At 63.4% G+C, this 41,566-nt stretch carries 35 protein-coding genes; 20 read left to right on the top strand and 15 right to left on the bottom strand.

All coding sequences use genetic code 11. From position 1 onward, the window contains the following. The 15 genes from EN943_RS07870 to EN943_RS07800 all read left to right on the top strand — a co-directional run. The coding region (locus EN943_RS07870) for an HlyD family type I secretion periplasmic adaptor subunit (RefSeq protein WP_127412168.1) at positions 1-1,018 on the top strand (1,018 nt) is incomplete at its 5' end. Positions 1,019-1,327: 309 nt separating this feature from the next. Further along, a complete protein-coding gene (locus tag EN943_RS37940; RefSeq protein WP_206522736.1) occupies positions 1,328-1,477 on the top strand; it encodes a hypothetical protein in 150 nt (49 codons plus the stop codon). A gap of 158 nt (positions 1,478-1,635) precedes the next feature. Beyond that, the gene (locus EN943_RS07860; protein ID WP_127412167.1) at positions 1,636-3,171 is read left to right on the top strand and encodes an FGGY-family carbohydrate kinase; all 1,536 of its coding nucleotides are present in this window, start codon (positions 1,636-1,638) and stop codon (positions 3,169-3,171) included. Then, on the top strand, positions 3,168-3,944 hold the full coding sequence (locus EN943_RS07855) for a DeoR/GlpR family DNA-binding transcription regulator (protein ID WP_127412166.1): 777 nt from the start codon (positions 3,168-3,170) through the stop codon (positions 3,942-3,944). The genes EN943_RS07860 and EN943_RS07855 overlap by 4 nt, the downstream gene beginning before the upstream one ends. 50 nt (positions 3,945-3,994) lie before the next feature. Then, on the top strand, positions 3,995-5,653 hold the full coding sequence (locus EN943_RS07850) for a glycerol-3-phosphate dehydrogenase/oxidase (protein ID WP_164778116.1): 1,659 nt from the start codon (positions 3,995-3,997) through the stop codon (positions 5,651-5,653). A gap of 423 nt (positions 5,654-6,076) precedes the next feature. Beyond that, positions 6,077-7,087 carry a sugar-binding transcriptional regulator gene (locus EN943_RS07845; protein ID WP_127412164.1) on the top strand — a complete coding sequence of 337 codons (1,011 nt, stop codon included), beginning with the start codon at positions 6,077-6,079 and terminating at the stop codon, positions 7,085-7,087. A 33-nt stretch (positions 7,088-7,120) separates the two neighbouring features. Further along, entirely contained in the window at positions 7,121-7,777 is a 657-nt protein-coding gene (locus EN943_RS07840) for a DUF2291 domain-containing protein (protein WP_127412163.1), read from the top strand. Then, entirely contained in the window at positions 7,774-9,315 is a 1,542-nt protein-coding gene (locus tag EN943_RS07835) for a sugar ABC transporter ATP-binding protein (RefSeq protein WP_127412162.1), read from the top strand. Before EN943_RS07840 ends, EN943_RS07835 begins: the two co-directional genes overlap by 4 nt. A gap of 26 nt (positions 9,316-9,341) precedes the next feature. Next, positions 9,342-10,472 (top strand): ABC transporter permease, encoded by a 1,131-nt coding sequence (locus EN943_RS07830; protein WP_127382043.1) that lies wholly within the window; start codon positions 9,342-9,344, stop codon positions 10,470-10,472. Between the two features lie 32 nt (positions 10,473-10,504). Further along, entirely contained in the window at positions 10,505-11,452 is a 948-nt protein-coding gene (locus EN943_RS07825) for a D-ribose ABC transporter substrate-binding protein (protein ID WP_023756738.1), read from the top strand. 96 nt (positions 11,453-11,548) lie between these two features. Further along, the gene (locus EN943_RS07820) at positions 11,549-13,108 is read left to right on the top strand and encodes an FGGY-family carbohydrate kinase (RefSeq protein ID WP_127412161.1); all 1,560 of its coding nucleotides are present in this window, start codon (positions 11,549-11,551) and stop codon (positions 13,106-13,108) included. Continuing rightward, positions 13,105-14,622: a glycerol-3-phosphate dehydrogenase gene (locus EN943_RS07815; protein WP_127412160.1), complete on the top strand. Its 1,518-nt coding sequence runs from the start codon at positions 13,105-13,107 to the stop codon at positions 14,620-14,622. The genes EN943_RS07820 and EN943_RS07815 overlap by 4 nt, the downstream gene beginning before the upstream one ends. After that, a complete protein-coding gene (locus tag EN943_RS07810; protein ID WP_127412159.1) occupies positions 14,622-15,560 on the top strand; it encodes a TIM barrel protein in 939 nt (312 codons plus the stop codon). The genes EN943_RS07815 and EN943_RS07810 overlap by 1 nt, the downstream gene beginning before the upstream one ends. 62 nt (positions 15,561-15,622) lie before the next feature. After that, positions 15,623-16,390 carry a triose-phosphate isomerase gene (locus EN943_RS07805; protein WP_127412158.1) on the top strand — a complete coding sequence of 256 codons (768 nt, stop codon included), beginning with the start codon at positions 15,623-15,625 and terminating at the stop codon, positions 16,388-16,390. Between the two features lie 33 nt (positions 16,391-16,423). Further along, complete coding sequence (locus tag EN943_RS07800) at positions 16,424-16,861, top strand: RpiB/LacA/LacB family sugar-phosphate isomerase (RefSeq protein ID WP_127255095.1); 438 nt, start codon at positions 16,424-16,426, stop codon at positions 16,859-16,861. Between the two features lie 23 nt (positions 16,862-16,884). On the opposite strand, the gene dhaL is transcribed toward EN943_RS07800, so the two are convergent. From dhaL to oiaX, 4 genes are all read right to left on the bottom strand, one after another. Beyond that, positions 16,885-17,526, bottom strand: coding sequence for a dihydroxyacetone kinase subunit DhaL (dhaL, locus tag EN943_RS07795; RefSeq protein WP_127412157.1), 642 nt, complete (start codon positions 17,524-17,526; stop codon positions 16,885-16,887). A 26-nt stretch (positions 17,527-17,552) separates the two neighbouring features. Continuing rightward, positions 17,553-18,560 carry a dihydroxyacetone kinase subunit DhaK gene (locus EN943_RS07790; RefSeq protein ID WP_127412156.1) on the bottom strand — a complete coding sequence of 336 codons (1,008 nt, stop codon included), beginning with the start codon at positions 18,558-18,560 and terminating at the stop codon, positions 17,553-17,555. A 131-nt stretch (positions 18,561-18,691) separates the two neighbouring features. Next, positions 18,692-20,026 (bottom strand): four-carbon acid sugar kinase family protein, encoded by a 1,335-nt coding sequence (locus tag EN943_RS07785; RefSeq protein WP_127412155.1) that lies wholly within the window; start codon positions 20,024-20,026, stop codon positions 18,692-18,694. Between the two features lie 4 nt (positions 20,027-20,030). Further along, entirely contained in the window at positions 20,031-21,281 is a 1,251-nt protein-coding gene (gene oiaX / locus EN943_RS07780) for a 3-oxo-isoapionate-4-phosphate decarboxylase OiaX (RefSeq protein WP_127412154.1), read from the bottom strand. A 174-nt stretch (positions 21,282-21,455) separates the two neighbouring features. On the opposite strand from oiaX, the gene EN943_RS07775 reads away from it, so the two are divergent. Further along, a complete protein-coding gene (locus tag EN943_RS07775) occupies positions 21,456-22,169 on the top strand; it encodes a transcriptional regulator NanR (RefSeq protein ID WP_127412153.1) in 714 nt (237 codons plus the stop codon). A 2-nt stretch (positions 22,170-22,171) separates the two neighbouring features. Here EN943_RS07775 and EN943_RS07770 read toward each other — a convergent pair whose 3' ends face one another. From EN943_RS07770 to EN943_RS07720, 11 genes are all read right to left on the bottom strand, one after another. Then, complete coding sequence (locus EN943_RS07770; RefSeq protein WP_127412152.1) at positions 22,172-24,010, bottom strand: hypothetical protein; 1,839 nt, start codon at positions 24,008-24,010, stop codon at positions 22,172-22,174. Next, a complete protein-coding gene (locus tag EN943_RS07765; RefSeq protein WP_127412151.1) occupies positions 24,007-25,041 on the bottom strand; it encodes a Gfo/Idh/MocA family oxidoreductase in 1,035 nt (344 codons plus the stop codon). Before EN943_RS07765 ends, EN943_RS07770 begins: the two co-directional genes overlap by 4 nt. A 2-nt stretch (positions 25,042-25,043) precedes the next feature. Next, positions 25,044-26,108 (bottom strand): ABC transporter permease, encoded by a 1,065-nt coding sequence (locus EN943_RS07760; protein WP_127412150.1) that lies wholly within the window; start codon positions 26,106-26,108, stop codon positions 25,044-25,046. Next, the gene (locus EN943_RS07755; protein WP_127412149.1) at positions 26,101-27,657 is read right to left on the bottom strand and encodes a sugar ABC transporter ATP-binding protein; all 1,557 of its coding nucleotides are present in this window, start codon (positions 27,655-27,657) and stop codon (positions 26,101-26,103) included. Before EN943_RS07755 ends, EN943_RS07760 begins: the two co-directional genes overlap by 8 nt. Next, entirely contained in the window at positions 27,654-28,298 is a 645-nt protein-coding gene (locus EN943_RS07750; RefSeq protein ID WP_127412148.1) for a DUF2291 family protein, read from the bottom strand. Before EN943_RS07750 ends, EN943_RS07755 begins: the two co-directional genes overlap by 4 nt. 94 nt (positions 28,299-28,392) lie before the next feature. After that, entirely contained in the window at positions 28,393-29,334 is a 942-nt protein-coding gene (locus tag EN943_RS07745) for a D-ribose ABC transporter substrate-binding protein (protein ID WP_127412147.1), read from the bottom strand. 327 nt (positions 29,335-29,661) lie between these two features. Continuing rightward, positions 29,662-30,489, bottom strand: a complete 828-nt coding sequence (locus EN943_RS07740; RefSeq protein WP_127412146.1) for a phosphogluconate dehydrogenase C-terminal domain-containing protein — start codon at positions 30,487-30,489, stop codon at positions 29,662-29,664. Between the two features lie 111 nt (positions 30,490-30,600). Further along, on the bottom strand, positions 30,601-31,620 hold the full coding sequence (locus EN943_RS07735; protein WP_127412145.1) for an ABC transporter permease: 1,020 nt from the start codon (positions 31,618-31,620) through the stop codon (positions 30,601-30,603). Continuing rightward, positions 31,617-34,100 (bottom strand): ATP-binding cassette domain-containing protein, encoded by a 2,484-nt coding sequence (locus EN943_RS07730; RefSeq protein WP_127412144.1) that lies wholly within the window; start codon positions 34,098-34,100, stop codon positions 31,617-31,619. Before EN943_RS07730 ends, EN943_RS07735 begins: the two co-directional genes overlap by 4 nt. Positions 34,101-34,174: 74 nt before the next feature. Further along, positions 34,175-35,197, bottom strand: coding sequence for an ABC transporter substrate-binding protein (locus tag EN943_RS07725; protein WP_127412143.1), 1,023 nt, complete (start codon positions 35,195-35,197; stop codon positions 34,175-34,177). A 246-nt stretch (positions 35,198-35,443) separates the two neighbouring features. Then, on the bottom strand, positions 35,444-36,118 hold the full coding sequence (locus EN943_RS07720) for a GntR family transcriptional regulator (RefSeq protein ID WP_127412142.1): 675 nt from the start codon (positions 36,116-36,118) through the stop codon (positions 35,444-35,446). A 225-nt stretch (positions 36,119-36,343) separates the two neighbouring features. Here EN943_RS07720 and EN943_RS07715 point away from each other — a divergent pair, with 225 nt between their 5' ends. From EN943_RS07715 to EN943_RS07700, 4 genes are all read left to right on the top strand, one after another. Continuing rightward, positions 36,344-37,471 (top strand): sugar ABC transporter substrate-binding protein, encoded by a 1,128-nt coding sequence (locus EN943_RS07715; RefSeq protein ID WP_127412141.1) that lies wholly within the window; start codon positions 36,344-36,346, stop codon positions 37,469-37,471. An 83-nt stretch (positions 37,472-37,554) separates the two neighbouring features. Continuing rightward, positions 37,555-39,087, top strand: a complete 1,533-nt coding sequence (locus EN943_RS07710; protein ID WP_127412140.1) for a sugar ABC transporter ATP-binding protein — start codon at positions 37,555-37,557, stop codon at positions 39,085-39,087. Beyond that, the gene (locus EN943_RS07705; protein ID WP_127412139.1) at positions 39,084-41,168 is read left to right on the top strand and encodes an ABC transporter permease; all 2,085 of its coding nucleotides are present in this window, start codon (positions 39,084-39,086) and stop codon (positions 41,166-41,168) included. Before EN943_RS07710 ends, EN943_RS07705 begins: the two co-directional genes overlap by 4 nt. A gap of 13 nt (positions 41,169-41,181) precedes the next feature. Continuing rightward, a partial coding sequence (locus EN943_RS07700; protein ID WP_127412138.1) for an SDR family NAD(P)-dependent oxidoreductase occupies positions 41,182-41,566 on the top strand: 385 nt, incomplete at its 3' end.

Genomic DNA, 41,566 nt, shown 5'->3' with positions numbered 1-41,566 from the left:
AATCATCAGTGAGGATCTCGATCGCGCGACCGTCCGCCTCGTCCGGCTGGAGGCCGAGCGCACGGGTCTGGCGGAAATGCAGCTGCCGGTCGGCCTGAAGGCGCGAATGAACCAACCGGAGCTGGCTGCGCTCGTCAACGGCGAGCGCGCCCTCTTTGAAACGCGCGCTTCGGCTTTGGCTGGGCAGAAGGCACAGTTGAAAAGCCAATCTCAGCAACTTGAACGTCAGATCGACGGTCTTAAAGCGCAACAGAGCGCGGTGGATGAATCGGTGGCTCTGCTGAGTAAGGATTTCGCCGACGTTGATTCCCTCTACGCCAAAAAACTCGTCTCCAAGGAGAGGGTGAGCAACATCAAGCTGGATGCCACCCGGGCCAGGGGAGAATCGGGGCGCCTCGCTGCAGCAGTAGCTGAAGCCCAGGCGCGCATCAGCGAAACGGGGTTGCAGATGCTGCAACTGGATGACCAAAGGCGCACTGACGTGACGACCGAGCTCCGCGAGACGGAAGCCAAGCAGACCGAACTCAACGAACGCAGGATTGTGGCGCAGGATGAACTGACCAAGACAACGATCCGTGCACCGCAGTCCGGAACGATACAGGAATCGGCTGTCCATACCGTTGGCGGCGTTATCGCGCCTGGCGAGATGCTTATGACCATCGTACCTGATGCCGACGATCTTGTGGTGGACGCGCTGATCCCTCCGTCGCGGGTCGACGACGTCCGGCCTGGGCAGCCGGTATCGATCCGTTTTCCGGCGTTCGACGTGGGAACCACTCCGGTCTGCCAAGGGTCAGTGAAACACATCTCGGCAGATCTGATTAAAGACCCGCAACGTCAGCTTTCCTATTTCTCGGCGCGGATCAAGGTTGAAAGCAAATCGAACTGCCTGACTGAAGCGAAGGTGCTGAGGCCAGGCATGCCTGCCGAGGTTCATATCCGCACCGACGAACGCAATGTCTGGTCCTATCTGTTGAAACCCTTTGCGGATCAGATGTCCAAAGCGTTTACGCAGTGATGGCGAGGTGGAGGAGGGCGTGACCAATAGGATATCGGAATTTCTGGCGGCCCGACGGCTTTTGGGGGCGGGCGGCCGTCGAGCCTAACCGGCGACGCGGGGATGAAGCGCCTCCGGCTGAAGGAAACATGCGCGTTGTGTGACGCTACCGCATCATTCGAATAGCGCGGCTGGATTACCGCCCCCAGACGACGGCATTCTCGTGCCGTTTGATGATGTGCTTCAGATTCTCGAAGGCGGTCGTGACGTGGCCCGCGAAGCGCTCTGCCGCCGGTGAGCGTGGCCCGCTGACCCGGCGCAGGATGCCGAGTGAGCGGCTGGCTGCGGGATTTCATAGGGCAGCACCGTCACCCGGTTTTCCTTGCGCTGCGCGAAGACCACGGAGAATGGCAGCACGGCCAGCGCATCGGTTTCGGCAAGGATACATCAGACATTTCCACAAAATATCTCATATATTGACGTTAACTTAACATGCTACTATGGTCTGTTTGTCGCGTCGGATGCGTCGCTTTTGTATCACCGTTGCTCGTTGATTGTCGTCATGTCTGTCATCCCTATCCCAACCTGCAGGATTGCCTTGCAGCGCCCTTCACCAGTTGCTGAAAGCGGCGGCGCCCATGCCCAGTTTGCTCGGAATCGATAACGGTCTCACGGTCACCAAGGCGGTGATCTTTGATGCCGATGGCACGCAGTTGTCGGTGGCGCGTCGGCGGGTTCCGCAATCGATGCCCCATGCGCGCTGGGTGGAGCGCGACATGGTGGGCCTCTGGCAAGCGACCGCCGCTGCAATCAAGGAGGCGATCGCGCTGTGTGGCCGCCCGGCGGAGGACATCAGGGCGGTGGCGGCAACCGCGCATGGCGACGGTCTCTATTTGCTCGACAAGGATCGTCGGCCGCTCGGCCCCGGGATCCTGTCGCTCGACAGCCGCGCCGGCAAGATTGTCGAGCGATGGTCGGCGGATCGGGTCTTCGAAGACGCGCTGGCGCGCACCGGCCAGGCGCCGCACGTCTCGGCGCCGTCGGCGCTGCTGGCCTGGATCAGGGAGCACGAACCGGCCCGCTATGGGCGTATCGGGCATATACTGGCCTGCAAGGACTGGCTGCGCTTTTGCCTGTCGGGCACGATCGGCACCGACCGTACCGAGGCCAGCACCTCATTCACGGATTTCCGCACGCAGGATTACGCGCCGGGAGTGATGCGCATCTTCGGGCTGGACGATCTGTTCGACGCGCTGCCGCCAATGGCGCACTCTGCCGAGATCGTCGGGCATGTCACTGCCGAAGCCGCCGAAATGACGGGCTTGTCCAAAGGAACTCCGGTCGCATGCGGACTGCATGACGTGACCGCCTCCGCACTTGGCATGGGCGGCCATGAGGAGGGCGTGCTTGCCATCGTCGCCGGGACCTATTCGATCAACGAAGTCGTTTCATCAGAGCCGCGCATCGACCCGCGCTGGTTCTGCCGCAATGCCATCGACGCAGGCAGCTGGAACAACATGGCGATCTCGCCGGCCTCGACCGCAAACTACGACTGGTTTCTCGACACGTTCTGCCGCTCGGAGCAGGAAAAGGCATCGGTCGATGGCGGATCGATCCATGAAGTTTTGGCAGCAGAGATCGATGAGGCGCTTAAAAACCGGTCGACCATCCTGTTTCATCCCTATCTGTTCGGCTCCCCCTTTGGCGATGTCGCCAGCGGCAGCTTTGTCGGCCTGCACGGCTGGCACAATCGCGGCGATATGCTGAAGGCGGTTCTGGAGGGCATTGCTTTCAATCATCGCACCCATGTTGAGGCCTTGCGCGACGGCTTTGCCGTCAGCGAAATCCGCCTGACCGGCGGCGGTTCGCGCAATCCGGCTTTCGTCCAGATGTTTGCCGATGTGCTGAACGCCCCGGTTATCGTCACCTCGACCGACGAGGCCGCGGCCTTTGGCGCTGCCCTTTGCGCGGGTGCTGCGGTGGGCATCTTCGCGACGCCGCAACAAGGCGCAAGGCAGGCCGGCATGACGGCGCTCCAATACGAGCCTGCCCCGGCCTCGAGTGCTGTGTTCAACGAGCGCTTTTCCCTCTATGGCCGCATAGCCGGTACGCTCGAACCGCTTTGGCCGGAGATCGAGAAGCTGGCGCGGCCACACACCGGGGGAACCGCATGATCAAGGCCGACGAACGACGCGAAGAGATCGCCGACTATGTGATCAAGCTCGGCCAGGTGCGCATCGACGATCTGGTCGAGCATTTCGGCGTGTCACGCATGACCATCCACCGGCACATCGACCGGCTGGCGCAGCAGGGCGTGCTGCGCAAGCTGCACGGTGCGGTGACGGTTCAGCCTTCCGGCCTCTATGAAAGCGCCTTCCGCTACCGGGTGACGGTCAATCGGGCCGAGAAGGATGCCCTGGCGCGGGCAGCACTCGATTATGTCGAGGCCGGCCAGGTGGTGATGCTGGACGATTCCTCGACGGCAAACGCCGTCGCGGCACTGCTGCTCGACGTCAAGCCGCTGACCGTCATCACCAACTCCGTAGCGACGGCATCACTGCTGATCAATGTCGACGAACTCGACTTCATCTGTCTCGGCGGCCAGTACCACAACACCTACAACGCCTATATCGGTATCGTCTGCGAGAACGCCGTGGCGCAACTGCGCGCCAATGTGCTGATCTGTTCGGCTTCGGCCATCACCGGAACCACGGCCTTCATCCAGGACCCAAATGTCGTGCGGGTCAAGCAGGCGATGATGGCCGCATCGGTCAAGCGCATCCTTCTGATCGACCATGCCAAATTCGACAGGATCGCGCTGCATGTCTTCGACGATCTGACCAGCTTCGATGTCGTGCTGGCGACCGAAGGCATGGGCGATGCGCGGGCGCGGGCCCTCGAACGGGCCGGCGTGAAGCTGCGCATCGTCAAGACGAAAGCGCCATGAGCTCGAGCGAAGCAATACGTACGGAAAATCCAGCCGGGCGTCTCGCCGCCATGGCCGGGACCGGCGAGGTCGACGTCGTCATCCTTGGCGCCGGCATCAACGGGGCAGGGCTGTTTCGCGACCTGTGCGCGCAGGGCGTCAGCTGCCTGATCGTCGACAAGGCGGATTTCGGCTCCGGCACCAGTGCCGCGCCATCGCGGCTCATTCATGGCGGCTTGAAATACCTCGAAACCGGCGAGTTCGGTCTGGTGGCGCAGTCGACGCTCGAACGCAATCTGCTTTTGAAGAACGCGCCGCACTATGTCAGCCCGCTGCCGACCGTCATCCCGATCTTCTCCTGGAGCAAGGGCATGCTCGCGGCGCTGCGAACGCTGTTAGGCTCGACCAGTGCGCCACGCAGCCGCGGCGCCATCCTGATCAAGATCGGCCTGATGATCTATGATTTCTACGGCTCGCGAAACCAGGTCATGCCGCGCCATCGCATGGTCGGGCGGCGCCACGCGCTCCGTGAGATGCCGGCGCTCAACCCTTCGATCGTCGCCACCGGCACCTACTACGACGCCAAGATAAGCCATCCCGAAAGGCTGGTGCTCGAACTGATCCTTGATGGGCTACAGGCAAACGCGGCCTCGGCCAGCGCGAACTACACGGAGCTGGTGAAGTCCGCCGATGGCGTGCTGACCTTCCAGCCGGAAAACGGCGCGGCTTTTTCGGTGCGGCCGAAGCTGGTGGTCAATGCCGCCGGTCCGTGGATCGACAATGTCAACGATTTGCTTGGCGCACCGTCGAAGATGATCGGCGGCACCAAGGGCTCGCACATCCTGTTGAAGCATGACGAACTGGTCAAAAGCCTTGCTGGGCGGATGCTTTATTTCGAGGCCGATGACGGCCGTATCTGCCTTGTCTACGACTATCTCGGCCTGGCGCTGGTCGGCTCCACCGACATCAAGGCCGACAACCCCGACGCGGTGCGCTGCGAACCTGACGAAGTCGAGTATCTGCTCGACAGCGTACGCACGCTGCTGCCTGGAATGGCGTTCGAGCGCGACCAGATCGTCTACGCCTATAGCGGCATCAGGCCGCTGCCGGCCTCGGATGCATCGGTGCCCGGCTTGATCAGTCGTGACCACTCGGCGCCGGTCGCCGAGCCGGATCGGAACAGACCTTTCGCAGTCATCTCGCTGATCGGCGGCAAGTGGACGACCTTTCGCGGCTTCGCCGAGGAAGTCGCCGACACCGTGCTCAGCCGCCTGCAACGCAGCCGCAAGGTGACGACGCAGGCCATGCCGATCGGTGGCGGCAGGGGTTTTCCGGCGGATGCCGCAGCGCGAGCAAGTTGGCTGGCTCTGGCTTACTCGGAAACGGGCGCTGAGGAACGGCGTCTCGAGGCGCTGCTGTCGCGATATGGCACCAGAGCCACGCAGATCGCCACGCATGGGCCGGGTGATGACGGTCGGCTGCCGGATTCAGAAAGCTACAGCAAATCGGAAATCGACTACATCGTCCGCACCGAGTTCGTCGAACATCTGGCCGATATCGTCATGCGCCGCAGCACCCTGGCGATATCAGGGTCACTGACGGGCCGGGATCTGCAGGAGATTGCGACGATTGCCGGGCGGGCGCTGGGCTGGAGCGCTGGGCGCCTTGCAAGGGAAGTCGAGGCCGCAATTGTGGAACTCGAGGGCCGGAACCTGATGCGGCTGAGCTGATCGCTCCGTCGCCGATGCGCTTTCCGAAGGCAGTCCGATCGGTTTGCCCATGGATGCGCCGCATCCACAAATCGCCCAACTCACAGGCAGATTGGGATTTTGCCGATATCATATATTATTCTTTATAAATAGATAGTTAGCAGAAAACTGAATAGCCGAGAGCCGTACAGTTCTGCTGGTTAAGGCGTGATATAACACGTATTGACGTTAAATTAACATCATCTTATGATCGGATAACATGCACACCTCCTAATAGGTCGATGTTGCTTGCCGAAACGCCGGCAGACCGACGTTTCGGCAAGGGCGAGACCTGTGAATTCCCCGTATGTGCATGCGCCAATCCGGCGAGGGATTGACAGCGATGCAGGGATGTGAAAATTTTTGCACACAAAGATAATAATATCATCTCAGGGAGGAGATGGCTTGAAATCCGGCGGAGCCACTAACCGCGATCATGAGTCCAGCCTCGCCACCCGCGCGGCCTGGCTTCACTATGCCGGGGGTCTGACGCAGGCCCAGGTGGCCAAGCGGCTCGGCCTGACCAGCCTCAAGGCGCATCGGCTCATCACCCGCGCCACCCAGGATGGCCTTGTCAGGGTGATCATCGACGGCGACGTTGGCGAATGCATCGACCTCGAGCAGCAGCTGATCAATGCTTACGGGCTCGATTACTGCGAGGTCGTCCCCGATCTCGATCAGGACGAGCTGCCGCTGAAGGCCCTTGGCATCGCCGGCGCTCAGTTTCTGAAACGGGAGATCGATCGCGGCGAGGACATGCTGATCGGCGTCGGCCATGGCCGTACCCTTGCCGCAAGCGTCGAGTATCTGACGCGCACCGCCGCCGCCCATATCCGTTTCGTCTCGCTGCTTGGCGGTGTGACGCGCAAATTCGCGGCCAACCCGCACGACGTCATGCATCGGCTGGCCGAGCGGACCGGCGCGCAGGCCTATGTGATGCCTGTGCCTTTTGTCGCCAACACCGCCGAGGACCGTGAGGTGCTGCTTGGGCAGCGCGGCATCAGCGATGTCTTCGACCTTGCAAGCCGGTCCGACCTGATGTTCGTCGGCATAGGCACCGCCGAGCGGGAAGCTTCGCTGGTCGCCACCGGCATGATCGAACATTCCGAAATCGATGAGGTCAAACGCGATGGCGGCGTCGGCGAGCTGCTCGCCCACTTCTTCGACGACCAGGGACGCCCAGTGGAAACGGCGCTGTCGGAAAGAATTCTGGCACTCCCGCGGGACCAGTTGAAGGGCCGCCGGATCGTCGCCGTCGCCGGCGGCAAGGTGAAAATACGCGCCATCAAAGCGGTGCTCGAAAGCCGTTATCTAAGCGGCCTGATCACCGACGAGTCCACCGCTCGTGCCCTTGTCGAACAGAACAAACCCAATGGCGCGAAGCGCCATATGAACGGAGGATCGTCAAATGCGTGACAAGCGCGGATCAGCCTTGCTGGCGGTTGCGTCATGAGCGCGAAAGCCGCCACCGCATCGACCAGGCCGGCCTCGCCCGCCCTGCGTCGGGCACTTGCCGGCGCCGCGGTTGTCGTCCTGCTCGGCGCCATGGCGCTCGATACCAAGGTGGTCAGGATAGGGTCGGCAGGCGACGTTCGCAGCGCCGTGTTTTCCGCCGCTGACTACGGCAAGTCGGAATTTCCCAAGGTGCAGGCCGATGTCGAGGCACGCGCCGCCGACGCGGTGACGGTGGCGACGGCGATCGCCAAGGACAGGGCAACGGCGGAAAAGGAATACGGCGTGCCCGCGGGCGTCGGACCGGTCATCTCGGTCAAGTTCACCGGTGTCGTCGGCGAAGGAAAATCCGGCATCTACAAGGTCGCCGTCGACGGCGTGCCGGACACGCTGATGATCCGCGTGCAGACGGGACCGGCGATCAATGGCACCGAGCTTCGCGATGCCACCGGCAAGATCACATTCGGCCAGTTCACCAACCAGATCGAATACCAGGATGCCGGTTCGGCGCTGAACAATGAGATGAAGAAGGAAGTCCTGGCCAAGATCGATACAAGCACCTTGACCGGCAAGACCATATCGGTGGTCGGCGCATTCAAGCTGGTCAACCCGAAGAGCTGGCTCGTCACCCCCGTGAGGCTGGACGTCAAATGAAACCGGCTACCGACACCGGACCCGCGACTGGCGACGCCGTGCTTTCGGCGCGCAACATCGTCATGTCGTATGGCGGCGTCCATGCGCTCAAAGGCGTCAATTTCGACATCCATCGCGGCAAGGTCACCACGCTGTTCGGAGAGAATGGCGCCGGCAAGTCGACGCTGATGAAGATCCTGTCCGGCGTGGTCACGCCGACATCCGGCGACATCGTGCTCGACGGCAATCTCGTCAGCTTTTCCTCGTCCTCGGACGCGCGCGATCGCGGCATCTCGATCATCCACCAGGAACTCAGCCTGGCGCCCAACCTCAGCGTTCGCGACAACATCTTCATGGGCCGCGAACTGCGCACCAGGACCGGCCTCGACTTCGCCGAGGAGCAGCGCCAGGCGCGCGCTCTGATGGCCGATCTCGAAGAGGACATCGATCCGATGACCCTGGTCGAGGATTTGCGCCTGGGCCAACAGCAGATCGTCGAGATCGCGCGGGCGCTGTCGGTCGATTCGCGCATCCTGATCATGGACGAACCGACCTCGGCACTCAGCGCAACCGAGGTGGAAGTTCTGTTCAAGGTGATCCGCGATCTGACCAGCCGCGGCGTCTCCATCGTCTACATATCGCATCACCTCGAAGAGGCGCTGCAGATCACCGACTACGCGGTTGTCCTGCGCGACGGCGCCATAACGGCAACGGCCGAAGCCAGGGATATCGATCTCGAGTGGATCGTGCGCAACATGGTCGGCGAGAACTTCGATCTCGGCTCGCCGCCGACCGATCATGCGTTCGGTGGGGTCGCCCTTTCGATCGATGATGTCAGCGTCGTCGACACTTCGGGCTCAGGTTATTCCGTCGTCGATCACCTGTCGCTGGACGTCAGGGCAGGCGAGATCGTCTGCATCTACGGGCTGATGGGCGCAGGGCGCACGGAGTTGCTGGAAGCCGTCGCCGGACGGGTGCCGATGGCTGGCGGCCGCGCGCTTCTGGAAGGCGAGGACGTTTCGGGGCTGAGCATTGCCCAGCGCATCTCCAGAGGGCTTGTGCTGGTCCCCGAGGATCGCCAGCGCGACGGGCTGGTGCAGACGATGACCGTCGGCCGCAATCTTTCGCTCGCCAGCATCGAAGCGTTCGCCAAGGGGCTGTTTCTGTCCCGTTCGAGAGAGCGAGAGCTGGTCGAGGACTCGATCCGCAAGGTGACCGTCAAGACCGCTGGCGGCAACGCCATGATCGGATCGCTGTCGGGCGGCAATCAGCAGAAGGTCGTCATCGGCAAGATGCTGACGACCAACCCCAAGGTCATCCTTCTCGACGAGCCGAGCCGCGGCATCGATGTCGGCGCCAAGGCCGAAGTCTTCCGCTTGCTGAGCGAACGCGCTGCGCAGGGCCTTGCCGTCGTCTTCTCGACCTCTGAGGTCAACGAATGCCTCAGCATTGCCCACCGCATCGTCGTCATGCGCCGCGGCAGGATTTCAGCCGAATTCGGCGCCAATGCCACCAAAGAGCAGATCATGGCCGCCTCGGGCGAAGCCGTGGTCGCCTGATCACCAGGAATTTCGGAGCCCACACCATGACCGATGTCAGCCAGGCCAGAAAACAGTCCAGTCCAAGCGCGAGCGAAGGCTTCGATCTTGCCAAGTTGCTGCTCGAGGGCCGGGCCTTCTTTGCCCTGATCGTCATCATCGTCGTCTTCTCGATCCTGTCGCCCTACTACCTCTCGGTGGCGAACTTCCTGACCATGGCTTCGCATGTCGCCATCTTCGGAATCCTCGCGATCGGCATGCTGCTCGTCATCCTCAATGGCGGCATCGATCTGTCGGTTGGGTCGACGCTGGGTTTGGCCGGCGTCGTTGCCGGTTTCCTGATGCAAGGGGTGACGCTGACCTGGCTTGGTGTCGTTCTCTATCCGCCGGTCTGGGTGGTCGCGGTGCTGGCCTGCATGCTCGGCGCCGTCGTCGGACTAATCAACGGCGTGCTCATCGCGCGCTTCAAGGTTCCGGCTTTCGTCGCCACGCTCGGCGTCATGTACATGGCGCGCGGCCTGGCGCTGCTGATGACCAGCGGCCTGACCTACAACAATCTCGGCGGCAAGCCAGAGCTTGGAAACACCGGCTTCGATGCGCTTGGCTTCAACCGCTTGTTCGGCGTGCCGACGGGCGTCGTGGTTCTCGTGGTCATCGCGCTCATCGGCAGCATCGTCTTGAACCGCACCGCTTTCGGGCGCTGGCTCTACGCCTCGGGCGGCAATGAGCGCGCGGCCGAACTGTCCGGCGTTCCGGTCAAGACGGTGCAGATTTCCGTCTATGTGCTTTCAGGCATCTGCGCCGCCATTGCCGGCCTTATCCTGTCCTCGCAGCTGACGTCGGCGGGGCCGACCGCCGGCACCACCTACGAACTGACGGCCATCGCGGCCGTCGTCATCGGCGGCGCGGCGCTTACCGGCGGCCGCGGCAACATCCGCGGAACCCTGCTCGGGGCCTTCGTCATAGGCTTCCTGTCCGACGGTCTGGTGATCATCGGCATCTCATCCTACTGGCAGACAGTGTTCACGGGCGCGGTCATCGTGCTCGCCGTGCTCCTCAATGCCGTTCAGTATCGCCGCCGCAGCAAGCTCCCAAGCGCCACAGGTGGCCAACCGACTTCTCAGAAACGGGGGAAGGCCGAACCGGCCAATCCTGCCCAAGGGAAGACTGCCAGATGAACTGGCAGCAACACCGCGTAATCATTGGAGGAATGTACATGAAAACCATGCTGAAAAGTCTGCTCGCCGCCGCAATGGTCGTCGGGTTCACGGCCGCCGCGTCAGCCGCGGGCCTGATCTCGATCATCGTCAACGATCCGGCCAACCCCTACTGGCTGACCGAGGGCAACGTCGCCAAGGCCGAGGCCGAGAAGCTTGGCTACACGGCCAATGTCGGCGCCCACAAGGGCGACACCAACACGGAGAGCAACCTGATCGACACCGCCATCACCAACAAGTCGGTGGCGATCATTCTCGATCCGGCCAACGCCGATGGCTCTGTCGGTGCGGTGAAGAAGGCGATTGCAGCCAATATCCCGGTGTTCCTCGTCAATGCCGAGATCAACCAGGAAGGCCTCGCCAAGGGGCAGCTCGTCTCCAACAACGCGCAGGGTGCTGCTCTCGGTGCCCAACAGTGGGTTCAGGCGGTCGGCGAAAAGGGCAAATATGTCGAACTGCTCGGCGCCCCGTCGGACAACAATGCCGCCACGCGCTCGAACGGTTACGCGACTGTGCTGAGCCAGTATCCGGATCTCGAAAAGGCTGCTTCGCAGGTCGCCAACTGGGATCGTACCCAGGGCCACGACAAGATGCAGAGCATGCTGCAGGCCAATCCCGACATCATCGCCGTGATCAGCGGCAATGACGAAATGGCGCTCGGCGCGGTTGCGGCGCTGAAGGAAGCTGGCAAGCTCGCTGGCATCAAGGTCGGTGGCTTCGACGGCTCCCCGGACGCGGTTGCGGCGATCAAGTCCGGTGAACTGCAGTACACCGTGCTTCAGCCGGTCGCCATCTTCTCGGCCAAGGCCGTGCAGCAGGCGGACTCGTTTATCAAGACGGGTGCCACCGGTGCGGCGACCGAGAAGCAGCTGTTCGATTGCCTTCTCATCACCAAGGACAATGTCGACAAGTACACCGCACCCTTCGTGCTGTCTGAATAAAACCTGCACAGGGGGTGTCCTTGCGGACACTCCCTGCCTCTTCTACGAAATGACTGCCTTCGTGAACTGCCTTCGCAACCAATCGGAATTTGCGGCATGAAAGACCTGCTGATCGGCATTGACGCGGGAACGTCGGTGATCAAATCGATCGCTTTCGATCTGTCCGGGCGGCAGCTCGCCATGACGTCGGTGCCCAACAGCTTCGTCACGCTGGAAGGCGGCGGCGCCGAGCAGGATCTCGACCAGACCTGGCGCGACATGGCGCGGACCGTTCGCGATCTTGCGGCCAAAATTACCGACCTCGCACAACGAACCGCGGCGGTGGCCATCACTGGGCAAGGCGACGGAACCTGGCTGATCGATAGCGACGGCTTGCCTGTCTCGCGCGCCTGGCTGTGGCTCGATGCCCGCGCCGGACATTTGGTGGACGAGATGCGCGCCGATCCCCGTGATCGCAGGCGGTTCGAACTGACCGGCACGGGGCTGAATTCCTGCCAGCAAGGCGCCCAGCTTGCCTTCATGAAAAAGAACCATCCCGAGATGCTGGAGCGGGCGGCCACCGCACTGCATTGCAAGGATTGGCTTTACTTCAAGATGACGGGCGAGCGCGCCAGCGATCCCTCCGAAGGAACATTCACTTTCGGCGATTTTCGGTCGCGCACCTATTCCGACGAAGCCCTCGACATCCTGGATCTGACGACGCATCGCCGCCTGTTGCCTCCCATGCTCGAAGGCACCACCGACCATCATCCGCTATCGCGATCGGCGGCGACGGAGACCGGCCTGCTCGAAGGCACGCCGGTGGTGCTGGGCTACGTCGATATGGTCATGACGGCGCTCGGAGCCGGCCTCTATGATCCCTCAGGCAATGTCGGCTGCACGGTCATCGGCTCGACCGGCATACACACGCGCTTCGCCGCCACTCCCGATGATGTCGTGCTGAACGCCGATGGCTCCGGCTACACGATCGCCATGCCTATTCCGGGCGCCTTTGCACAATTGCAATCCAACATGGCGGCGACGCTCAACATAGACTGGGTGCTTGGCCTTGCGCGCGACGTGCTCGCCACGGCTGGCGGCAAACCTTCTCATGACGAGTTGCTGAAGGCCCTCGATGCTTGGGTGGAAGCATCGGAGCCGGGATCGCTGATCTACCAGCCTTATATCTCGCTAGCCGGCGAAAGAGGGCCATTCGTCGACCCTGACGCACGCGCCGGCTTCATCGGCCTTTCGGTCAAGCATGGCTTTGGCGATCTGGCACGCGGCGTGCTGGAGGGGTTGGCCTTCGCCGCCCGCGATTGCTACCAGGCGATGGGCGCCGTGCCGAGCGAGATCCGCCTGTCGGGCGGCGCCGCGCGCAGTCCGTCTCTACGTCGCATCATCGCGGCGGCGACCCGGGCGCAGGTGCGCACCAGCAGCCGCCAGGAAGCCGGCGCGGCGGGTGCCGCGATGATGGCCGCGGTCGGGCTCGGCGTCTACGGCTCCATGGAAGACTGCGCCGCCGAATGGGTGACGCCGCTTCTCGGCGACTGCGATGCCTATGACGAGGCGCTTTCGCAAACATACGATGCGCTCTTCCCTTCCTTCGTTGCGGCGCGCCAGGCGCTTCGACCGGTGTGGAAGGGCATGGCGCACCGCACAGGAGCAGGATCTTGAGCAATACAACTGATGTCGTCGATCTCTTCGTGATCGGCGGCGGCGTCAATGGGGCCGGCATAGCGCGTGATGCGGCTGGCCGCGGGTTGTCCGTCATCCTGTGCGAAAAGGACGATCTCGCCCAGGGCACCAGTTCGCGCTCCGGCAAGCTGGTGCATGGCGGCCTGCGCTACCTCGAATATTATGAATTCAGGCTGGTTCGCGAAGCGCTGATCGAACGCGAGGTGCTGCTCGAGGCGGCGCCGCACATCATCTGGCCGATGCGCTTCGTTCTACCGCACAGCCCGCAGGACAGGCCGGCATGGCTGGTCCGGCTCGGGCTGTTTCTCTATGACCACCTTGGCGGCCGCAAACGCCTGCCGGGGACAAGGACGCTGAACCTCAAGACTGCGCCGGAAGGCGAGCCAATCAAGGACGAGTTCAAGCGCGGTTTCGAATATTCCGATTGCTGGGTGGACGATGCGCGCCTGGTGCTGCTCAATGCGCTTGATGCCAGCCAGCGCGGCGCCAGAGTGCTCACGCGCACCGCCTGTGTCGCGGCGCGCCGTGAAGGCGGACTATGGTCGATCGACATGCAGGATGGCCGCACGGGCGCCGTCACGAAAGTCCGCGCGCGGGCGCTGATCAACGCGGCAGGGCCCTGGGTCAACGACATTGTCAGCCGCGTCGCCGGGCAGAATTCGACGCGCAATGTTCGGCTCGTAAAAGGCAGCCATATCGTCGTGCCCAAATTCTGGGAGGGGCGGCAGGCCTATCTGATCCAGAACAACGACAAGCGGGTGATCTTCGTCAACCCGTACGAGAACGATCTGGCGCTGATCGGCACGACCGACATTCCCTACGAAGGCAGGCCCGAGGAAGTGGTCGCCGAGGCCAGCGAAGTCGACTACCTGATCAAGGTGGTCAACCGCTATTTCAAGCGGCAGCTGACGCCACAGGACGTGGTCTACAGCTTCTCCGGTGTGCGTCCGCTCTATGACGACAATGCCGACAATCCAAGCGCGGTGACGCGCGACTATATTTTCGAACTCGACGCCTCCAACGGCAACGCGCCGCTGCTTTCGGTATTCGGCGGCAAGATCACCACCTTCCGCAAGCTGTCGGAACATGCGCTGGAAAAGATCCAGCCGTTCTTTCCGACGATGAAGAAAGCCTGGACCGCCAAAATTCCCTTGCCAGGAGGCGACCTGCCCAATGCGGACTTCGAGCAGTTTCTGAGCGAATTGCATGCCGAATTTTCATGGCTCAGCCCGTCACTGGTAAAGCATTACGCGCGAAGCTATGGCACCCGCGCCAGGCAATTGCTCGCCGGCGCGCATGGCGAAGCGGATCTCGGCCGCCGCTTCGGTCCCGATCTGTATGAGCGGGAGGCAAGATTCCTGGTCGAGACCGAATGGGCCGGCACATCAGCCGATATACTGGAACGCCGCACCAAACATGGCCTGCATATCGATGCGGCCGAGCGGCAGGCATTCGAAGACTGGTTCGTTAACATCATGGCGACGGCAGACTGATGGCCTTCACGCTTTCCCTCAACACCAATCCTCTGGTCAATCGCTTCGCCGATCCAGACGATTTGATCGATGCGATCGCCTATGGCATCGGCATCCGCGACGTGCAGCTGACGCATGAATTCGTCAATCCGGGCTGGCCGGCGGCGACGATTGCCAAATTCCTGCGCCTGTTCAATAGGGCGCTGTCGCGGACCGGTGTCAGGATCACCTCCGGCATGACCGGGCCTTATGGCCGGCTCAATCATTTCGGCCACCCGGACGCGGATGTCCGGCGCTACTATGTCGACTGGTTCAAGACCTTCGCTGACATTTCAGCCGAACTCGGCGCGTCAGGCATGGGCACGCAATTCGCCATTTTCACCTACAAGGACTTTGACGATCCGCAACGGCGGGCAGCACTTCTCGACATCGCGCTCGAATGCTGGCGCGAGGTGGCCGAGCACGCCAAGGCGGCGGGTCTGACATACCTGTTCTGGGAGCCGATGTCGGTCGGCCGCGAGTTCGGCCAAACGATCGAAAGCTGCGTCACGCTGCAAGGCGCCATCGATGCGGCGAAGCTACCCATCCCGATGAAGATGATGGTGGATATCGACCATGGCGACGTCACCTCGCCCAACCCTGCCGATACCGATCCCTATGCTTGGGCGAAAGCATTTCCATTGCAATCGCCCATCATTCACATCAAGCAATCCTCCATGAACAAGGGCGGCCACTGGCCGTTCACGGCCGCCTACAACAAGGATGGCCGCATAGTGCCGCAGAAGTTGCTGGACGCGGTTCGGCAGGGTGGCGGAACCGACAATGAAATTTGCCTTGAACTTTCCTTCAGGGAGAGGGAACCAGTCGACCATCAGGTTATCGAGATGATCCGCGAGTCGGTGGATTTCTGGGCGCCTTACGTCGACAGTGGCCGCGACAGCCTCAAGCCTCGGACTTGAGCGAATACGTCGCCCGAAAGCCGGCTTCGACGTCGGCCGCAACAGATCGAAGGAGACGAAGAATGGCCCCATATTGGGTCGGCACGAGCTGGAAGATGAACAAGACGCTTGCCGAGGCGTTGCTGTTCGCCGATGCGTTGGCCGCCTTTGTGCCTGGTTTCGATCAGGCGATACAGCCTTTCGTCATTCCCCCCTTCACCGTCGCGCGCCAGGTCAAAGCGGCGCTGGCCGACACCCGCGTGAAGGTAGGCGCCCAGAACATGCATTGGGCCGATGCCGGTGCCTGGACGGGAGAGATTTCGCCAGTGATGTTGAAAGACTGTGGGCTGGATGTGATCGAACTCGGCCACAGCGAGCGCCGCGAACACTTCGGCGAAACGGATGCGACCGTCGGACTGAAGACGGCAGCGGCGGTCAGGCATGGTTTCGTGCCATTGATCTGCGTCGGCGAGACGCTGGCTGAGCGTGAATCAGGCCGCGCCGATGCGGTGTTGACGGCACAGGTTCTCGGCGCGCTGCAGGAGCTCAGCGGCGATCAACTGAAGGCGGAAATCCTCTTTGCCTACGAGCCCGTCTGGGCAATCGGCGAGAAGGGCATTCCCGCAAGCGCCGACTATGCCGACAGGCAGCAGCAGCTGATCAAGAAGGTTGCCGCCGACCGGCTGCCGATTGCTCCGCCTGTGCTTTACGGCGGCAGCGTCAATCCCGGCAACGCGGCCGAACTGATCGGCCAGCCGCATATCGACGGCCTGTTCATCGGCCGCTCGGCGTGGCAAGCAGAAGGCTATATCGACATTCTGAAAAAGGCGTCAGCCGCCATCGTGCGCTGACCGCCAAAAGACCTAGCAAAGGAGCTTATCATCATGAAGATCGCACTCGGAGCCGACAGCGCCGGCAAGCCGCTGCTCGACGTCATCGCCAAGCATCTCGCCAGCAAACCGGAGCTGCAGGTCGTCGACCTCAGCCAGGCCGGATTCTACGCCGATATCGCCGCTGCGGTCGGCCACGAAATTCTTGACGGCAACTACGACCGGGCCATCCTGTTTTGCGGCACCGGCATTGGCGTCAGCATCTCAGCCAACAAGGTGCCGGGCATTCGCGCCGCATTGACCCACGACACCTATTCCGCTGAGCGCGCCGCCAAGTCCAACAACGCCCAGATCATCACCATGGGCGCCCGTGTCATCGGTCCCGAACTGGCGAAATCGATCGCCGACGCGTGGCTTGCCTCGGAGTTCGATCCGAATGGCCCCTCCGCCACAAACGTGCAGGCCATCGACAAGCTCGACGCCAAGCGCTGAAAGACGCGGCAGTCCGCTGCTGATCAGTCGGTCAGGGCGACCCGCATCGCCTCGATCACGGTCACGGCGGAGGCGGCGCCCGGGTCCATGTGGCCAAGCGAGCGTTCGCCGAGGCGCGATGCCCGGCCCTTGGTGGCGACCATCGACTTGGTCGCTTCCGCGCCTGCCTTTGCAGCCTGCGCCGCAGCTTCGAGACTGCCCGCCAGATCCTTGCCGGAGGTCAGCGCTTCGCCTGCCGCCTGCGCAGCCGCCGCCCATGCATCGATCATCGTCTTTTCGCCAGGCTCCGCCTTGCCGCGATCCTGAATGCCCTTGGCCATGGCCTGGAACAGAGCGACCACATCCGCGTCGTCAAGCGTCGTCTTGCCCTTGACGGCTGCCGCGGCGCGCATGAACGCGGTCGCATAGAGCGGACCGGAGGAGGCGCCGACCGCATTCAGGAACGACTTTGCCGCCGTGTTCAGCAAGGTGGTCGGATCGGTGGCCTCGATGTCCAGTGCGGCGACTGCATCGCGTGCCGCCGAAAATCCAAGCTCCATCGCGATGCCGTGGTCGGCGTCGCCGATAACCCCGTCAAGCGCGCATAGTCGGTCCCTGTCGGCGGACATGGCGGTTGCGATCGCCGCGAACATCGCGACAAGGCGGGCGGTGTCGATTGTCGTCATGTCTTAGTCCTTGCCACAGAGTGGGTTTAGCCGGCGCGAAACATGGCGCAGTCGCAGGGGTGGTCCAGCATCGTCTGCAACTCGCCGTCCAACCGATGCAGAGTGATCGAGGCCCCTGCCATTTCGAGCGAGGTGCAGTAATTGCCGACCCAGCTTGCGTGGATGGACACACCGATCTCATCGAGCCTCTGCTTCACGCGCCGATTCATGATGTAGAGTTCCATCAGCGGCGTTGAGCCCAGCGAATTGACGAGCACCGCGACCTTGTCGCCGCGCGCCGGCGCTATCTCGTCGAGGATCCTGTCCAGCATCTCGTCAGTGATCTCGTCGGCCTTTTTCAACTTTTCGCGCGCGATGCCGGGCTCGCCGTGGATGCCCATGCCGATCTCCATCTCGTCCGGACCGATCTCGAAATTAGGCCGGCGGGTCTGCGGCAGCGAACAGGGCGACAGCGCCACGCCCATGGTGAAGGTGTGGTCGTTGGCCTTGCCGGCGATGCGCTCGCATTCGTCGAAGGACAGCATCCGGTCGCAGGCGGCTCCGGCCGCCTTGAAGATGAAGAAATTGCCGGCGACGCCGCGCCTCTTGTGCCGCTGGTCGCGCGGTGCCGAGGCGACGTCGTCGGTGCTCAGCACCGTGCGCACCTCGATGTCGTCCATGGCGGCCATCTCGGCGGCCATGTCGAAATTCATCACGTCGCCGGCATAATTGCCGTACATGAAGAGCACGCCGGCGCCGCCGCTGACTGCCTTGGCGCATTCGAGGATCGGGTCCGGCGGTGGCGAGGCAAAGACATTGCCGATGGCCGCCGCGTCGGCCAATCCCTTGCCGACAAAGCCGAGAAAGCTCGGCTCGTGGCCCGAGCCGCCGCCAATGACGAGGCCCACCTTGCCCTGGCGCGGTCCGTCGCGGGCGATGATGGAGCGTGGACTGCCGTCCACGCTTTTGAGATGGCGGGGATGCGCTGCCAGGATGCCTTCCAGCATCTCGTCGACGGCGCGGTTGCCATCGTTGATGATCTTCTTGGTCTGCACCCGGCATCCTCCCGATTTCGGCATTTTCGCAGATAATACCGGGTGTTACCGGGATTTCCACCCGGCAGGGCGCATTTCGCGTGTTGAAGTGCTCTCGCACGGCGGCACCTGAAATCCAGGTGTCGGCTGGTTCAAGTGCCGAGGCCGTCGCGGATGGCTGAGAAATAGCGATCGGTTCCGACCTGGCCGCCCTTGAGCGCGACCTCCAGTCCGTCGATCGCCTTGACGCGCGAGTGGGCAACGCAGAGCGGCGAGCCAGGCGAAGCGGGCAGCGGCATGCGGATTGTCAGGGCATCGACACCCATTTCGCCGAGTGCATGGCTCGACGTGTCGCCGCCGGCAATGACCACGCGCCGCAGGCTCTGTTCGATCGTCAGCGCTCGAAGGATTTCTCCAAGGCCGCGGCCAAGCCTGTGGCGGGCGCCTTCCTGGCGGTCGATTTCGGCGCCCCTGTCGGCACTGGGGCCAAGCGCGGTGTAGAGGATGACGCTGCGCCCGGCTTGCAGACTGGTACGGCCGCTTTCCGTTGCGCGCGCGATCGCCTGCTGTGAGGCCTCCGAAACCAGCTCGACGGGATCGACCTCGATGCCGTCGAAACCGTCGGTCAGAGCATGCCGGATCTGCCGCTCGGTGGTCGGCGAACAACTGCCCGACACGACGGCTATCCGCTCGGCAGCGCCCGGCGGCGTGAAACCTTGTCCAGCGCCGACAATGTCATTCGACGCCCATTCGGCCAGCAATGCATACTCGACCCCGGACGAGCCGACGACAAAAGAACCGCCGGGCTTGCGAACGCGCCATAGCTCCTTGCCGGCAAGGGCCTGGGTTTCCAGATTATCGACATCGACAAGCACGATAGCGGTGCCGTTTCCGGTCAGGCGATCGAACGCCGCCGACCGCGATGCCGACTGCAGCGTCGCAAGGTCGACCAGTCCGGAGCTCAGCGCCGTCTGCCGCGACAGATGGATCAGCAGATCGGACTCATCCATCGGCGTCGTCGGGTGGCGGCTCATCACAGGGTGACGATCGATGCGGAAATATTGGTCGCGATAGGCGGCGAACAGGTGGCCGAAGGCGGTGTAGCGCTTGAGCTGCGGCGCGCCGACCAGCAGCGGCACGCTATCCTGCGCGAACACCGAGCGGCCGATCTCGATGGCTCGGCCGATGCTGCCGATCGTCGGGCTGGAATCGAATGTCGAGCAGACCTTGTAGTGGCAAATCGCGGCGTTGAGCGTCTTCAACCAGGCGAAGGCATCGCGCAGATGCGTGTCCATCCACTGCGGCGCCTCGCTGCGGCTGGTGCCGGCCAGCCCGATCGCCCGGCAATGGCCAAACCGGGACAGCAGGGCCGGGTCCGGCTGGCGCATGAACAGCACGGTCGGCACGCCACCGAGCTCAAGCGCCTCCATGACGTCGGTCGAGCCGGTCAGGTCGTCGCCATAATAGCTGAGAAGCAGGTCCTGCATGGCTTCAGGCTGCCTTGCCGTCGCCGAATTTTTCGATCGACCGCGCCAGTTCGGGATGGTTCAGGGCGAAGTCCGCCAGCGGAATGCCGTCGACCGCCGCTTGCCAGGCTTGCTGCACGGCACGCACGCCGGCGCCCGGTCCGTCCGGATGGCTGACGATGCCGCCGCCGCAGAGATAGAGAAGATCGACGGTCCGGCCGGTCCGCGCATATGTCTCGGGCGCCTGACCGCCCCACTGGCCGGAGCCGGCGACCGGCAAGGCGCAGTCCTCAGGCGAAAAGATCGGCGACGTCACCGCCTTGAAGGATTCGACGAAAGAGTCATCCGGTTCCCAGTATTTCGAGGCGATGCCGTTGATCTGGAACTGATCGACGCCGAGCAGCCGCCAGAACTGCTGCCAGACCTTGAAGTCCATGCCGAGACCTGGGTGACGGGTGAGGATGTCCCAGCCGTTGCGGTGAGCATGCAGCACCAGGCTGGAGCGCTTCCTCAGGAACGCCATGCCGCCGAAGCCGATGGAGTTGATGTTGACCACCGCGCAATTGCCGCCAGCCTCCACCACCAGATCGTGGTTGCGCATCAACTCGTCCGGATCGGCGTGCGAGATGCCGAAGGCATACATCACCTTCTTGCCGGTCTTCTGCTCGTGATCGAGGATGAGCGGCATGATCGCCTTCACCCGCTCGGCCAGCGGCGAATAGGCCGGGCTCATCAGTTTCTCGTCGTCCTTGATGAAGTCGACACCGGCGGCGATCAGTTCCGCCACCATTGCCGCCGTCTCGTGCGGTCGCAATCCGAGCGCCGGCTTGACGATCGTACCGATGATCGGGCGGTCCGCCACACCCGTCACCCGGCGGCTGCCGGCGACCCCGAACTGTGGGCCGGGATGCGCGCCGCGAAAATTCTCCGGCAGCTTCATGTCGACGACTCGAATGCCGGTGAGGCCCTTGATCGAATAGGTGCCGCCGATGGCGATCGTCATCAGCGCCGAAAGGTCGGTGCCGATGGCATCGAACGGAAAGGCGATGTCGACATCCGCACGCTTGAACGGCCCCTTGCCGTCATCGGGAAGCGACGGCCGCTCGGCGTCGGGCAAAGGCCGGATCGCCAGCACACGCGCCGCCACCCGGGCCTTCAACTCCTCGGTCTCGCCGGGCAGCGCGACGAAGGTGCCGGTGGACTGATCGCTGGCGATCTTGGCCGCCAGCGCTTCGATGCTTTCAGGCGTTTCGATGCGGTAGGTGAGGGTGATCATGGTCCGCTGTCTCAAGCCAAGGCGTTCGAAAAAGGTTCACCGGTGTTTCAAATCTGGTATAATGAGTACATAAGTATTGCAAGTCATATCCGGCAACGGGATCGACAGACGGCAATTCCGTGAATTGTGGCGGCAGTGTTAGATAGGGCCGGATCAAGGGAGTGATTCGCGACGATGAACCGTTCGGAACCGATTGTCCGGCGCAAGCTTTCCGATGAGGTCTTCTTGCGGCTGAAACGCCTGATCACCAGCGGCGAGCTGATGCCGGGCGACGACATGCCGTCGGAGCGCGAGCTGATGGAGCGTTTCGAGGTGGGCAGGCCGGCGATCCGCGAGGCGATGCAGGCGCTGAGCAATATGGGGCTGGTGGCGATCTCGCATGGCGAACGCGCCAAGGTGCTGCAGCTGACCGCCAAGTCGATCATCAGGCAGGTCGATGGCGCCGCCAAGATCATCCTGTCATCGTCGAAGGACACGCTGGAGCACCTGAAGACCGCACGCATCTTCTTCGAGCGCGGCATGGTTCGGGAAGCCGCCGAGAAGGCCACCGCCGAGGATGTGCAGCGGCTGCGGGCCACCGTTGCCGAACAGCGCGGCTTTCGTGGCGACTCCGAAGCCTTCATTTCGGCCGACATGAAGTTCCACACCCAGATCGCCGCGATCTCCGGCAACCCGATCTATGTCGCCGTCAGCGAGGCGATGCTCGGCTGGCTGAAGGAATACCACACCGAAATGCTGATCTGGACCGGCAAGGAAAAGTTCACGCTCACCGAGCACGAAGAGATCATAGGCCGCATTGAACAGAAGGATGCGGACGGCGCCGAGAAGGCGATGATCAAGCATCTCGAACGCTCGCGCGCGCTCTACGTGATGAATTCCGAAAAGTAGCTTCAGCCGATCCGGACGATCGCGTAAGGGGTCATCACAAGATGGCCTCGGCCAAAAGCTGAAATGTCGACCGGCACGTCGTCCGCCGTCAGGTTCGCCAGCCACGCGACAGTCTCGCCCGAGGCCAAGCGCCCAGCCAGCGCCAGCACCTTGGTCTCATCGCTCGTCCTTGCCGCCACATGCGCAAGGCCGGCCAGTTCGCAAAGCCCCTTGATGGCCCTGAAGAGCGGCCGGGGCGATCCTTCCACGACGGGTTCTCCGGATGACGCCAGCACGCCGAACGGTCCGGTGAAGCTGGAGAGCGTCAGCATCTCCAATCCGGCAGGCGCGACGCGTGCGGCATAGCCGATCGTCCAAGCCGCCGCGAATTGGCCGGCATGGCGCGGGTCGCTGTCGGCCATGGCAATGCGCTGTCCCCCGGCATTGGGCTTGGTCGCTCCGCCATAGGGATTCTGGCGCATGGCAATCGTCGATGGTCCGATCCGGTAGGGCCTTGCCCCGAAGATCGCCCGTGCCGACTGGGTGATGAAAGGCAGCGCCTCCAGCGACTGCATGATGCTGAGATCGTCGGCGGCATGCACGATCGGGCAGGTGCAATGGGTGATGAAATCGAGCTGGTCTGCCGGAACGCGCTTGCGGTTGAGCTCGGTGAAATAGCTGAACATGCCGCCACCGAGGCGGATATCCGGAAAGGCGCGCCGCGCCGCCGCGTAAACGTCCTCGAGCGGCGGACAGTCAGGCCACGCGCTGCCCGGCGGCGTCGACTGCCGGTCGACTGACGGCGACACGGCAATGGCCGAGAGTTTCAGCCCGGCCTGACGTACCAGGTCGGCGACGCCTGACAGCTCGGCGTCGAGATCGCCAGCGCACACAACGACGCATTCGAGGGTCGTTGCGGCAGCGTGGGCAGTTGCGAGCCGGGCGAAAGCGCACAAGGCATCGAGCCCGTGGCCGCGCGTTGGATCGTAGTGAAAGAGCAGCTGTTGGGGGCCGAGTGTCGTCAGGGTGGAGAGGTTCGCCAGCGCCGTCTCGACATCCTCGGGATAGATGACCACGCCGATATCGGGCAGCCTTGGCCCGGTCTCGCCGAGTTCGACGCGGACCGGTTCGCTGGTCACGGTGGCAGCCGGCGCTTTGCCTTCACCTGCGATGCGCAGGCTGATCGTCTGGCGCAGGGGTTGGCCGGCAGGCAGCACATAGGGCCATGGCAGCGCCAGCGGCCGCACGTAGGTCTTGTAGGAGGCGTCCGACCAGTTGCGCTGGTCCTCCATTTCGAAAGTATCGCCGTCCATCCGGCATTCGGCGGTGACACCAGGCCGAACCTGATGCGTGATGGCGCGGATATCCTTGAAAGGCTGCCAGGGGTCGATCAGTTCGGGAAGCTTTGTCGCCACCACGTTGCCGTCCGTATGCTCGACCGTGACCGGGCTGCCGGCGAGGCCGGCGATCGGGTGCAGGATACAGAAGCCGCAGCGATTGGTTTCGAAATCGCTTTCGGGTAGGGCGCGGACGTCGAAGACCAGACAACCATCGGCGGAGCCTTTGATGGTGGCGCGGAATCCGAGCTGGCTTCCATCGGGGGCCAAGCAGCCTGCCGAATAGCTGACCGAAAAAGCGTCGGCACCCTGCTCGATCACCAGGTCTGTCAAATTTGGCGCATAGGTGCCCCAGTCGCGGTCACGCACGATATAGGCGATGGCGCGTAGCACTTCGGTGCCGCCATGCCGAATGGTGCGCAGATTGCCGTTGACGAAGTCGGCGCTGAGCGCGCCTGCGCTGAGCCTGACCGGCTCGGCCTCGACCACGCGCGTGCCGTAAAGGAGGAAGGTATCGGCGGTCATTTCAGCGAGGCGTCGAGTTGCACCGGTTGCCGGCTCGCGGCCCCAGCATAGGCGGCCTCGACCAGCGCGAACGTCTTGAGATTGTCCGCGCCCGAGGTCGCCGGTTGTACGCCCTTTGCCAGGCAATCGACCCAGTGCTGCTGGATGGCGACGACGCTTTCCTGGATGTTGTGCCAAGGCCGCGACGCCCATGGCAGCAGCGGCGGCGAGACGTCGATGACGGCCGTGCCGCTCTTGCCGGTGACGGTCAGCCGGTATCCCTGCGCCAGCCGGATCGTGCCGTCGCTGCCGTCGATCTCGATCAGCGTCTCGGGAAACGGCTCCGTGGCGAGCTTCGTCGCGTAGCTGCAGTCGACCACCGAGGTAGCACCGCTGTTGTGATCCATCAGCATCGTCGCGACGTCCTCGCCCGATATGCCGGGGTTGATGCGCACCGTCCGCGTCGTGATCGTGGACACATCGCCGAGCAGGAAGCGCGCGATGTCGAGGATGTGGATGCCGAGATCCTCGATGATGAAGCGCTTTCCCGTCGCCAGATAAGGCTGGCCGGAAAACACGTCATAGGCGGAGCGGAAGGAGATGCGACCGAAGAAGGGCATACCGATCTCGCCGCTGTCGAGCACGGCGCGCACTCCCTGGATCGGCGACTGCCAGCGAAAATTCTCATGCACCATCAGCGGCACGCCGGCCTCAGCGCATGCCCTGACCATCGCCTTGGCGTCGGCGAGTGTCGGCGCGAACGGCTTTTGGCAGATCACCGGCACGCGGTGCTGTGCCGCCATTTCGACCAGCGGACGATGGCTGGGCGCGGTGGTGGCGATATCGACGAAGTCGAGGCTTTCGCCGGCCAAAAGTTCCGCCGCATCGGTATAGCGCTTCGCAATGCCGAACTGGTCGCCGACGATCCTGAGCCGCTCCGGATCACGATCGCAGATCGCGACGATCGAGGCGCCTGCTATGTCGCGCCAGGCATGCATCTGGTTGACGGCAAAGAAGCCGCAGCCGATCAGCGCTCCCCGCAGTTCCGCCATGCTCAGCCTGCCTTTGCCATCTGCATCAGCGTCACCCGGCTTTGCAGTCGGCGCTGCGCCTGGTCGACGACGACGGCGACGATGATGACGAGGCCCTTGATCACCATTTGCCAGAACGAACTCACACCCATCATCACCAACCCGTCCGAAAGAATGCCGATGACGAAGGCACCGACAATGGTGCCGCCGATCGTGCCGCGGCCACCCGACATCGAGGTGCCGCCGAGCACTGCCGCCGCAATCGCGTTGAGCTCGAAACTTTCGCCTGTCGCCGGATGCGAGGCCATCAGCTCGGACGAGATGATCAGGCCGACGATCGCCGCGCAGAAACCGGAGAACATATAGACGAACATCTTCACCATGTTGACACGGACGCCCGAAATCCGCGACGCTCGTTCATTGCCGCCGACAGCGAAGATGTGGCGGCCGAGCGGTGTGTACTTGGCGAGATAGGCGGCCCCCAGGGCAACGACGATCAGGATCCAGATCGCCACCGGCAGGCCGAGCAGCCGGCCTGCACCGAGGAAACCGAAGCCGGTGGTGCCCAGTTCCGGCTTGCCGACGAGGTTGGGGAAGGTGCGGCCATCCGACGATAGCAGCGCCAGGCCACGCGCGACATAGAGCACGCCGAGCGTGGCGATGAACGGCGCGACGTTCAGCCTGGTGATCAGCAACCCGTTGACGGCGCCGATCAGGATGCCGACGGCAAGTGTGATCAGCGCGATCTCGAAGACGTTGAAATAGATGGTGTAGCCGATCTGCAGGTCGATGCCGTTGAGCACGAGGTAGCCGGCCACCATGCCGCACAGGCCGACGATCGAGCCGACCGAAAGGTCGATGCCGCCGGTGATGATGACGAAGGTCATGCCCATCGCCAGGAACGCGTTCAGTGCCACGTGCTTCGACATCAGGATCAGATTGGCGGTCGACAGGAAATTCGGCGCCGCGATCGAGAAGAAGATCAGCACGGCGATCAGCGCGATGAAGGTCCTTAGCTTCATCAGCGTCAACAGCACCGAGCCGCTGGAAGCGGAGGGAGCGGCCGCCTTGGCTGGGATGTCAGTCATGGGCGGTGCTCTCCGTATGTGGGGCTGGTCCGTGGCCAAGCGCCGAGGCGGCGACGAGTGCCGCCTCCGTCGCTTCAGTGCGGTCGAACATGCCGGTCAGTTTTCCGTTGCTCATCACCGCGATGCGGTCGGACAGCGCCATCACCTCATCGAGGTCGGAGGTGGCGAACAAAATCCCCAATCCGTCGCGGGACAGTTTGCGCATGGTGCGGAAGACGTCGGCCTTGGCGCCGACATCGATGCCTCGGCTGGGTTCGTCCATCAGCAGCACCTTGGGTTCGGTGAGCAGCGCCTTGCCAATCACCACCTTCTGCTGGTTGCCGCCTGACAGCGACGAGACCTCCTGCGCCGGGTCGGCGACCTTGATCGCCAGTTCCCGCACGATCTGCGTCACCGCCTGCTTTTCGTCGGCGCCACGAATGTGGAACAGGCGGGCAAAGCGCGACAGGCTGGCCAGCGTCAAATTGCTGGCGACCGAGAGGATCGACACCAGCCCTTCGCGCTGGCGGTCCTCGGGGATCAGTGCCAGTCCGCGCCGGATGCGCCGCGTCGTGTCGCGCTCCTTGACCTTTGTGCCGCCAATGAAGATCTCGCCTGTCGAATGGCCGTGGCGGCCCATGATGCAGTCGAACAGTTCGCTGCGCCCTGCGCCCATCAGCCCGTAGATGCCGAGGATCTCGCCGGCACGCAGCGACAACGAGACATGGTCGACAGCAAGTCCGCCGGTGGCACGAGGCAGGCAGATCTCCTCGGCACGAAAAATCTCTTCGCCCGGAAGATGGCCGTCGGCCCTGGCGAAGTCCTTGGCGTCGGAGCCGATCATCTGGCGAACGATCCACTGCGTGTCGACGTTCTTCATCTCTTCCTGGCCGGTGATGCGGCCGTCGCGCAGCACGGTGATGTAGTCGCCGATGCGGATCAGCTCTTCGAGCCGGTGCGAGATGTAGACTATCGCCACACCGCGCGCCTTGAGGTCGGCAATCACCTTGAACAGGATTTCGACTTCAGCCGCGCTCAGCGCCGAGGTCGGCTCGTCCATGATCAGGATGCGCGCGTCGAGCGAGACCGCCTTGGCGATCTCGACCAGCTGCTGCTGGCCGATGCGCAGATCCTCGACCAGCGTGTCGGGCCGGATGCCGGCTTGCAGGCGTTCCAGAAATTCCGCAGCGCGGTTTTCCTGTTGCTCGCGGTCGATTTTGCCGAAGCGGTTGGTGATCTCCCGGGTGGCGAAAATGTTCTCGGCGACGCTCATGTTGCCGAACAGGTTCAGTTCCTGGAACACCATGCCGATGCCGCGGTTCACCGCATCGCCGGATGACGAGAACGAAACCTCTTCGCCCTCCAGCAGGATGCGGCCGGCTGTCGGCCGTTCGACACCGGCGATGATCTTCATCAGCGTCGACTTGCCGGCGCCGTTTTCGCCGACCAGCACGTTGACCGCGCCCTTGCGTACCTCGAAATTGGCGCGCTTGACCGCGACGGTGCCCGAATAGACCTTGGAGACGTCCTCCAGCTTCAGGATGATTTCGCGCTCTGCGGTCGCGCTCATGGCTTCGGCCCGATCTCTGCCTCCGCCGGCGTCACCAGCGGCAGGTCCTGGCCACTGCCCAGCGTGTAGGCGCCCAGCACCTTGGCACTGCGGCCTTCCAGCGCCTCGCGCGGTAGCTTGGAGAGCACCGTCTTGTCGGTGTAGCTGTTGAACGCCTTGCCGAACTGGGCGAAGTCGATCTGGTTGGTGAAGTCGTTGAACTGGATGAAGTCCAGGCTGTCGCGCAGCGCGGTACCGCGCACTGCCGGTCCGATCTGCACTCGCGCATCGGCCTTGCCGTCGCCGTCGCCGTCCACGTCGACCGTCGCCGCGCGCGACTGCGTGTTGGCCGCGACGATCTTACCTTCCAGCCGAACCGCGAAAGTCCACGGCGAGTTCGCCTGCTTGTTTGGATTGCCGTATTTGGCGCCGGCAGCCGCCGGGTCAGTCGTCGCCAGGGTGTGAACCTCCGCAAACGGACCGGCTTTCTGCTGGAGATAGGGCACGACCTTTGCTGCCCAGATCTCTTCGACCATCTTGTCCGGATTGAAGGCGAGAGTATTGCCCCCGTCTTCCGATTTCGTTGGCAGGATCTTGCAGGCGGTCAGGCTGATGCCGACCATCACGGCAAGGATCGGCCAGTTCGGCTTGGTGTTCAGCATGGCGGCCTGTTGTTCAGCATCGTGGGCGACCCACGGAAAATGGCGGCGAGGGGCGACCCCAGGGTTCGCCCCTCGCTATTCAACCCGCGCGGGCTCAGTTCGTCAGCGCGAAGGTCTCCAGCTTGGCGGCGTTGTCGCCATTGACCAGCACGCAGTCCATCAGCTGCTTTTCCTTGGCCGGCGACTTCTTGTTCTTGATGAAGTCGTTGGCCTGCTCGACCGCCATCTGCGCCTGCGCGAAGGCAGGCTGCAGCACGGTCGCCTTGATTCCGCCAGCGGTGATGGAGTCGCGCACGTCGTTCGATCCGTCGAAGCCGACGACGATGACATCCTTGCGGTTTGCCGCGGCAAGTGCCGCATAGGCGCCCATCGCCATCGTGTCGTTACCGGAGATCACGCCCTTGATGTCGGGGTTAGCCTGAAGGATCGATTCCATCTTGGAATAGGCTTCCGTCTGGCTCCAGTTGGCCGACTGCTGGGCAACCATCTTCAGGTCCGGATAGTCGTCGATGACGTCGTGATAACCCTTGGAGCGGATGCCGGCATTGGTGTCGGATTCCTTGCCGACCAGCTCGACGAAATTGCCCTTCTCGCCCATCAGCTTGACGAATTCCTGCGCGCCGAGCTGGGCACCCTGGTAGTTGTTGGAGACGATCTGCGCCACGGCGACGCCGGTGGCGTTGATCTCGCGGTCGATCAGGAAGGACGGAATGCCTGCGTCCTTGGCCTTCTGCACGGCAGCGACGGTGGCGTCGGCGCCGGCATTGTCGAGGATGATCGCCTTGGCGCCGCGGCCGATTGCGGTGTCGATCAGCTCGGACTGCTTGTTGGCGTCGTCGTCATGGACGAGCACCAGCGCCTCGTAGCCGAGTTCCTTGGCCTTGGCTTCGGCGCCGACGGCTTCCGCCTTGAAGAACGGATTGTCGTGCGAGGGCGTGATGATGGCGATGAGATCCGCCGCGTAAGCGGGCACTGCCGTGCCAAGTGCCAGCATGCCGGCGAAAGCCGCAAGCGTCATTCTGCGTGTGAGTTTCATGAAGTCCTCCCGTTTGAAAAATTGCCTTGGTCAACCAAGGCCTCTGTCGGCATCCGAATTCGTCAGGCGGCGCGGGCGGCGGATCGCTTTCGGGCTAAAGAGCCGTTTGCCGGCTTCCCCTCCGCGGATCGTTGCTCCCCAGCCAATCCCCCATTCGCCCAGGCTTCGAACTCCCTGCGAAGCCGATCCGAGCCATGAACAGCTAAGCTAACTGGTATGATGAGTCAATCACAAATTCAGGTGATATGTACCTGATGGACGGCAAAACCGAGCGCCGGCAATGGTACGCCGACGCATCGAGGCGCTGCGGAAAGCGCCGGTTCTCCCTCAGGTAATCCGCTGAATGCTGGCGGCGATCTCTTCCGGCTCGAACACGCGTTTCCAGTCGTCACGCATCAGCACCGGCTTGCCAAATTCGATCGCCTTGTTGCAGGCATCCGAGAAAACGCCCTTGGTCTCGCCGAAGATGACGGCGCCGAGCACGTTCATATGGCCGAGCAGGAAGTCGAGTGCCGCCTGCTGGTCGACGCCGCGCGCAACGACCTCATCGACGGCTTCCTTCATGACCACCAGCAGCGACGCGCACACCGTTTCCGAAAGGCCGGGTTCCAGCAACGCCATCTGGTCGACGGTGACGCGGTGTGAACGCATGACCGGCGCCCAGATGATTTTCGCGATCGCCTCGCCCTTGGCGTAATCCTCTTCCGGGCCCTGCATCAGGGCGCTGACCATATGCTGCTTGGCCTTGACGCCGCCGAAATAGTCCTTCTTGGCCGCCATGTCCGTCTCGTCATTGAAGATTGGCGGATGGCAGGGGTGGGTGACGAAATAGGTGAGGTCCGGCCGCTTCGGCAGATGGCCGGCGAAGGGTGCCGCCGCGTCGAGCACCACCACCATCGTGCCCGGCGCCAGCTTACTCTCGATGCTGGTCGCCACCTTGCCGATATGCGTGTCCGGAACGGCCAGGATCACCACATCGGCGCCCTTGAGCGCCTCGTCGGCGCTGACCGTATCGAAACCCAGTCCGGTCTTCAGCCGTTCGCGGCCGGCATCGCTGACCTCGACGTGGCGTATCGTGTAGGGCGATCCGCGAAAATTGGTCGACAGGCGGTAGCCCATTTTTCCGCCGGCACCGAACAGCGCAATCGTTGTCATCTGGTCACTACTCCTGATCTCAGCCGACGGTATTGCCCGTCGTCAACTTATCAACTGGTATAATCACGCTACCAGAATTTTGGCAATCCGATAATGACGAATGCGGTGCGGTCATGACTGCCGGTCTCCCGCCGGCACCGCGACGTCGCCGCCTGTAGGCTCGACCGGCGCTCGCCGCGTCATCGCCTGTCGTCCGGCAAGCGCCAGCACGAAGATGACGACGATGCCCTGCACGATGTCCTGCGCGCCCGGAGGCAGGCCGATGATCTGCATGGTGGTGACGATCAGGATCAAAAGGATGCTGGCGAACAGGGTGCCGACGGCGGTTGCCGAGCCGCCGAAGATCAGCGTTCCGCCGAGTACCACCGCGGCGATCGACTGCAGGAGGTAAGGCTGGCCCATTTCGAGGAAGGCGCCGCCGATATAGGCGCCGAGCAGCAGCCCGTTGAGCGACGCCAGCACTGACGAGATGATGAAGGCCGATGCGATCACCGGGCCGGTCCTGATGGCGGCGAGCCGCGCGGCAGTACGGTTCTGGCCGACCGCCGACAACAGCTGGCCGAACACCGTGTAGCGCAGCACGAACGAGGTTGCCGCCACGCCAAGGATTGCAATGACCGCCATGATCGGCATGCCCAGAATGCGTCCCGATGCCAGGTATTTCAGCGCCGGGCTGACGGCAAAGCCCGAGATCGCCCGGTTGGACAGCAGCGTTGCGGTGGCCAGCACGTACCCGGTGGCCAGCGTGGCGATGATGGCCGGGATGCCGAGCCCGACGACTAGCAGCGAATTGAGCGCACCGACAGCAAGGCCGAGCAGGATCGCGGCGGCAACGCCGATGGCGAGATTGGCATCCTGGCCCTTGATGGTGAGCAGCGCGACGAAGGCGCTGAGCGTGATCACCGAGGCGACCGAGAGGTCGATGTTGCCGCGCCCGGTCGTCACCACGAACATCTGGCCGATGCCGACGATCGTCAGGAAGGATGCCGACAGGATGATGCCCGACAGGCTGGACAGGCTGAAGCGGTTGGTGACGATGGACAGCACCAGCCACAGAAGCAGCACGCCGATCGCCGCCCAGATCCAGCGGTTTTTCTGCGACCAGAGGCTGAAGGCGGTCAGGGCGTTCATTGTTCGCTCCTGCGGTCGGCGGTCAGGCTGCGCAGCGTCAAAAGAGCAATCAGGATCAAGCCTTGCGTCGCGGCGTTGAAATCGCTGCTGACGTTCAGCGTGCCGAGCAGCGCGCCGATCAGCGACAGCGTCACCGCGCCTGCAACGGCGCCGACCGGCGAGATGATGCCGCCAAGCAGCGAGCAGCCGCCCATCACCACGGCGGCGACGCTTAGCAGCGTGAACGAATTGCCGGAGTTGATGTCGCTTGCCGTGTTGATCGCCGTCAGCGACAGGCCCGCTGCACCCGCAAACAGCCCGGCGATGAGATAGCGCACCAGCGCATAGCGCGTTGGCGACCATCCCGAACGGATCATCGCCGTTGAGTTGTTGCCGAACCCGCGCAGCACCACGCCCAGCGGCAGCCGGTCGATGACGAAGACGATAAGCGCTACGGCTGCGATGAGGATGATGGAGGTGGGCACGAAGCCGAGCGACCAGCTGAAGAGCGCCGACAGCCATTCCGGGCTTGCGCCGCCGGGCGTTGGCTGCAGCGCATAGCCCAGCCCCACCCAGATGAAGGAGGCGCCAAGCGTGACGACGATGGCCGGGATCTTGCGCGCCTGGATCACCCCGCCAAGCCCGGCATAGGCGGCGATCGCCGCCGCCAGCGCCAGGGCGCCGAGCCATGGCTGATCGTAGAGCAGCGTGGCGCTGAGCACGCTGACGAGGCCGGCGAAAGCGCCGACGCCGAGGTCGATCTCGCTGCCACCGACGATGAACATCTGTGCCGCCGTCACCAGCACCAGCGACAGCGCCGGCATCAGCAGCAGATCGAGCCCGAAGATCGAGGCGACGGCTGGATTGGCTGAGATCATCACGGCGAGCACGGCGGCGAGGCCGATGAAGGGCGCCGCATCCACCAGCCTGCGGCCAAGCCTTGTCGCTGGCGCATCCTTGTGTCGGGCAGTTCCGTGCCTGTCCGCCGGTTGGGCGAAGGATGCGCCGACAACAGCCGATTCCGTGATCGCGTCTCCGGTGAGTTCCCTGACGATCCGTCCGCCGGCAAAGACCAGCACACGATCGCAGGCCAGCAGTTCGGCATCCTCTGTCGTATGCCAGACCAGGGCGCGGCCGCTGCGCGCGATCTCGTTGCACAGCCGGTAGAAATCCTGCTTGGTGGCGATGTCGACGCCGCGCGTCGGGTCGTCGAGCAGGATGATCGGCGTGTCGGCGACCAGCGCCCGGGCGACCAGCGCCTTTTGCTGGTTGCCGCCGCTGAGCTCGGTGATGTTGGACTGGAAGCGGCTGTCGTCAAGCCGCAGCTTGCCGGCGGCATCAGCGGCCATTTTGCGGTTGGCGCGATCTGAAACCAGCCCCAGCACAGGGCGGCGGGCAAGCGCGCCGATGCTGATGTTTCCCAGCACGCTCCACAGCGGGAACACGCCTTCCTTCTGCCGGTCACCGGCGATGAAGCCGGCCTGCGCATGTCTTGTGACCGCGCCATTTTGCTTGGCGTCGGGGCTGAAGATCCTATGCAGCAGCTCCTTCTGGCCGCTGCCTTCGAGACCGGCCAGCCCGACGATCTCGCCGCGCACGATCTCGATGTCGCGGCCGAGTTCCGATGTCAGCGGGCCGGAGAGCCGCACCAGCACATCCAGGGCCGAGGCGGCGGAGACGGCGTGCTGGTGCACCGAGTTGGCATCGCCGCCCATCAGCTGCACCAGCCTGCCGATCGAGGCGTCCGCGGCCTGGCCCTGCCATGCCGTGCGGCCGTTGCGCAGCACCACGATCTCGGTGGCGATGTCGATGATCTCCTGCAGCTTGTGGCTGATGAAGATGAAGGCAAGGCCTGCCTTTGCCCGCTCGCGAATGAAGGCGCGCAACTGTTTCGAGCGGTCGAGATCGAGCGACGAGGTTGGCTCGTCGAGCACGATCAGCCTGACGCCGGGCGTTGCCGCGGCACGCGCGATCTCCACCATCTGCCGTTCGGCGATGGAGAGGTGGCCGACTTCGGCGTCGGCATCGATGCCGTTGCCTGGAAAGACAGCGTCGAGTGCTGCGCGGGCGCGGGCGCGATAGAGTGCGCGCCAGCCGGGCCGGCTCGCAGCGTCGCCGGGAGTCTCTAGAAAGAAGTTCTCGGCGACGGACAGATTGGCGCAGAGCGAAAGCTCCTGATGCACCATGCGGATGCCACGCCGCTGCGCTTCGCCGGTGCCGTAGTCGGCGAAGTTGACGTGTTCGTCGGCGAAGGAAATCGAACCCAGCGTCGGCCACATCGCACCGCACAGGATACGCATCAGCGTCGATTTGCCAGCGCCATTGCCGCCGACCAGCCCGATCACGTTGCCGGCACCGACGCAGAGGTCGATGCCTGCATTGGCGAGCGTCGGTCCAAAGCTCTTGGTGATCCCGGTGAGCGAAACGACGCTTTGCCGGATTGGAGCGGCAGGCGCCTTGGCGGCGGCCCTGTCCTGATCGGCGACGGCAGACTGGGACATTCGTCCTCCGTTTCCTCGACAGCGACGATCGAGCGGTGCTGCGGCACCGCTCGATCCGGCAGCGCTGAGTCGCGTTACTTGCTCAGCAGGTTCTGTTTCACCCAGTCCAGCGAATAGCTGGGGCTGATGATCTGGCCGCCCGGCAGCTTGGCGTACTCCTTGAGGTTGCCGGCATCGACCGTCGCCACCGGCATGATCATCAGCTTGGGTGCCTGGGCGCCCTTCAGCAGCGACAGGCCGAGCCAGAAGGCAGCACCGCCGATGCCTGGCGTGGTGTTCATGGACACCGTCTGGTAGCCGTTCTTGGCGTTCTCCTCAGCCCACCATTTGACGAAGTCGGTGCCGCCGCCGCCTTCGATGATCGGCATCTTGCCGGCGTAGTCGCCGCCATACTGGACGAAGGCCTGCGCGATGCCGACATCGTCGCTGCCGCCCTGGCCGAGCACGGCATCGATATGCGGCAGCGAGGGCAGCACATTGGCGATCGCCGCCTGCGCCACCGAGGCGGTCGCCTGGCCATAGACGGTCGCGACCACCTTGATGTCAGGATATCTGGCCAGCACCGACTGCTGTGCGTTGAACATGTCGTTGTCGGGCGCCGAGCCCTTCACGCCGCGCACCTGCAGGACGTTGCCCTTGCCGCCGAGCATCTTGAAGACCGCCTCGGCCTGGGTCGCCTTGTAACCCTTGAAGTCGAAATTGAGCTGGTAGTTGCAGGGCGCCGAGGCCACCGAATCGAAAGAGATGACGATGATGCCGGCTTTGCAGGCTTTTTCGATGATGCCATTGACCGCCGTTTCCGAGGCGGCGTCGACGGCGAGCACGTCGACCTTTTTCAGGATCAGCTCGGCGATCTGGCTGTTTTGCTGCGCCACCGAACCGTCGCCGTTCATGACGATATAGTCGGCGATCTGACCGGCGGCCTTCGCTTCCTTGGCGGAGGCTTCGAACGCTTCGACCATCTGGTGCCGCCAGGTGTTGCCGTAATAGGCGTTGGCGAGCGCGATGACCGGCGCGTCCGGTGATGCCATTGCCGGCAACACGCAAACACTCGCCAGCGCGGCGCTGGCAAGCGCCGCCACAGTTACAAATCTCATGGTATTTCCTCCCAAAAACACGATCGGCTTGGCTTGCCACACGAGCATAGTGCAACCTCCCAGAGACACGCTATGTCAGGTACATATTATACCAGCATACCAAATAGGCAAGAGTCGGCATGACACTGCCGTGCATCGCCCGTTGTTGCGGCTGCCACCTCGATGGAATGGTAATTCGTGATCGCTTTCTGCGGCGGCTTACGAGCCGCTCTTTGGACAGAAGCCGGTGAGACCGGGGTCGGGGCGCTACTTCAAAAGATCGATCAGCACGTCGAAAGCTGCATCGATATCGCCGCGGACCGCCGCCTGAACTGCCTGCTCGTTTCGGTCGCGCGGGGCCGCAAACATCTGTTGATGGTACGTGTTCGCGGTCGAGTAGGACCCATGCAGCATATTGAAATAGGGGCTGATCTGCAGCCATAGATCCTTGATAATCTTGAGCAGGGTTTCGGATCCCGCTGCTCGGTAGATTGCGAAGTGGAAGGTGTAATTCGCCCTGAGGTAGGCCTTTACGTCGTCTGCGCCATTCGCCCGTTCCAGCGAGTCCAGATCGCGCGCGAAAATCGCAAGATCCGCTTCACTGCGGTTCTGTGAGGCCCAGCCGGCAGCAATGGCCTCTATTTCAAAACGTACATTGCGCAAATCGGTGAGCCGCTCGCGGCTGAGCGCCGGAATACCGATTGAGCGCCCGGATACTACGGTCAGCGCGTTGGCTGCCGTCAGGCGCCGCAGCGCTTCCCTGACCGGCATCGGGCTGACGCCAAAGGCGTCCGCGAGGCTCTGAACCGTGACCATCTCGCCCGGCACGATGCTGCCGTCGAGGATCAACTCGGTGACCTGATTATAGACCCGGTCCTGCAGAGTTTCCTTGGACAGTGGAATGATCTCGACACCAGGCTTCCTGAACGCCGATCCAGCCATCTCCTGTCAACCTTCCCGCCTGAGGGCGACACCTGCTTGTGTGCTCGTGTCGGAATGCAAGGTTCGTGGTGTCACGTCAAGCGGCTGACATAGCCGGTTTTGATATAAACGATTTCATCATTGATATTTGATCAAATCATGTTACGGTCGCTGGCATCGAATGACAAGGGTTACGTTTCGTGCCCTTGGGAGGCATTCGATCGTTCTGTTTGGGAGGAGTTTCACATGGGTATCGGATCGAAAGTCCGGCGGCTTGCGCTGCTGGCCGGCATGGCCGCCTGCGCCTTCGGCCTGTCCGCTGCGCAGGCCGCCGAGAAGCACAAGATCTTTCTCAGCATGAGCTACATCGGCAACGATTGGCAGGCGGAGGCGGCCAACATGGTCAAGGCCATGGCCGCTCACAAGAGCCTGGCCGACAAGGTCGACCTGCAGGTCCAGGTCGCTGGCCCCAACGCGCAACGCCAGATTCAGCAGATCAACGCAATGGTGCAAAGCGGCGCCGAGGCGATCGTCGTGTATCCGATTTCACCGACCGCGCTCAATCAGGTCGTCAAGAATGCCTGTGATAAGGGCGTGAAGGTCTTTGCGTACGACGCCGAGATCACCGAGCCTTGCGCCTACAACGTCCACATAGACCAGCTGGAAGCGGGCAGGGTGACAGCCGAATGGCTGGTCAAGAAGCTAAATGGCAAGGGCAACATCATCGCCATCACGGGCGTCCCGGGAACATCCGTTGACGATCAGCGGACAAAGGCCGCCAAGGAAGTCTTCGCCAAGTATCCTGACATCAAGATCGTCGGCGAGGCTGTCGGCATGTGGAGCCAGGCGGTCGCCCGCACCGAGCTTTCGAAAATCCTGGCCACCCGCAATTGGGACGACATCAACGGGCTGTGGATGCAGGTCGGCTGCTTCACCGCCAACTCGATGCAGCTCGAGGCTGGCAAGAAGACCAGCGAACTCCTGCCTTGCGCCGGCGAAGGTTCCAATGGCGGCCGCATCCAGATGCTGCCGGAGGGCACCGAGGTCGAAGGTGCCGCTCCCCCTTATGCACCGGCGGGCGCGCCACGCATTTCCTATGCCTCGCCGCCTTATTCGGGTGCACTGGCGCTGAAGCTTGCCGTCGAGGCGATCGAAGGCAAGGACGTGCCGAAGACCACCATCCTGCCGCTGCCGGTCGTCACCAATGAGACGATCAAGCTGTGCGACGAAGGCACATGGGCGGAGATGAAGGCCGGCTGCAACGCCTTCAAGCCGTCGCTGGTCTCCAATCCGGGCTGGTTTGCCTCGATCTTCTCGGACCAGACACCCGAGGTCGGCCTCGCGGCTGCTCTCGTCGGACAACCGGAAGAATAAGCCTCCCAAGGCGATCTTGACGATGCGCGGACATTTTCTGTCCGTGCATCGTCGGTCCATGCCAAGCCCGGCGATCGAGGACAATGATAGAACATTCCGAGCTTCCCGCCATCGAGATCGACGGCATCAGCAAGGCGTTCGGCCCGACCGTCGCGCTGGACGGCGTGTCGTTTCGGATCGCGCCCGGCAGCGTCCATGCCCTGCTCGGTGAAAACGGAGCCGGCAAGTCGACGCTGGTGAAGCTGCTGTCCGGGCTGGTCCGGCCGAGCCAAGGCCATGTCCGTGTCTTCGGCAAGGAGATCGCTTACGGCGCACCGCGCGCAGCACATGCGCTCGGTATGCAGACCGCGTTCCAGGAGATGACCCTGGTGCGCGACCTCTCCGTCCTCGACAACATGATGCTGCCTTACGCCCCCGTTGGCATCTCCGGCCTGATCCGCCGCGGTGCTGCGCGCAGGGCCGTCCGTCGCCATATCGAAGATCTCGGTTTTTCCGTCGATCTCGATGCCGAGGTGAGTGAGCTTGAGCTTTCGGTGCGCCAGAAGATCGAGATCGCGCGTGCCGTCTACCGCGAGCCGCGCATCCTGCTGCTCGACGAGCCGACCTCGACGCTCGCCGGCCGCGACGTCGACTGGCTGGGCGCGATCATCGCCAGGCTGAAGGCGGCGGGTACCACCATCGTCTTCATCACCCATCGCATGCGCGAGGTCCGCGCCTTTTGCGACACGCTGACGATCCTGAGAAACGGCCGTCACATCGTCACCGCGCCGGTCGCCGATGTCTCGGATGCCGACGTCATCGAAAAGATCATCGGCCGCAGCATCGAGCAGACCTTTCCGCCCAAGCCGGACAGCGCCCAGGCTTTCGGTCCGCCGGTTCTGGGCGTGCGCGACCTCAAGGTCGGGCGCAAGCTCGACGGCGCCGGCTTCGACCTGCGCAAAGGCGAAATCCTCGGCGTCGCCGGATTGCAGGGCATGGGCCAGCAGGACCTGTTCCTGGCCTGCTTTGGCATGGCCGAGATCGAGCGCGGCCACATCCTCGTCGACGGCCGCAAGGTCTGGCTCGGTTCGCCGGCCGATGCCTTGCGCCCCAACATGGCCATCGGCCTGGTGCCGGAAGACCGCAAATCCGAAGGCCTGTTCCTGAAGCTGTCGGGCAGCCAGAACGCCACCCTGCCGGTGATATCGCGCTTCACACGGCTAGGCCTTGTCGACGCGCAGGCTGAGACCCGCTTCGTCGAGGCGGCATTCGCCACTGTCGAGGTCGACCGTCGGGCGCTGTGGACGCGGGCCGGTGCGTTTTCGGGCGGCAACCAGCAGAAGATCGCCATCGCCAAATGGCTGGTGGCGCAGAGCCGCATCCTGCTGTTGTTCGATCCCACCCGAGGCATCGACGTCGGCACCAAGCATGAGCTTTATGTGATGATGCGAAACTACGTGGCTTCGGGCGGTTCGATCCTTCTGCACTCGACCGAGATTCCCGAACTCGTCCACCAATGCGACCGGGTCCTGGTTCTCTACGACGGGCGCATCGCGGCCGAGCTCGAAGGCGACGCCATCACCGAACCGGCCATCATGCGCCCGGCGCTCGGGCATGCCGGGGAAGCCGCCGCATGAGCAGCGCAGCAGCCTCATCCCCCGCTACCGGCGGCTTCGGACTGCGCCGTGCGCTGATGCGCAATCGCGGCGCGCTGATCGCCGCGGCCGTCCTGGCGATCCTGCTCTTCGTTGTCGACTGGATCAGCGCCGGGCCGCTGACCTATTTCGATGTGTCGTTCCTGTCGAGCGGCGGCGCCACCTCGGCGCTCGCCGCGATCGGCCAGACCATCGTCATCCTGTCGGGCGGCTTCGACCTGTCCGCCGGCGCGGTGATATCGCTGGTCAATGCCGTGATGGCATCGAGCATGGACCCGATGGCACCAGGCGCCAGCATCATCCTGTGGACCGCCGTCGGCATCTGCGTCGGCATGGCCGTGGGGGCCTTCAACGGCTTCTTCATCGCCGTGCTGCGCATGCAGCCCATCGTGGTGACGCTGTCCACCATGTTCATCCTGCAAGGCGTGACGCTGCTGGTGATGGACAAGCCCGGCGGCTTCGTGTCGCCCGATCTCGGTACCTTCTATCTTGGCGACGCGATCACCGGCTGGCTGCCGATGCCGCTGGTGGTGATCGGCGTCGTCCTGCTCGCCTGGTTCTGGCTGAAGGGAACCCGCTTCGGCACAGCACTCTACGCGGTCGGCAGCGATCCGGAGTCGGCCGCTTCCGTCGGCATCAATGTCGTGCTGGTGCGCTTTGCCGTCTATGTCATCGCCGGCGGCTGCTATGGCCTTGCCGGCGTGTTCATCAGCGCCCAGACCGGCAGCGGCGATCCGCTGGTCGGCAATCCGCTGCTCTTGTCGATGTTCGCGGCGGTCGTCGTCGGCGGCACGCGCCTCGGTGGCGGGCAGGGCGGCCCGGTGGGCTCTGTCTTCGGCGCCTTTATCCTGATGATCGTGGTGAATATCCTGCTGGTGCTCAACGTATCGGCCTATTATGCGACCATCGCCGAAGGCACCATTCTGGTGCTGGCGGCACTTGCCGGCTCCATCTCGCACGCATCGGTGCTTGCCGTGCAGCTGCGCGCCGCGCGTGCCCGGCTCGCCGCCTGGCGCGCCGGCACACTGCCCTCGCAGCTTGAGCGCGTGGACCGGCGTCTCAAGATCGCCGAGCCAGCCCTTGCCCAGCGCAGTCCGGCATCGCCGCGCCCTGCGTTCCATCTGCGCAATGCGGAAACGCTGCGCTATGCGCTGCCGGCCTATGTCTGCCTGCTGCTCATCGTGCTCGTCACCCAGATCTGGCTCGGCCGCGCCATCCTCAATCCGGGGTACTGGAATTCGCTGCTGGTGCTATCGTCCTTCCTAGCCGTCTTGGCGCTCGGGCAGGGAACCGTTATCCTGACCGGAGGCCTCGACCTCTCCGTGCCGTGGACGATCGGCATCTCCGGCATCATCTTGGCAGGCATGGTCAACGGCTCCGACGCCGCCCTTGTCTACGCCTTGCCGGTCGTCCTGGTGATGGCCTGCGCCATCGGCTTCGCCAATGGTTTCGGCATCGTCTATCTCGGCATCTCGCCGATCGTCATGACGCTTGCCACCAACGGCATCCTGCAAGGCTGTGCGCTGCTCTATTCGCAGGGAACGCCGGCCGGGTTTTCCTCGCCGATGCTGCGCTGGGTCATGACGGCCAAGCTCGCCGGCCTGCTGACCCCAATCGTGCTGCTGATGGTCGTCTTTGTCGTCGCAGCGGTACTGCTGCTTGGCCGCACCCCGTTCGGAAGGCGCGTCTACGGCATCGGCAACGGGCTGCGTGCGGCGCGCTTGTCGGGCATCGGCGTCGAGCGCACGCTGATCGTGGTCTACATGCTTTCGGCCGTCTGCGCGGCTGTTGTCGGCGTCATGCTGACCGGCTTTTCGGGTCAGGCGAGCCTCGGCATGGGCGACGACTATCTGTTGCCGTCGATCGCCGTGGTGGTGGTCGGCGGCGCGCTGATCACCGGTGGGCGCGGCCACTATCTCGGCATGCTCGGCGGCGTGTTGTTGCTGACGGCACTGCAGATGCTGCTCGCCGGCACCACGCTTCCCTATGCCACGAGGGCAATTCTTTACGGACTGGTCGTTCTGGGCGCCGTCATGGCGCTGCGCGAACGGCGGCTGCAATGAGAAGGACAGGACCATGAGCACAAGGGCGCCGGCATCGGCGGAGGAATTTTTGACCGGGCTGAAAGGCCAGCGCGTGCTGGTGACGGCAGGCGCGGGCGGCATCGGTTTTGCCATAGCCGACACGCTGTCGCGGCTCGGCGCCCGCATCGTCGTCTGTGACGTTTCCGACGAGGCGCTGGCCGCCGCTCCTGGCAAGATCGACCTCGTCGCCGCGGTCAAGGCCGATGTCTCGCGCGACGAGGACGTCGACCGCCTGTTCGAGGCGGTCGAGAAAGAACTCGGCGGGCTCGATGCGTTGATCAACAATGCCGGCATTGCCGGGCCGACCGGCGGTGTCGACGAGATCGATCCGGCCGATTGGCGGCGCTGTATCGACATCTGCCTGACCGGCCAATTCC

This window comes from Mesorhizobium sp. M7A.F.Ca.US.006.01.1.1 (genome assembly GCF_003997935.1).
GTDB lineage: Bacteria > Pseudomonadota > Alphaproteobacteria > Rhizobiales > Rhizobiaceae > Mesorhizobium.
This window is presented reverse-complemented; position numbering and strand designations above follow the sequence as displayed.

Coding starts and splice junctions, on each gene's coding strand:
- EN943_RS07860 (WP_127412167.1), top strand. CDS start 1,636: ATGCCCAGTTTGCTCGGAATCGATAACGGTCTCACGGTCACCAAGGCG.
- EN943_RS07855 (WP_127412166.1), top strand. CDS start 3,168: ATGATCAAGGCCGACGAACGACGCGAAGAGATCGCCGACTATGTGATC.
- EN943_RS07850 (WP_164778116.1), top strand. CDS start 3,995: ATGGCCGGGACCGGCGAGGTCGACGTCGTCATCCTTGGCGCCGGCATC.
- EN943_RS07840 (WP_127412163.1), top strand. CDS start 7,121: ATGAGCGCGAAAGCCGCCACCGCATCGACCAGGCCGGCCTCGCCCGCC.
- EN943_RS07835 (WP_127412162.1), top strand. CDS start 7,774: ATGAAACCGGCTACCGACACCGGACCCGCGACTGGCGACGCCGTGCTT.
- EN943_RS07830 (WP_127382043.1), top strand. CDS start 9,342: ATGACCGATGTCAGCCAGGCCAGAAAACAGTCCAGTCCAAGCGCGAGC.
- EN943_RS07825 (WP_023756738.1), top strand. CDS start 10,505: ATGTACATGAAAACCATGCTGAAAAGTCTGCTCGCCGCCGCAATGGTC.
- EN943_RS07820 (WP_127412161.1), top strand. CDS start 11,549: ATGAAAGACCTGCTGATCGGCATTGACGCGGGAACGTCGGTGATCAAA.
- EN943_RS07810 (WP_127412159.1), top strand. CDS start 14,622: ATGGCCTTCACGCTTTCCCTCAACACCAATCCTCTGGTCAATCGCTTC.
- EN943_RS07805 (WP_127412158.1), top strand. CDS start 15,623: ATGGCCCCATATTGGGTCGGCACGAGCTGGAAGATGAACAAGACGCTT.
- EN943_RS07800 (WP_127255095.1), top strand. CDS start 16,424: ATGAAGATCGCACTCGGAGCCGACAGCGCCGGCAAGCCGCTGCTCGAC.
- dhaL (WP_127412157.1), bottom strand. CDS start 17,526: ATGACGACAATCGACACCGCCCGCCTTGTCGCGATGTTCGCGGCGATC.
- EN943_RS07785 (WP_127412155.1), bottom strand. CDS start 20,026: ATGCAGGACCTGCTTCTCAGCTATTATGGCGACGACCTGACCGGCTCG.
- oiaX (WP_127412154.1), bottom strand. CDS start 21,281: ATGATCACCCTCACCTACCGCATCGAAACGCCTGAAAGCATCGAAGCG.
- EN943_RS07775 (WP_127412153.1), top strand. CDS start 21,456: ATGAACCGTTCGGAACCGATTGTCCGGCGCAAGCTTTCCGATGAGGTC.
- EN943_RS07770 (WP_127412152.1), bottom strand. CDS start 24,010: ATGACCGCCGATACCTTCCTCCTTTACGGCACGCGCGTGGTCGAGGCC.
- EN943_RS07765 (WP_127412151.1), bottom strand. CDS start 25,041: ATGGCGGAACTGCGGGGAGCGCTGATCGGCTGCGGCTTCTTTGCCGTC.
- EN943_RS07760 (WP_127412150.1), bottom strand. CDS start 26,108: ATGACTGACATCCCAGCCAAGGCGGCCGCTCCCTCCGCTTCCAGCGGC.
- EN943_RS07755 (WP_127412149.1), bottom strand. CDS start 27,657: ATGAGCGCGACCGCAGAGCGCGAAATCATCCTGAAGCTGGAGGACGTC.
- EN943_RS07750 (WP_127412148.1), bottom strand. CDS start 28,298: ATGCTGAACACCAAGCCGAACTGGCCGATCCTTGCCGTGATGGTCGGC.
- EN943_RS07745 (WP_127412147.1), bottom strand. CDS start 29,334: ATGAAACTCACACGCAGAATGACGCTTGCGGCTTTCGCCGGCATGCTG.
- EN943_RS07740 (WP_127412146.1), bottom strand. CDS start 30,489: ATGACAACGATTGCGCTGTTCGGTGCCGGCGGAAAAATGGGCTACCGC.
- EN943_RS07735 (WP_127412145.1), bottom strand. CDS start 31,620: ATGAACGCCCTGACCGCCTTCAGCCTCTGGTCGCAGAAAAACCGCTGG.
- EN943_RS07730 (WP_127412144.1), bottom strand. CDS start 34,100: ATGTCCCAGTCTGCCGTCGCCGATCAGGACAGGGCCGCCGCCAAGGCG.
- EN943_RS07725 (WP_127412143.1), bottom strand. CDS start 35,197: ATGAGATTTGTAACTGTGGCGGCGCTTGCCAGCGCCGCGCTGGCGAGT.
- EN943_RS07720 (WP_127412142.1), bottom strand. CDS start 36,118: ATGGCTGGATCGGCGTTCAGGAAGCCTGGTGTCGAGATCATTCCACTG.
- EN943_RS07715 (WP_127412141.1), top strand. CDS start 36,344: ATGGGTATCGGATCGAAAGTCCGGCGGCTTGCGCTGCTGGCCGGCATG.
- EN943_RS07710 (WP_127412140.1), top strand. CDS start 37,555: ATGATAGAACATTCCGAGCTTCCCGCCATCGAGATCGACGGCATCAGC.
- EN943_RS07705 (WP_127412139.1), top strand. CDS start 39,084: ATGAGCAGCGCAGCAGCCTCATCCCCCGCTACCGGCGGCTTCGGACTG.